This is a genomic window from Aeromicrobium sp. Sec7.5 (assembly GCF_036867135.1).
Lineage (GTDB): Bacteria > Actinomycetota > Actinomycetes > Propionibacteriales > Nocardioidaceae > Aeromicrobium.
In genome coordinates, this window is record NZ_JBAJIJ010000001.1 from 1,066,983 (window position 1) to 1,123,474 (window position 56,492).

At 66.9% G+C, this 56,492-nt stretch carries 53 protein-coding genes and 2 pseudogenes (2 of these 55 cut by a window edge); 19 read left to right on the plus strand and 36 right to left on the minus strand.

The window, feature by feature from the left end; genetic code table 11:
• From V6S66_RS05420 to V6S66_RS05470, 11 genes and pseudogenes are all read right to left on the minus strand, one after another.
• Nucleotides 1-797, minus strand: the start of a protein-coding gene (locus V6S66_RS05420; protein ID WP_334205733.1) for an SEC-C metal-binding domain-containing protein. 1,765 nt of this gene lie to the left of the window's left edge; only the first 797 of its 2,562 coding nucleotides appear in the window; its start codon is at nt 795-797; the stop codon falls past the left edge of the window.
• A gap of 405 nt (nt 798-1,202) precedes the next feature.
• A complete protein-coding gene (locus V6S66_RS05425) occupies nt 1,203-2,054 on the minus strand; it encodes a hypothetical protein (RefSeq protein ID WP_334205734.1) in 852 nt (283 codons plus the stop codon).
• A gap of 43 nt (nt 2,055-2,097) precedes the next feature.
• A pseudogene (locus tag V6S66_RS05430) lies at nt 2,098-2,986 on the minus strand (IS5 family transposase).
• A 242-nt stretch (nt 2,987-3,228) separates the two neighbouring features.
• A complete protein-coding gene (locus V6S66_RS05435; RefSeq protein WP_334205735.1) occupies nt 3,229-3,819 on the minus strand; it encodes a recombinase family protein in 591 nt (196 codons plus the stop codon).
• Entirely contained in the window at nt 3,816-4,583 is a 768-nt protein-coding gene (locus tag V6S66_RS05440) for a Fic/DOC family protein (protein ID WP_334205736.1), read from the minus strand. Before V6S66_RS05440 ends, V6S66_RS05435 begins: the two co-directional genes overlap by 4 nt.
• A 56-nt stretch (nt 4,584-4,639) precedes the next feature.
• Complete coding sequence (locus tag V6S66_RS05445) at nt 4,640-4,834, minus strand: antitoxin VbhA family protein (RefSeq protein WP_334205737.1); 195 nt, start codon at nt 4,832-4,834, stop codon at nt 4,640-4,642.
• A gap of 196 nt (nt 4,835-5,030) precedes the next feature.
• Entirely contained in the window at nt 5,031-6,071 is a 1,041-nt protein-coding gene (locus V6S66_RS05450; RefSeq protein ID WP_334205738.1) for an LLM class flavin-dependent oxidoreductase, read from the minus strand.
• Nucleotides 6,068-6,922, minus strand: coding sequence for an NAD(P)H-binding protein (locus tag V6S66_RS05455; protein ID WP_334205739.1), 855 nt, complete (start codon nt 6,920-6,922; stop codon nt 6,068-6,070). Before V6S66_RS05455 ends, V6S66_RS05450 begins: the two co-directional genes overlap by 4 nt.
• A gap of 16 nt (nt 6,923-6,938) precedes the next feature.
• Entirely contained in the window at nt 6,939-7,580 is a 642-nt protein-coding gene (locus tag V6S66_RS05460) for an NAD(P)-dependent oxidoreductase (RefSeq protein WP_334205740.1), read from the minus strand.
• 71 nt (nt 7,581-7,651) lie between these two features.
• Nucleotides 7,652-8,584, minus strand: a complete 933-nt coding sequence (locus V6S66_RS05465) for an NADP-dependent oxidoreductase (protein ID WP_334205741.1) — start codon at nt 8,582-8,584, stop codon at nt 7,652-7,654.
• Between the two features lie 31 nt (nt 8,585-8,615).
• Nucleotides 8,616-8,999: a DoxX family protein gene (locus V6S66_RS05470; RefSeq protein ID WP_334205742.1), complete on the minus strand. Its 384-nt coding sequence runs from the start codon at nt 8,997-8,999 to the stop codon at nt 8,616-8,618.
• A gap of 81 nt (nt 9,000-9,080) precedes the next feature.
• Here V6S66_RS05470 and V6S66_RS05475 point away from each other — a divergent pair, with 81 nt between their 5' ends.
• The 3 genes from V6S66_RS05475 to V6S66_RS05485 all read left to right on the plus strand — a co-directional run bounded on the left by V6S66_RS05475 (nt 9,081) and on the right by V6S66_RS05485 (nt 11,037).
• Nucleotides 9,081-9,758 carry a TetR/AcrR family transcriptional regulator gene (locus V6S66_RS05475; RefSeq protein ID WP_334205743.1) on the plus strand — a complete coding sequence of 226 codons (678 nt, stop codon included), beginning with the start codon at nt 9,081-9,083 and terminating at the stop codon, nt 9,756-9,758.
• A gap of 272 nt (nt 9,759-10,030) precedes the next feature.
• Nucleotides 10,031-10,381 (plus strand): Cd(II)/Pb(II)-sensing metalloregulatory transcriptional regulator CmtR, encoded by a 351-nt coding sequence (gene cmtR / locus V6S66_RS05480; protein ID WP_334205744.1) that lies wholly within the window; start codon nt 10,031-10,033, stop codon nt 10,379-10,381.
• A complete protein-coding gene (locus V6S66_RS05485; protein WP_334205745.1) occupies nt 10,378-11,037 on the plus strand; it encodes a cation diffusion facilitator family transporter in 660 nt (219 codons plus the stop codon). Before cmtR ends, V6S66_RS05485 begins: the two co-directional genes overlap by 4 nt.
• Nucleotides 11,038-11,123: 86 nt before the next feature.
• Here the strand turns inward: V6S66_RS05485 and V6S66_RS05490 are convergent, their stop codons facing one another.
• From V6S66_RS05490 to V6S66_RS05500, 3 genes are all read right to left on the minus strand, one after another.
• Entirely contained in the window at nt 11,124-11,915 is a 792-nt protein-coding gene (locus V6S66_RS05490; RefSeq protein WP_334205746.1) for an SURF1 family cytochrome oxidase biogenesis protein, read from the minus strand.
• 38 nt (nt 11,916-11,953) lie between these two features.
• On the minus strand, nt 11,954-12,625 hold the full coding sequence (locus V6S66_RS05495; protein WP_334205747.1) for a DsbA family protein: 672 nt from the start codon (nt 12,623-12,625) through the stop codon (nt 11,954-11,956).
• Between the two features lie 369 nt (nt 12,626-12,994).
• Complete coding sequence (locus tag V6S66_RS05500) at nt 12,995-13,477, minus strand: MarR family winged helix-turn-helix transcriptional regulator (protein ID WP_129478242.1); 483 nt, start codon at nt 13,475-13,477, stop codon at nt 12,995-12,997.
• Between the two features lie 184 nt (nt 13,478-13,661).
• Here V6S66_RS05500 and V6S66_RS05505 point away from each other — a divergent pair, with 184 nt between their 5' ends.
• Together V6S66_RS05505 and V6S66_RS05510 are read left to right on the plus strand one after the other, a co-directional pair.
• Complete coding sequence (locus V6S66_RS05505) at nt 13,662-14,264, plus strand: TetR/AcrR family transcriptional regulator (RefSeq protein ID WP_129478245.1); 603 nt, start codon at nt 13,662-13,664, stop codon at nt 14,262-14,264.
• Between the two features lie 38 nt (nt 14,265-14,302).
• Nucleotides 14,303-16,642 carry an MMPL family transporter gene (locus tag V6S66_RS05510; RefSeq protein WP_129478247.1) on the plus strand — a complete coding sequence of 780 codons (2,340 nt, stop codon included), beginning with the start codon at nt 14,303-14,305 and terminating at the stop codon, nt 16,640-16,642.
• Between the two features lie 131 nt (nt 16,643-16,773).
• Here V6S66_RS05510 and V6S66_RS05515 read toward each other — a convergent pair whose 3' ends face one another.
• The gene (locus V6S66_RS05515; RefSeq protein WP_129478249.1) at nt 16,774-17,277 is read right to left on the minus strand and encodes a GbsR/MarR family transcriptional regulator; all 504 of its coding nucleotides are present in this window, start codon (nt 17,275-17,277) and stop codon (nt 16,774-16,776) included.
• Nucleotides 17,278-18,272: 995 nt separating this feature from the next.
• Between V6S66_RS05515 and V6S66_RS05520 the strand changes: the two genes are divergently transcribed.
• The 5 genes and pseudogenes from V6S66_RS05520 to V6S66_RS05540 all read left to right on the plus strand — a co-directional run bounded on the left by V6S66_RS05520 (nt 18,273) and on the right by V6S66_RS05540 (nt 25,769).
• Nucleotides 18,273-19,508, plus strand: coding sequence for an IS256 family transposase (locus V6S66_RS05520; protein ID WP_334205112.1), 1,236 nt, complete (start codon nt 18,273-18,275; stop codon nt 19,506-19,508).
• Between the two features lie 155 nt (nt 19,509-19,663).
• Nucleotides 19,664-20,552 (plus strand): annotated as a pseudogene (locus V6S66_RS05525) (IS5 family transposase).
• A gap of 566 nt (nt 20,553-21,118) precedes the next feature.
• Entirely contained in the window at nt 21,119-22,384 is a 1,266-nt protein-coding gene (locus V6S66_RS05530; RefSeq protein ID WP_334205748.1) for a phosphorylase family protein, read from the plus strand.
• Between the two features lie 359 nt (nt 22,385-22,743).
• A complete protein-coding gene (locus tag V6S66_RS05535; protein ID WP_334205749.1) occupies nt 22,744-23,601 on the plus strand; it encodes a hypothetical protein in 858 nt (285 codons plus the stop codon).
• 191 nt (nt 23,602-23,792) lie between these two features.
• Nucleotides 23,793-25,769, plus strand: coding sequence for a hypothetical protein (locus V6S66_RS05540; RefSeq protein WP_334205750.1), 1,977 nt, complete (start codon nt 23,793-23,795; stop codon nt 25,767-25,769).
• A gap of 104 nt (nt 25,770-25,873) precedes the next feature.
• On the opposite strand, the gene V6S66_RS05545 is transcribed toward V6S66_RS05540, so the two are convergent.
• Together V6S66_RS05545 and V6S66_RS05550 are read right to left on the minus strand one after the other, a co-directional pair.
• Nucleotides 25,874-26,968, minus strand: coding sequence for a tyrosine-type recombinase/integrase (locus tag V6S66_RS05545; RefSeq protein WP_334205751.1), 1,095 nt, complete (start codon nt 26,966-26,968; stop codon nt 25,874-25,876).
• A gap of 62 nt (nt 26,969-27,030) precedes the next feature.
• A complete protein-coding gene (locus tag V6S66_RS05550) occupies nt 27,031-27,264 on the minus strand; it encodes a helix-turn-helix transcriptional regulator (protein WP_334205752.1) in 234 nt (77 codons plus the stop codon).
• Nucleotides 27,265-27,458: 194 nt separating this feature from the next.
• On the opposite strand from V6S66_RS05550, the gene V6S66_RS05555 reads away from it, so the two are divergent.
• Both V6S66_RS05555 and V6S66_RS05560 read left to right on the plus strand, forming a co-directional pair.
• The gene (locus V6S66_RS05555) at nt 27,459-27,929 is read left to right on the plus strand and encodes a nucleotidyltransferase domain-containing protein (protein ID WP_334205753.1); all 471 of its coding nucleotides are present in this window, start codon (nt 27,459-27,461) and stop codon (nt 27,927-27,929) included.
• A complete protein-coding gene (locus V6S66_RS05560) occupies nt 27,929-28,285 on the plus strand; it encodes a HepT-like ribonuclease domain-containing protein (RefSeq protein WP_334205754.1) in 357 nt (118 codons plus the stop codon). Before V6S66_RS05555 ends, V6S66_RS05560 begins: the two co-directional genes overlap by 1 nt.
• 10 nt (nt 28,286-28,295) lie before the next feature.
• Here V6S66_RS05560 and mobF read toward each other — a convergent pair whose 3' ends face one another.
• Nucleotides 28,296-30,956: a MobF family relaxase gene (gene mobF, locus V6S66_RS05565; RefSeq protein ID WP_334205755.1), complete on the minus strand. Its 2,661-nt coding sequence runs from the start codon at nt 30,954-30,956 to the stop codon at nt 28,296-28,298.
• Nucleotides 30,957-31,347: 391 nt separating this feature from the next.
• Between mobF and V6S66_RS05570 the strand changes: the two genes are divergently transcribed.
• Complete coding sequence (locus V6S66_RS05570; RefSeq protein WP_334205756.1) at nt 31,348-32,004, plus strand: JAB domain-containing protein; 657 nt, start codon at nt 31,348-31,350, stop codon at nt 32,002-32,004.
• On the opposite strand, the gene V6S66_RS05575 is transcribed toward V6S66_RS05570, so the two are convergent.
• The 6 genes from V6S66_RS05575 to V6S66_RS05600 all read right to left on the minus strand — a co-directional run bounded on the left by V6S66_RS05575 (nt 31,997) and on the right by V6S66_RS05600 (nt 39,308).
• Nucleotides 31,997-33,073, minus strand: a complete 1,077-nt coding sequence (locus V6S66_RS05575) for a hypothetical protein (protein WP_334205757.1) — start codon at nt 33,071-33,073, stop codon at nt 31,997-31,999. The two genes, V6S66_RS05570 and V6S66_RS05575, sit on opposite strands and share 8 nt — an antisense overlap.
• A 50-nt stretch (nt 33,074-33,123) precedes the next feature.
• Complete coding sequence (locus V6S66_RS05580; RefSeq protein ID WP_334205758.1) at nt 33,124-34,623, minus strand: class I SAM-dependent DNA methyltransferase; 1,500 nt, start codon at nt 34,621-34,623, stop codon at nt 33,124-33,126.
• Nucleotides 34,620-35,474, minus strand: a complete 855-nt coding sequence (locus V6S66_RS05585) for a nucleotidyl transferase AbiEii/AbiGii toxin family protein (RefSeq protein WP_334205759.1) — start codon at nt 35,472-35,474, stop codon at nt 34,620-34,622. The genes V6S66_RS05580 and V6S66_RS05585 overlap by 4 nt, the downstream gene beginning before the upstream one ends.
• Nucleotides 35,471-36,064, minus strand: a complete 594-nt coding sequence (locus V6S66_RS05590) for a type IV toxin-antitoxin system AbiEi family antitoxin domain-containing protein (protein WP_334205760.1) — start codon at nt 36,062-36,064, stop codon at nt 35,471-35,473. Before V6S66_RS05590 ends, V6S66_RS05585 begins: the two co-directional genes overlap by 4 nt.
• A 73-nt stretch (nt 36,065-36,137) precedes the next feature.
• The gene (gene hsdR / locus V6S66_RS05595; protein ID WP_334205761.1) at nt 36,138-38,504 is read right to left on the minus strand and encodes an EcoAI/FtnUII family type I restriction enzme subunit R; all 2,367 of its coding nucleotides are present in this window, start codon (nt 38,502-38,504) and stop codon (nt 36,138-36,140) included.
• A 168-nt stretch (nt 38,505-38,672) separates the two neighbouring features.
• Nucleotides 38,673-39,308 (minus strand): hypothetical protein, encoded by a 636-nt coding sequence (locus tag V6S66_RS05600; RefSeq protein WP_334205762.1) that lies wholly within the window; start codon nt 39,306-39,308, stop codon nt 38,673-38,675.
• Between the two features lie 295 nt (nt 39,309-39,603).
• Here V6S66_RS05600 and V6S66_RS05605 point away from each other — a divergent pair, with 295 nt between their 5' ends.
• The 3 genes from V6S66_RS05605 (at nt 39,604) to V6S66_RS05615 (ending at nt 42,838) form a co-directional block, all read left to right on the plus strand.
• The gene (locus V6S66_RS05605; RefSeq protein ID WP_334205763.1) at nt 39,604-40,443 is read left to right on the plus strand and encodes an HNH endonuclease; all 840 of its coding nucleotides are present in this window, start codon (nt 39,604-39,606) and stop codon (nt 40,441-40,443) included.
• Between the two features lie 889 nt (nt 40,444-41,332).
• The gene (locus tag V6S66_RS05610) at nt 41,333-41,815 is read left to right on the plus strand and encodes a hypothetical protein (protein WP_334205764.1); all 483 of its coding nucleotides are present in this window, start codon (nt 41,333-41,335) and stop codon (nt 41,813-41,815) included.
• Between the two features lie 195 nt (nt 41,816-42,010).
• Complete coding sequence (locus V6S66_RS05615) at nt 42,011-42,838, plus strand: hypothetical protein (RefSeq protein WP_334205765.1); 828 nt, start codon at nt 42,011-42,013, stop codon at nt 42,836-42,838.
• A gap of 16 nt (nt 42,839-42,854) precedes the next feature.
• Here V6S66_RS05615 and V6S66_RS05620 read toward each other — a convergent pair whose 3' ends face one another.
• Both V6S66_RS05620 and V6S66_RS05625 read right to left on the minus strand, forming a co-directional pair.
• Nucleotides 42,855-43,859 (minus strand): 5'-3' exonuclease, encoded by a 1,005-nt coding sequence (locus V6S66_RS05620; RefSeq protein ID WP_334205766.1) that lies wholly within the window; start codon nt 43,857-43,859, stop codon nt 42,855-42,857.
• 35 nt (nt 43,860-43,894) lie between these two features.
• On the minus strand, nt 43,895-45,349 hold the full coding sequence (locus V6S66_RS05625; protein ID WP_334205767.1) for a cryptochrome/photolyase family protein: 1,455 nt from the start codon (nt 45,347-45,349) through the stop codon (nt 43,895-43,897).
• A 278-nt stretch (nt 45,350-45,627) separates the two neighbouring features.
• Here V6S66_RS05625 and V6S66_RS05630 point away from each other — a divergent pair, with 278 nt between their 5' ends.
• Nucleotides 45,628-45,954: a DUF427 domain-containing protein gene (locus V6S66_RS05630; RefSeq protein ID WP_334205768.1), complete on the plus strand. Its 327-nt coding sequence runs from the start codon at nt 45,628-45,630 to the stop codon at nt 45,952-45,954.
• 53 nt (nt 45,955-46,007) lie between these two features.
• On the opposite strand, the gene V6S66_RS05635 is transcribed toward V6S66_RS05630, so the two are convergent.
• From V6S66_RS05635 to V6S66_RS05650, 4 genes are read right to left on the minus strand one after another with little or no spacing between them, the layout of a single operon-like run.
• Nucleotides 46,008-47,111 carry an ABC transporter ATP-binding protein gene (locus tag V6S66_RS05635; RefSeq protein ID WP_334205769.1) on the minus strand — a complete coding sequence of 368 codons (1,104 nt, stop codon included), beginning with the start codon at nt 47,109-47,111 and terminating at the stop codon, nt 46,008-46,010.
• Nucleotides 47,108-47,902, minus strand: coding sequence for an ABC transporter permease (locus tag V6S66_RS05640; protein WP_334205770.1), 795 nt, complete (start codon nt 47,900-47,902; stop codon nt 47,108-47,110). Before V6S66_RS05640 ends, V6S66_RS05635 begins: the two co-directional genes overlap by 4 nt.
• Complete coding sequence (locus V6S66_RS05645; RefSeq protein ID WP_334205771.1) at nt 47,899-48,759, minus strand: hypothetical protein; 861 nt, start codon at nt 48,757-48,759, stop codon at nt 47,899-47,901. The genes V6S66_RS05640 and V6S66_RS05645 overlap by 4 nt, the downstream gene beginning before the upstream one ends.
• Complete coding sequence (locus V6S66_RS05650) at nt 48,756-50,018, minus strand: ABC transporter substrate-binding protein (RefSeq protein ID WP_334205772.1); 1,263 nt, start codon at nt 50,016-50,018, stop codon at nt 48,756-48,758. The genes V6S66_RS05645 and V6S66_RS05650 overlap by 4 nt, the downstream gene beginning before the upstream one ends.
• A 149-nt stretch (nt 50,019-50,167) precedes the next feature.
• Between V6S66_RS05650 and V6S66_RS05655 the strand changes: the two genes are divergently transcribed.
• Nucleotides 50,168-50,836 (plus strand): CDP-alcohol phosphatidyltransferase family protein, encoded by a 669-nt coding sequence (locus tag V6S66_RS05655; RefSeq protein ID WP_334205773.1) that lies wholly within the window; start codon nt 50,168-50,170, stop codon nt 50,834-50,836.
• A gap of 41 nt (nt 50,837-50,877) precedes the next feature.
• A complete protein-coding gene (locus tag V6S66_RS05660) occupies nt 50,878-51,549 on the plus strand; it encodes a TVP38/TMEM64 family protein (RefSeq protein WP_334205774.1) in 672 nt (223 codons plus the stop codon).
• Here the strand turns inward: V6S66_RS05660 and V6S66_RS05665 are convergent.
• The 6 genes in view from V6S66_RS05665 to V6S66_RS05690 are tightly spaced (at most 55 nt apart) and all read right to left on the minus strand, a layout consistent with a single transcriptional unit that may run on beyond the window.
• Nucleotides 51,537-52,625, minus strand: a complete 1,089-nt coding sequence (locus V6S66_RS05665) for an NAD(P)/FAD-dependent oxidoreductase (RefSeq protein ID WP_334205775.1) — start codon at nt 52,623-52,625, stop codon at nt 51,537-51,539. The two genes, V6S66_RS05660 and V6S66_RS05665, sit on opposite strands and share 13 nt — an antisense overlap.
• Nucleotides 52,615-54,060, minus strand: coding sequence for a dihydrolipoyl dehydrogenase family protein (locus V6S66_RS05670; protein WP_334205776.1), 1,446 nt, complete (start codon nt 54,058-54,060; stop codon nt 52,615-52,617). Before V6S66_RS05670 ends, V6S66_RS05665 begins: the two co-directional genes overlap by 11 nt.
• Nucleotides 54,057-54,326: a zf-HC2 domain-containing protein gene (locus V6S66_RS05675; RefSeq protein WP_334205777.1), complete on the minus strand. Its 270-nt coding sequence runs from the start codon at nt 54,324-54,326 to the stop codon at nt 54,057-54,059. Before V6S66_RS05675 ends, V6S66_RS05670 begins: the two co-directional genes overlap by 4 nt.
• A gap of 8 nt (nt 54,327-54,334) precedes the next feature.
• Nucleotides 54,335-54,898: an RNA polymerase sigma factor gene (locus V6S66_RS05680; RefSeq protein WP_334205778.1), complete on the minus strand. Its 564-nt coding sequence runs from the start codon at nt 54,896-54,898 to the stop codon at nt 54,335-54,337.
• Nucleotides 54,899-54,953: 55 nt separating this feature from the next.
• Nucleotides 54,954-55,106, minus strand: coding sequence for a methionine/alanine import family NSS transporter small subunit (locus V6S66_RS05685; RefSeq protein ID WP_334205779.1), 153 nt, complete (start codon nt 55,104-55,106; stop codon nt 54,954-54,956).
• On the minus strand, nt 55,103-56,492 hold the 3' portion of the coding sequence (locus V6S66_RS05690) for a sodium-dependent transporter (RefSeq protein WP_334205780.1). The gene runs 164 nt beyond the window's last position; the window shows 1,390 of its 1,554 coding nt (coding positions 165-1,554); the start codon falls outside the window, past its right edge; it ends in the stop codon at nt 55,103-55,105. The genes V6S66_RS05685 and V6S66_RS05690 overlap by 4 nt, the downstream gene beginning before the upstream one ends.

Here is a 56,492-nt window from a genome sequence, read left to right on the forward strand (position 1 = left end):
GCGAGGGCCTCGTCCTCGTCCAGATCGTGCGTGTCCCGCAGGTTCGCCAGCCGTGCGTCGGTGCGCCACGACTCGAAGTCGAATCCGGCGGGCGCCACGAGCTCACCCTGCAGCGCCAGACCAACCTCGTCCACCATGTCCGCCAGCGGCGGCTGGAGTTCCGTGAACGCCTCAGGTTCGTCGGCGCACATCTGCCAGATCAGGGAGCTGAGACTCATCGGTGCGCTCGGCATGTGCCAGTCGATCGTGGTCGAGGCCTGGCTGCCGAGAGCGCCGGCCGTGGTGGGTGCTGCCGGACGGGCAGCCAGTTCGAAGCCGTCCTCGCGCACCGTCACCGCGATCAGGTCGTCGGGGCTCAGGTTGAGCCGGCTCAGGGAGTTTGGCTCCAGGAGCCAGATCACATCCGGGAGCTCTGCGGGGTCCAGGCCGCGCTCAGACACCTGCTCCGCGTCAAGCTCGGGGATGAGGTCGGCGAGGGGCGTGCCGTCAACGAGCTGGCGGTGCGTGGGTTCCTCGGTCAGGATGGAGATCGGCTCCAGATCAGGCGAGACGGCCAGGTAGCCGCCGTCGATCTCGGCAGCCGTGACCCGGTGGGTGAAGGAGCGCCCGAGCAGAGATGCCGACAACAGCACGTGGCGGCCGTCGAGCAGAGGCATGAGCATGGAGATGTCCTCGCCGAAGAGAACGTCGTCGACGGCGGCCGTGGGTGTGGCGCCGAGGTCGAGGCCCCGGGACAGGATGCCGTCGACGAGCTGCTCAGTGGTCCACGGAGAGCCATCGCCAAGGAGATCGGCCACTGCGGCAACAGGGCGGGGTAGGTCGAGGGATTTGGCACCTGATCAGGCTAGCGATCGCGGATTTGGAGGTGCGCGGTGGCGGGCTGCGTCAGGTGGGCGGTCCAAGGCGAACTCGGTGGACTGCGAGCGGTTGCTCGCAGTCCGAGACAGTTGCTTCAACACGGCCCGGGCGGGGGCAAAAGTCAGCAGTTCCGCTTCAACGTGTGAATCGGCATGTTTGCGCAGGTCAGAGGCTTGCGGGGTGCCATCGGTCCGCACTCAGTCCGCATCGTGTTGGGACGGGCCGAGCCAGATCCCTCGCGATAGCGCCCCAGAGCGGTCGCGACAATGCGGCGCTGGACCGTCGCGATGGAGCGACACAGTCCACCCAGGTCCCCGGGGGGCCGCCGCCCACCGGCCAGGTCGTCATGTGCGTTGATCGGCCGGAAGCCAGAAGTTGTACTCCTCGCCTGCGACCTGGACTTGTTCGATGATCCGGCGCATGTGCGCGTCAAGGCAGCCCGCCTCTTCCAGGCCGATGCCGCCGTACAGTGCCAGGGCTGTCCGCGGGAGACGGCGTCGGCAGCCGAGCACGCGTTCCATGCAGAAGGAACGAAAGGTCTCGTACGCCTCGAATGCATCAGCAACAGCGTGGCGGTCGACGGACTCACCCGCGTGGATCAGTCGCCCGCGTAGCTCATACAGATCCCGCCAGTAGGTGGCAACGGCGCCATTGCCCTGCAGGCTCCAATTGCCGCCCAGTTCCTCACTCAGCCCAATGAGTGCCTTCTTGAACGGTGCTCGTTCCATTCCGTCAGCCGCGCTCTGAAGGAGTCCTCGGTCGACGCGAGCAAGGCGATGGAGGGCGTATACCTGTCGCTCAGCACTCGATTGGAGCACGACGATGGCTGAATCGGGCTCCCCCTGGTCCGCGAGGCGGTCGGCTCGGAGCTTGAGGCGTCGGACAAGGTCCATCGGGTGTCCATGCGGTTCGGCGGCAAGCATCCGAGGCAGGAGTGGCAGCAGGTGATCATCGCCAGGCGTCTCAGCACCGCGGAACTGCGCTGTCTTGTTGGGAAGTACGAGATCGAGGTTACGGCCGAGGCGTCGCTTGCGTAGGCCGAGCACGACCTCGGGGCCGACGTGCTCGAGCGTGACGGTGTGAATGGATTGGTCCTCGGTCGCGACGGCGTAGACATGAAGGAACCGGTTGAGGGCGCGCAGGCAATACTCGAACAGCTCGGTCGAGACTCCCTGATTGATCGGTCCCCGAGGCACCTCAGTGATTAACTCGGCAATTCGCAGCCGAAGCGGAGGCGTACTAGGGCGTGTCTGGTAAATGGGTGTGGTGATAGGTGATCAGGCTGGCGAGGGTGATGCCGCCGAGGTAGGTCGTGGCGTACTTGTCGTAGCGGGTGGCGATGCCGCGCCACTGCTTGAGCCGGTTGAAGCCGCGCTCGACGGTGTTGCGCTGGCGGTAGAGGTCGGCGTCGAACGCTGGCGGCCTGCCGCCAGCTGATCCCTTCGCTTTGCGCCACGCGATCTGGTCGGATTTCTCCGGGATCGTGTGGCGGATCCGCATCTGCCGCAACCGCGTGCGGGTCGAGTTGTGCGAGTAGGCCTTGTCGGCCAGGACCCGGATCGGGGCCCGGCTGGTCGTTCGGTGGGCTTCGAGGAGCGGCCAGAGCATCGGGTTGTCGCCAGCCTGACCGGCCGTCAGCAGGACCGTGACCGGCGCGCATGCCGTGTCGGACAGGGCGTGGACCTTGGTCGTCAGACCACCCCTGGATCGACCGATCGCGTGGTCAGCTGGCTCGGCGGGCAGATTCTTGTAGTTCGATCCATCCCTTTTTTACCCCTCGAGGCGCGCCAGCAGCGTGCTGATGAACCTTCGCGCTGGTCGAATCGACCGACAGCACCAGCGCATCCAGATCAGCGATGCTGACACCGGATGCGTCCTTGACCGCGACGAACATCTGCTCATAGGTTCCGTCCGCTGACCAGCGGCGATGCCGCTCCCAGACCGACTGCCAGGCCCCGAAGACCTCCGGCAGATCACGCCACGGCGACCCCGTCCGGAACCGCCAGCAGATCCCTTCCAGCGTCAGCCGGTGATCGTTCCACGGCCGTCCACGCCGCCCAGCATCAGCCGGGATCGCCGCCTCGATCACAGCCCAGAGGTCGTCACTGATCACGCCCATACGCACCATGAGACCAGCCTCGGCCACCCCACCGCGAATATTTAGCAGACACGCCCTAGTGGCGGCGCGGGTTCGCAGAGCAGTGACATCGGGTTCGAGTTGGAGGCTAGCTGCGTTCGGACGCCTGCTCGCGGCGACAGCAATCTCGATGCCACTGGTGTTGACGCTCAACGTCGCCGCGGGGGACTGGTGAAATCGGACGGTCACTGGAGCGCGTCCGGCGTCAGCTCCGCCGGCTTGAGGTGGAACGACTAGGACGTGGAACTCTGCGCCGCATCGGCGTCGGTCAGGGCGCGGCGGACGCTGGAGGCGCCGACGTCCAGCACGCGGGCGATGTGGGCGTAGCTGGCGTCGTCGGCGCGCATCTTGCGTGCGGCCGCGATTTTCTCCGGAGTCATGACGGTGGGCCGGCCGCCGACGCGACCTTGGGCCTTGGCGTGCGCGAGGCCGCGCCGGGTGTTCTCGCGGATGGTGGCCACGCGCAGCTGGGCGAGCACGGCCATGATGCCGACGATGGCCTCGCCCATCGGGGTCGAGGTGTCGACGTCCAGGAACGGTTCGGTCAGGCTCTTGATCCGAACTCCACGGCCGCCGAGCGTGCGGATGATCTCGATGGCCATGACCTCGCTGCCGGCGATCCGGTCGAGCGCTCGGATGATGAGGGTGTCGCCCTCGCGCAGGTAGTCCAGGCACGCAGCCCACTGGGCGCGATCATTGATGCGGCTCGACTCGCCGTGGTCGACGAACACGCGTTCACAGCCGGCCGTCTCTAGTTCGGCGACCTGGGCCTGCGGGTTCTGCTCGCGGGTGGAGACCCGGGCGTACCCGACGCAGTTACTCATCGTTCGTACCCCTCTGATTGCCGGGACGGACCTGACCGCCGCGCTGCTCGTTCTTGGGGTGGTCCCACCGGCGGCTGGGTTCCGAACTTGAGATAACCGGCGGCCTCTCGCGACTTCCGAACGGACTTGACCAGGTCGTGGTCGACCGCGAGGTCGTCACCGCTTCGGTCTAAAGGGACGACCACCTGGCGCAGCACGGCGGCGAGCCGATCGTTGTTGCCGGTGTCCTGGCCATGGAATCGAGCCTGTACGAACTCCTCGCGCAGCGGCGAGCCGATCGCGAACTGTGCGGTGTCGAACTCGTAGCCGGCCTGCTCTGCCAGCTGGGAGAAGAACGCGAACTGGGTGCGTGTGTTGCCCTCACGGAAACTGTGGATCACGTTGACCTCACCCCACCGTTCGGCGAGCTCGTCGACGAACTCGTCCGGTCCCAGATCATGCAGGAAGTCCGCGGCCGCGATCTTCGCGTACTCGGCATGCGCGGCCTCGGAGAGCGCGGGCCCGGCCGGGTAATAGGCGTGACCGTCCTTGTTCATGAACTGACCGACGGGCGCGACGCGTTCCTCGCCAGCCCACTCGTAGACGTCCTGGAACACGTGACGGTGGATCGCCTTCATGTGGTCGTAGTCGAACGCACCCTCGATCGGGTCCCGCGACAACTCGGTCAACCGGACGAGCGCCGCACCTTCCTCGAGCACACGCAAGACGTCCGGATCGGTCTCACCGTGCGGCTTCCCCGGCCCGGTGAACTTGTTCCTCAACACAGAAGTACCTGGGATGAAGTAGTCATCCCAGGTACGAAAGGTGTGCCGGCGAGGCATCAGCCCTGAACGTGCCGGCGGATCTGCGCGACCGCCTCGTCCCCCGTGATCTCGCCTCGAGCAACCCGCGCAGCGATGGCGCGAGTCGTGGGATCGGTTACCTGGTGGCCGGCAGCGGCCAAGGCGGCGTCCGCGTGCGCGACGTGCTCCTCCGGCGTCCGGCCGACGCGCTTCGACGCGATCGTGCGAGCCATGGCGCACCCCTCTCGTTGGTCCCACTATTCTACCGCGACCAGCCGAAAACGGCCACACTCAGTTTCGGTCGATTTGGGTTCCGGCGCGGGTTTCTGGCCCATCTGCACTGCCGGTATTCCGGGATCCGAGAACGGTTGACGCGGCCGCGCCGTAAACGACCGTTTGTGGGGACCGAACCGAACCGAGGATCGTCCATCAGGCCGATGACAGTTCCTGGCGGACCTGGGGGAGGACCTCGGTGCCGAGGAGCTCGATGCTGTGCAGGAAGGTGGCGTGGGGCATGCCGCCGACGTCCATCTGCAGGATTTGGCGGTCGTGGCCGAGCAGGCCGTGGAGGTGGAGGATGCGGTCGGCGACCTCGTTGGCGCTGCCGGTGAAGACCATGCCGCCCGGTTGCATCTGGTGCTCGCGGCCCGTGGGTGCCATGCCGGGTCTGCCGATCTCGGCTGCGCCGGTGCGGAACAAGTTCAGCTCGTGCTCGAGGTAGGTGGCCTTGGCGGTGGCGTTGTCGTCGCCCACGAACCCGTGGACGGCGATCGCGATGCGTCCGGCGTCCTCGGGGTGTCCAGCCTGTTGCCAGCCCTCGCGGTAGGCGTGACCGTACTGGGCCCAGTGCTGCGGGGTGCCGCCGAGGACGCCGATGAACATCGGCAGGCCGAGCTCGATGGCGCGCATGACTGAGGAGGGGCTTCCCCCGGTGCCGAGCCAGATCCGCAGCGGGTCCTCGGGACGAGGCACGATCAGCGCGTCCTCCAAGGGCCGTTTGCGGTGCGGGCCGGACCACGTGACGCGGGCGTCGCGATTGGCCGCCAGGAGCAGGTCGAGCTTGGAGGCGTAGAGCATGTCGTAGTCGGCTTCATCGAAGTCGAACAGCGGGAACGTGATCGGTGAGGACCCCCGACCCGCCACCGCCTCGATGCGACCGGGCGCGATCGACGCGGCGGTGGCGAGCTGTTCGAAGACGCGCAGGGGCTCGTCGGTCGAGAGCACGGTGACGGCGGTACCGAGCTTGATGTGCCGAGTCGTGGCGGCCGCGGCGACGACCATCGAGGTCGGTGACGACAGTGGCATGGAGGCGGTGTGGTGCTCCCCGAAGCCGAAGAAGTCCAGACCGACCTGGTCGGCCAGCTGTGCTGCCTCGAGGGCGTCGCGAATGGCCTGGGCGGTGGGTCCGGTGCTGCCGTCGCTGCCTCGCGGCGTGTTGCCGAAGGAATAGACGCCCAGCTCGAGACTCACGCGATGCTCCGCAGGGTCTCGATCAGCGGGGTCGTGGGGCGGCCGATGAGGCGGGCCAGGTCACCGTTCTGGAAGGCCATGGCTCCGGCGCCGAGACCTTGGTCGACGGCTACCACGAACCCGGCCATCTCCGGCGGAAGACCTGCACCCTCAAGCATCTGCTGGTGCTCGTCAGCCGTGAGCGACTGGTAGGTCACGTCGCGGTCCAGCACCTCGGCGAGAGCCGAGGCGAGCTCGTCATAGGTCCATGCGACGTCGCCGGACAGCTCGTAGGTCTGTCCCTCGTGGCCGTCGGTCGCGGCGACCGTGCCGATGGCGGCGGCGAAGTCCGCGCGGGAGGCCGAGGCGATCTTGCCGTCGCCGACGCTCGCGCGCAGCACACCGGTGGCCCGGACCGCAGGCAGGTCGCGCTCGTAGTTCTCGGAGTACCAGCCGTTGCGCAGGATCGTGAACGGCAGACCGCTGTCGCGGATGAAGCCCTCGGCGGTGGCGTGGCCCTCGGCGATGAGCAGTGGACTTTCGGTGGCCTTCAGTCCGCTGGTGTAGATCAGTCGCCCGGCCTTCGCGCGCATTGCAGCGGCGATGACGTCGGCGTGCTGACGGTCGCGGCCCGCGATGTCGTTGCCGGAGATGAGCACGAACGTCTCGCCGGGTTCGAGGGCGGCCTGGACCGTCTCGGGACGGTCGTAGTCGATGACGGTGGTGCGGACGCCTGCGACGGCCAGGTCGGTGATCGAGTCGACAGACCGCGCGCCGGCGACGATGTCGGACGGGGTGACGCCGCGGGCCAGGAGGTCGCGGACGGCGAGGCGGCCGAGGTGGCCGGAGGTGGCGGTGATGACGATGCTCATGGGGAGTTCTCCGGGGTCAGTTGCTGATGGCGGGGGCGGCGCCGACGTACGTGTCGTCGTCGACCTGGGCGGCGGTGAAGGCGGCGATGTCCGCGCGGGTGACCGCGAACCCGAGCTTGTCGGTGCCGAAGAAGCCGACACGCAGGTCGCCCTCTCTGGGTCCGTCCTTGGGGGCGATGAAGCGGACGATGGTCCATCGCAGGTCGGAGGCCACGATGGGGTCGACCATCCCGTGGATCTCGTCGAAGGCCCGACGCATGAAGGTTCGGGGCATGAAGGCGATCAGCCGGGTGGTGGGCGTCGGCTTCTCCCGGGGATCCAGGATCGCCGGGGTGGCGTGTCCGATGTAGCGCGTGACGCCGTGGCGCCTCATCGCGTCGACGATGTGCCGTGTGCCTTCGACCAGCGGCAGGCCGGTGGCCTTGCGGTCCATGCTGGGTCCGAGGGCGCTGACGACGACATCGGCGTCGGCAACCGCTTGGTCGATGGCCTCGGCGTCGGAGATCTGACCGATCACGACGCGGACGCGGTCGCGCCAGGCGTCAGGGATCTTCTCGGGATTGCGGGCGTAAGCGGTGACGGTGTGGCCGCGCTCGAGGAGCTCGGCCACAGTCAGGGAGCCGATGGCACCAGTGGCGCCGAAGACGGTGACGTTCATGAGGGTTTCCTGGTTCTCGTTTTGATTGGGGCGCACTGCGGCGGCCGGTCGGCCGCCGCAGCGCAGGGGCGTCAGGCGATCGAGATGACGAGCTTGCCGAGGGTGCCGGCCGAGAAGTCCGCGAACGCCTGGGTGGTCTGATCGAGGTCGTAGACCTTCTGGACCGTCACGGACGTGGCCTGCTCGGCGTGACCGCCAGCGATGCGCTTGAGGGTTTCGGGGGCGGGGTTGGCGTAGATCGAGACGACCTGGAAGTCCTCGGTCGCGACGTCGTCGGCGCTGCGCAGCATCGTCGAGACGAGGGTGCCGCCGTTCTTGACGACGGGGACGACCGTGTCGGGCGAGCCGGCGAAGTGCAGAACGACGTCGGCGCCGGCCGGGACGATCGCCTGCACCTGGGGCGCCAGGTCCTGGGCGTAGTCGACGGTGTGGGTCGCGCCGAGGTCCTTGACGAGCGAGATCTCTTCGGCCGACGAGGCGGTGGCGATGACGGTCGCGCCGGCGTTCTTGGCCAGCTGGAGTGCCTGCTGGCCCACGCCACCGGTGGCGCCGACGACCAGCACGGTTGCGCCGTCCTTGATCGCGGCAGCGTCGAACGCGTCGAGCGCGGCGGTGCCGGCCAGACCGAGGCCAGCGCCCTCGGCGAACTCGACACCGTCGGGGAGTTTCGCCACACCGACGGCGGTGGGCACGGTGACGTATTCACCGAACGATCCGTCGCCGAGGTAATTCTTGGTGACGACGCCGAAGACCCGGTCACCGACGGCGTAGTCGGTGACGCCCCCACCGAGGGAGTCGACGACGCCCGCGAAGTCCTTGCCGAGCACGACGGGGAAACGGTGCTCCATCATCCCCTGCAGGCGGCTGGCCGCGACCGAGAGGTCGAAGCCGTTGATCGAGGCCGCGTGGACCTTGACGCGGATCTCACCCTCGGCGGGCTCGGGGATCTCCACGTCGGCGATCTGGGGGGCCTGGTCGAAGTCGTTCAGCACGACAACCTTCATGACATTCCTTCTTTCTAAAGGGGTGGGTGACTCAGAAGGCGTGCGGGCCGAAGCGGCCCCACGCGATGACGGCGGCGATGAGCAACAGGACGGCGTTGAACGCGATTGCGCTGGGCTCATGGCGGCGACGATGAGCATCCATCGCCAGCACCATCACGACGGCCAGTCCGGTCGCGGCGATGGGGACGAGGATCGGTGCGATGTCGAGCACGGCCGGGAGGACAAGACCGATCGCTGCTAGCAGCTCCACGACGCCGATCAGTCGCACGGTGCCGGCCGAGTAGTCCTCGACCCACGGCAGCTTCTCGGCCAGTTTGTCCTTCGGCGTCGTCGACTTCATGACGCCCGCCATGGCGAACATCAACGCCAGGACAATTTGCAGGACCCAGAGGAACACGTTCACGAGAACACTCATTTCTCACTCGTCGGCAAGCGGAGCGGACGCTCCACAAAGAGCATAACCGTCAAGTGGAGTGGTTATTCCACATGGGTCGATATGATCTATGCCATGACCTCGTCGACTACTCCGCCAGACGCCGTCCCTTCGGGGTGCGGGAGTCTGCGCGCGGACGCCGAGCGCAATCGCGAACGGATCCTGGCGGCGGCTCGCGAGGCCTTCGCCGAGTCAGGGTTGGCGGCCTCGACCAACGAGATCGCCCGACGCGCCGGTGTCGGCATTGCGACGCTGTTCCGCCGGTTTCCAACCCGCGACGACCTCGTCGCCGCGGTGTTCACCGACAAAATGCGCCAGTACACCGCAGCCACCGACGCCGCGCTGGCCGACCCGGACCCCTGGAACGGGTTCTGCGGCTACATCGAACAGGTATGCCGCATGCAGGCAGACGACCGAGGTTTCGCCGACGTCCTGGCCATGACGTTCCCCACCGCCAAGGCCCTCGAGAACGAACGCAACCGCACCGCCGAAGCCCTTGGCGAGCTCATCGAACGCGCCCAGGCAGCCGGGCGCCTGCGCCCGGACTTCGCCCATCAGGACGTGCCGCTGATTTTGATGGCCAACGCCGGCATCGTGAACGCCACCCGCGACGTCGCCCCCGACGCCTGGCGCCGCCACGTCGGCTATCTCCTCCAAGCCTTCGCCGTCGACGAAGCGCCGCCGCTGCCCGACCCACCCACACGTCAGCAGATGTACCGTGCACTCATGCGCACCGACTGAGACAAGCCGTTGGCAGCACCACTCCCGCCGCGCGGCGAGGAGCAGCGATCCGATACGTGTGAGCGGAGGCATGAAGCGTTCCGGTGGCCGAGGCGGCACGAGAATCCCTCGTCCGACGTCCGAAACCTAGCGCCGAAAGTTTCGGACACCGAAACCTCGAACGATTCTGGTCCGAGTTTCTGGTGCATCCGAGTTCCGACCGCCGAAAAGGACCGAATTCGGCACGCTGCAGTACTTTTCATTCTGGTCAGTCTCCGATGTATAGTCATCGCATGCTGACCATTCCAAGTCGTCTTGACGTGATGAACCGTCTCGGCCGCGCGATGGCGGACCCGACCAGGTCCCGCATCCTGCTGGCCCTGCTGGACGGACCCAGTTACCCCGCCGTGCTGTCTCGCGAGCTCGAGCTGAGCCGCTCGAACGTCTCCAACCACCTGGCCTGTCTTCGCGACTGCGGCATCGTCGTCGCAGAACCGGAAGGCCGACAGACGCGGTACGAGATCTCCGACCTTCGCCTCGGTCGAGCGCTGGTGGCACTCCTCGACGTGACACTCGCAGTCGATGAGAGCGCAGAGTGTGTCGACGAGACATGTTCGATCCCGGCGCCGGAGGTGTCGCGATGAGTACCGCCGTCACCGCCGAGCGTCGTTCGGTGCTGCACCGTCGGGTGCGCCTCATCGTGGGCTTCACGATCACCTACAACGTCATCGAGGCCGTGGTCGCCATCTGGGCCGGGACCCTGGCTTCATCGGCTGCACTGATCGGGTTCGGTTTGGACTCGATCGTCGAAGTCCTTTCCGCGCTGGCCGTGGCTTGGCAGTTCACCCGATCCGATCCGGAGCGGTGGGAGAAGGCAACCGTCCGGGCGATCGGGATCGCGTTCTTCGCGCTGGCCGCCTACGTCATCATCGACTCCGCGCTCTCGCTGACCGGTGCGCAGGACGTTGACCACAGCCCGCTGGGTATCGGGATCGCTACTCTCAGCCTGCTCATCATGCCGCTGTTGGCCTGGATTGAGATCCGCACCGGTCGCGAGCTCGGTTCCAAGAGCGTCATCGCCGATGCCAAGCAGCTGCTCTTGTGCATCTACCTCTCCGGCACCGTCCTCATCGGCCTGTTGCTCAACAGCCTTTTCGGTTGGGCCTGGGCCGATTCGGTCGCCGCTCTGGTCGTCGCCGGCCTGGCTATCCGCGAGGGGATCGAGGCCTGGAGCGGGGACGTCGAGTCACCGTTCGAAGTGCTGCAGGAGATGGTCGAAGACGCCGAGCAGGAAAGCTAGGCCAGTCCAGATGTTCCGGCACCTGGGTTGACCCCGGAATAGCCCGCGTGGGGAGAGGGCCGGAGCCCGGGTTTCGGATCGACCCGTCACCGACTGCTCTGGAGCTCGTGCTGCTCTTCCGGCGTGGTGATGGAGTCCGGCACCGCCCGCACAGACCCGCTGATCCGTTTGCGTCGGTCCTGGCGTTCGGCGTGCGCGAACCAGACGAAGCCGGTCAGGGCGAGCGCCCCGAAGAACCACCACTGCAATCCGTAGGCCAAGTGGGTGCCTGGCCCGAGCTCGGGACGGGGCTCCGGATCGAGCAACCCTGGGCCGGTGCTCTGGTCCTGCAGGTTGAGGTAGCCGTCACGGAGGTCGTACGGGACGTGATCAGCGAGTCCGTCGCTGGAGATGGCGCGGACCTGCGCGTCGCTCACGCGAATCGCCTCTCCTGTCGCGCCGCTGTTGGGACGCAGCCACCCGGTGACCTCAACTGTCGTCGTCGCCGGATCAGGGAGGTCTGACGGAGCTGTCGCGGATCGTGGCGTCTCGACGAAACCGCGGTTGACGAGCAGCGCGGTGCCGTCGTCCAGCACCAGGGGCGTGAGCACGTCCACGCCGGGTCGCCCGTCGCGGCTGACGTATTTGACGGTCACCTGTCGGTCCAGGTCGTAACGGCCGGTCGCCGTCGCGACTGTCCACTCTTGGTCGGGGTCGAGACGCTGACCGGCGGGGGCCACGGAGTCCAACTCCACGGGATCGATCGCGAGGTGCTCGGTGACCAGAGCATTGCGGTTCTCACGCTCTGTGAGCTTGTCGAACTGCCAGGCTCCGAGCTGCACGCACACCCCGGCCAAAGCGACCACGAAGATGCCGAATCCGATCCACCGGCGACTCACGAGGAATCTCAGTTCGCCGAGCCCTCGGCGGAAGCGACTCATCCGGCGGCGACGGCTCGCTCGAGTGCGTCCTCGAAGTCGCCCAGAGTGCGGGGCTGGATCACCTTGCCGTCTAGGAACAGGCTCGGTGTGCCGCTGAGGCCGAGGGTCTGGGCGTCCTGGAAGTCGGCCTCGACGCGAGCGGCGACGTCCTCGCTGACGACGTCGCGGTCGTACTGAGCCATGTCGAGGTTGAGCTGTTCGGCGTAGCTGCGAAAAAGGGCGGACTGGTCGTCTTGGCTCTCACCCCAAGTGGTCTGGGACTCGAAAAGCATGCGGTACATCGGCTCGAAGCTGTCCTGTCGTGCGGCGGCTTCGGCGGCGTGGGCGGCGTTGCGGGAGTTGAGGTGTCCGGGCAGAGGGAGGTAGCGAACGACGAACTCGACCTGGCCCTCGAAGTCTTGGCGCAGCTGCTCGATCGCCGGGTAGAGGGCGCCGCAGGCTTCGCACTCGAAGTCCAGGAACTCCACGAGGACGGGGGAGCCGTCGGGCGCTTCCTGCAGGACGTGACTGTCAGGTCGCACGATTCGCGGATCCTCGCTGCCGGTCGACTCCTGCACCTCGGGCTGGTCGCGGACTTCTAGAGCTACGAAGATGCCGAGCACGGCAAGGCTGAGCGTGACCAGGCTGGCGGTAATGACGGTGCGGCGGGTGCGGTTGTTGTTCTTCATGGGTCTCCGTCGATGGTCGGGGCGGGGAGGATTCAGACTCGGCGGCTGCGGAAGCGGCGGATCGCGGCCACAGCGAGGGTCACTGCGAGCGCTCCGACTGCGAGTCCATGCCACCCATGTCACCGCTGCCGGTGTCGGGGACGTCCTCAACGCCTCAGCCACGAGCTCATCTTCTCGGTCTCGGGCTCTTGGACGGCACTGATGTCCGCGGCGAGGTCCTTCACCCCTTGGCTCTCGGCGTCGGGCCGGAAACTACCGATTCGCTCGGTGTGGTGAGGGATTCGCCCTCGCTTCCGATCTCAGGATACCCGTCCAGTACCGAGTAGCACGGGCCCAATGTGGACCGTAGGTGGTACCGGGTCGAATCACTCAGGCGAGCTCGGAGACAAGATCAATGATGTGACGCAGCAGCGGGACCGCGATCGACTGCTCCTCGGCGGTGAGGGATGTCCAGGCCACCGCCAACCGGTCGGCAACCAGGCCGCGCTTGGCGGCCAGGAGTTGCTCCCCGCGCTCGGTGAGCGTGAGTACGCGTCGGCGTCGATCGTCCACGGCTGGGATACGGCACAGCAGGCCGGCCGCTTCCAGCCCGGCGGCCTGTTGGGTCACCGTGGGTTGGCTCAGCAGCGTGTATGCCGAGATGGCGGCGATGCCCTCGCGACCACAAGCCTGCACGGCGTCCAGCAGTACCAGCTGTGGCACGGTGACGTCCTCGAAAAGCGGCTGCAGTCGGCCCCTGGTCCGCCGAGCGACTGCGAGCAGGGCCAGCACCGCATCGGCGAACTGTTCCCCGTCAGTCGTCGTCTGGTTCCGTGTACGGTCAACGCCGACCGCTTCGCCATCAGCACCCATACGCGCTCCCCTAGGTCGATGCCGCCGACTGACAGGACCGGCCGTCCAAGGCGGATCAGCAGTCGCGTGTGCCGTCACGCTACCGGCCGCCGCCGGCGGCTACCGCTCAGCAAGGCGTCAGGCGACTGTCTGCGTGCTCACTGGGCAATGTTGCTCATTGGGCAGGCCCGGTCATACTGAGGGCATGGATCGTGGGTTGCGGGACCTCAAGCGGGAGGCGACGGCGCAGGCGCTGGCCGAGGCGGCCTTCGAGCTGACCCGTGAGCGCGGGTTGTTCGGGTTTGTCACTGCGGACGTCGTGGAGCGGGCGGGCTACTCCCGGCGCACCTTCGCGAACCACTTCTCCTGCAAGGAGGAGGCAGTCGCCGCGGTCGCGTTCGGGGGTGTCGACGACGCCAGCGCGATCCTCGCCGACCTGCCGGAAGACCTGCCACTGCTCGATGCCCTGTTGTCCGTGATGAGGGATCAGTTCACCGCGGACACCTTGGTGAGGATGCGCGAGCTGATGGCCATGGCACGGCAGTACCCGACGCTCGAGCCGTACGTCCTCAGCGTTCAGCAGCGCATGCGCCACACCGCCCAGGAGCTCTTGGGATCCGCAGCCGGGGACCGCTATCCCGCCATCTACGTGCCGCTGCTGTTCGGCGCCGTCTATGGCGCCGTGATGGCCGCCTTGGAGGGAACTCTCGACGTGCACCTGGACGGCGAGAACGACGCCACCCCCGCATCGATGGACTACGCCTCGTTCCTCGATCTCACCTTCGACTACCTGCGCCACGGCCTCTAGCCACCGCCGCCCCGCCCCCTCAAGGAGACCCAGAACCCATGTCCACATTCTTGTACCGACTCGGACGAACCGCATTCGGCCGGCCGTGGCTGTTCATTGCCGGTTGGGTGGCGGTCCTCGCCGCGGTCGTCGGTGCCGTGGCCATCAACGGGGTGAACGTCAGCTCCGAGATGAAGATCGAGGGCACCGAGGCTCAGACCGTGCTCGACCGCGTGGCCGATGAGCTTCCCGCGGCGTCGGGAGGCCAGGCCAGCGTCGTCTTCACTGTGCCAGGCGGTGAGCGCCTCGACACTCCGGAGCGTCTTGCGGTGATCAGCGGCACCGTCAGCGACGTCTATGCCCTTGAGAAGGTCGTCAATCCCCTGGACGCCGCTCTGGGTGCCGGGGAGCAGGGCGGACCGGGCACTCCTCAGGAAGGTGCTCCGGCCGATCCCTCAGCCGGGACGGAGCAGGGGCAGGCGCCTCCCTACCAGCCGCTGGTGGTGGACGGGGCCGCGGTGCCCGGCGTGCTGGTGTCCTCGGACGGGCAGGTCGCACTGTTCCAGTTCCAGTTCACAGTCGCCTCGACCTCATTGACCGATGACGACGTCACCTCGGTGGTCGAGGTGGTGGAGCGTGCCGAGCAGGGAACCGGGATCACCGTGCTCCCGAGCGACTCGCTCAAGGCCATCGAAATCCCGGTCGGTATTGGTGAGGTGATCGGTCTCGCCGTCGCCGCTCTCGTGCTGGTGCTCACCCTGGGTTCGCTGATCGCGGCCGGTCTGCCCCTGATCACCGCCCTGGTCGGCGTCGGCATCGGCGTGGGTGGCGCGTACGCGCTCTCCACGGCCGTCGAGATGAACTCCGCCACCCCCGTCCTCGGTCTCATGGTCGGCCTCGCCGTCGGCATCGACTATGCGCTGTTCGTCGTCAACCGGCAGCGACGGTTGATTCTCGATCGGGGACTCAGCGCGCAGGAGGCAGCGGGCAGAGCGGTCGGCACCGCGGGCAGTGCTGTGTTCTTCGCCGGCCTGACCGTCCTTATCGCGCTGACCGCTTTGACCGTGATCGGCATCGCCATGCTGTCCACGATGGCACTGGTCGCGGCGTCCACGGTCGCCTTGGCCGTGCTCATCGCACTGACCCTGCTGCCCGCCCTGCTGGGGCTGGTCGGGGAGCGGATCTGCTCCGACAAGGCCCGATCCCGGCGCCGCGCCAAGGTGGAGGCGGAGTCCCACAGCGTCGCCGACCACTGGGTCAAGGGCGTGATCAGGTTACGGTGGCCCGTCATCGCAGGAGTGGTCGCGATCCTGGGCGTGATGGCGATCCCCGCTGCCAGCATGAACCTGGGCATCCCCACCGGCGAGACCGCGAACCAGGACACCGCCGCCCGGCAGAGCCACGAGGCCGTCTCCCAAGGCTTCGGTGAGGGATTCAACGGCCCCCTCCTGGTCACCGCAGAGCCCACCGGCACCGCAGACCGCGTCACACCCGAGCTGACCGACAAGCTCCTCGCCGAGTTCCAGGACCGAGACGACATCGTGCTGGCCGCGCCGGTCGGCGTCAACGAGGCCGGCGACCTCGCCGTGTTCAGCATCATCCCCACCTCCGGCCCCAGCGACGAGGCGACCAGCGACCTCGTGAAGTCGCTGCGCGAGCCCGACAACGACATCGCCCAGGACAACCAGGTGCAGTTAGGCGTCACCGGGTTCACCGCCATCGGCATCGACATGTCCGACAAGCTCGCCGACGTCCTACCGCTCTACCTCGGCATCATCATCGTGCTGTCCGTCCTGATCCTGACGCTGGTCTTCCGCTCGATCGTCGTCCCACTCAAGGCCACCGCCGGCTTCCTGCTCAGCATCCTGGCCACCTTCGGCGCCACCACCGCCGTCTTCCAGTGGGGCTGGCTCAGCAGCCTCTTCGGGTTCGACACCGGCGGCCCGCTGATGAGCTTCATGCCGATCATCGTGACCGGCATCCTCTACGGCCTCGCCATGGACTACGAGGTCTTCCTGGTCTCCTCCATGCGCGAGGCACACATCCACGGCCAGCCAGCCCGCCAGAGCGTCGTGCATGGGTTCGACCAGGCCAGCCGCGTCGTCGTGGCAGCCGCGATCATCATGGTCGCGGTCTTCTCCGGCTTCATCTTCAGCCACGACATCATGATCAAGCAGATCGGCTTCGCCCTCGCCGCCGGCATCCTCATCGACGCCTTCATCGTCCGGCTGACCCTCGTCCCCGCGCTGATGGCCTTCTTCGACGAGCGAGCATGGTGGCTACCCCGCTGGCTCGACCGCCTACTGCCCGACCTCGACATCGAGGGCGACAAGCTCCTGACCATGCTCAACCAGCAGGCCGAGGCCACCGACCGACAAAGCATCGAGGTCAGCAACTGAGGGACCGAAGCGTCGAGAGACGAACGCCGGGGCACGTCCTGGAGGCCTCACCACACCGATCCGGACCGCAGCCAGGGCCCGAACGCAATCGACCACCAATCCCTGACGGCGCCTCGATCACCGAGGATCGCTCATCCAGGATGTCGGCGGTACTCGGCCCAGCGCTCGAGCATGCCCTCCGTCTCGCCGCGCAGGAACGCGATGAACTCTGTCGCCTCGGCCAATCGGTGGCCGCCGCCGTTCGCGCCGAGCTCGACGGCGGCGGACTCCACCACGGACTCCCACTGCTTGAGAACCGGGATCCAGGCGGCCACGATCATGCCGCACACGTCGCCCTCACAGACCCGGTAGAACTCGGCCCTCCTCCCGGGTTCGCGCTCCTTGACCACCATCCGTGTCGCGGTGAGATGCCGCACGGCCCCCGAGATTGCGGCCGGACTGACCCGGACCCCGTCCGCGAGCGCGGCGGCGGAGTAGCGGTCAGCGTCGTCGGCGAGCATGTAGGCCAACACCCTGGCGGACATCCGTGGGATCCCGGCTTCGTTCAGGATCAGGGCAATACGCTCGACCACGCGAAGCAGCCCCTCGCTCTCGTCCTGCCAGCGGCTCGGCAGCATCTGCTCAGCATCGCTCATCGAGCCAGGCCCATCCGGGTATGCCCGTTGGGATAGCAGCCCTCAGAGATCCCCCTGCGAACGCAGATCCTGGAGGCGTCCGGGCTGTGGGGGTCTGTTTCAAGGTCGGTGCCAGCCCCGGCGCCTCCAGGTCCGAGACCGGCCGGAAGGGGCGGGCCCGTCGTTGAGGTGCGCTGGATCGCGTTCGCGGAGGTACTCCTCAAGGTCGCCCAGCCCGCGGGCGATGTCTCGACGCAGCCTGCGTTCGGCGAAGAACCGTAGGCGGGGCGCAGGATGGTCGCGAACCCACTCGGTGTACATGAACTGCCCCATGCACCAGCATGCACCGAACGCGACGCTGCCAGCCACCAGCGTCCACCACACGACTGCCAAGACATCCCACAGGGCGTTCCCCAGCTGTTGCCATGCCGGCCCGTACGGATTCCCGTATCTCACCTCACCCACCTCCAGCCGTGGCGGCCGAACCCGGGGGATCGCGATCACCCGTAGGTAGCGGTCGGCGCCAGCCTACGCCGAAATACATAGGAGGAAAAGGGTAGAAGTAGAGGGTCCAGCCGCCCACGGCGCCACGCCTGTCCCTGCAGTGGGCGTGCAGTGGGCTACCGATGGCGTTCATCGCCCGGCGTTGCCGCGTCTGGCTGAGCGAGTTCGGCAGACCACCAAGAATCGGCGCACTCAGCATTGTCGCCTCCGCTTTGAGTCGTCGTTGCCCGGATGTCGTGTTGACCACGTATGCAGCCTCGTTGCCCTTCGAGCACCATCGTCCGACACTGTCAGGATGGCGGCACCGGCCTCGACGAGGTGACGCGGTCGCTGACCAGTGACGGACAGGCTGAATTTCATGAGGACTGCCACGCCCCGGCGTGTCGCGTCCGCTCTCCTGGGTGACGTCCCGGCTGGTGGTGTAGTTCCCGGTGTTGGCCTCGATGAGGTGAGCCATCGTGCGATGGTCAGTGAGTACCGACCAAGGAACTCACAGAAAGACACAACGCACGATGGCTCTTGACCAGTCTGCCCTCCTCGAGCTGCTCGGGGAACTCAAGGACACCGATGTCACCGATCGGATCCGGATCGCGACGCAGAAGCTCTACCAGGAATTGATTGATGCCGAGGCCGCGGCGGCGATCGGCGCGGCCCCGTTTGAGCGGACTCCCGAGCGGGTGACGCAACGTAATGGCAGCCGGCCGAAGACGGTCACGACGACGGCCGGTCAGTTGGATCTGCGGATCCCGAAGCTGCGTGCCGGTTCGTTCTTTCCCTCGCTGCTCGAACGACGCCGTCGGGTCGACCAAGCGCTCTTCGCGGTGGTGATGGAGGCCTACGTTCACGGCGTCAGCACCCGCAAGGTCGACGACCTCGTCCGGGCGCTCGGTGCTGACACGGGTATCTCGAAGTCCGAGGTCTCACGGATCTGCGTCAATCTCGACGAGGACGTCGCCGCGTTCCGAGAGCGCCCGCTCGATCAGATGGCCTATCCGTATGTGTTCGTCGATGCGACCTACTGCAAAGCCAGAGTCGGCCGGCGGGTCGTGTCCCAGGCGATCGTGGTCGCGGTCGGCGTCGCCGCTGACGGCCGCCGTGAGGTCCTGGGATTCGACGTCGGAGACACCGAGTCCGAACCGTTCTGGACCGACTTCTTCCGCTCCCTGAAGGCCCGCGGCCTGTCCGGGGTCCAGCTGGTCGTCTCCGACGCCCACACCGGCCTGATGGCCGCGATCAGCACCTGCTTCGCCGGCGCTGCCTGGCAACGTTGCCGGGTCCACTTCATGCGCAACGTCCTCGCGCGAGTGCCCAAGGTCGCCGGCCCGATGGTCGCCGCGATCATCCGCACGATCTTCGTCCCACGCGGCAAGCGAGAGCTGGTCCGGGCCCAGTTCGACGAGGTCGTCACCATGCTCACCCGCTCCCATCCGGCGGTCGCGGACATGCTCGACGACGCCCGCGAAGACCTCCTCGCGTTCGCGGAGTTCCCACCAGGGCACTGGCAGCAGATCTGGTCGACCAACCCGCTGGAACGGTTGAACAAGGAGATCAAGCGCCGCACGAACGTCGTCGGCGTCTTCCCCAACCCCGCGGCCCTGCTGCGGCTCGCTGGACACGTCCTGATCGAGCAACACGACGAATGGGACAGCGCCGACCGCCGCTACTTCAGCGAGAACTCCATGAAGCTCCTGACCGCCGCATCCATCGAGCTCGAGGAGGTGGGCATCGCCGCGATCGACGCGGCCTAGACTCGCAACCACTGACCCGCACGGTGTCGAGAAACTCCACCACACAGCGGGACGTCACCCTCTCCTGAGCCGCCAGCCCTTCGTCGACGGCCTTTGGACGGAAAACTAGGGCGTGTCTGCTAAATATTCGCGGTGGGGTGGCCGAGGCTGGTCTCATGGTGCGTATGGGCGTGATCAGTGACGACCTCTGGGCTGTGATCGAGGCGGCGATCCCGGCTGATGCTGGGCGGCGTGGACGGCCGTGGAACGATCACCGGCTGACGCTGGAAGGGATCTGCTGGCGGTTCCGGACGGGGTCGCCGTGGCGTGATCTGCCGGAGGTCTTCGGGGCCTGGCAGTCGGTCTGGGAGCGGCATCGCCGCTGGTCAGCGGACGGAACCTATGAGCAGATGTTCGTCGCGGTCAAGGACGCATCCGGTGTCAGCATCGCTGATCTGGATGCGCTGGTGCTGTCGGTCGATTCGACCAGCGCGAAGGTTCATCAGCACGCTGCTGGCGCGCCTCGAGGGGTAAAAAAGGGATGGATCGAACTACAAGAATCTGCCCGCCGAGCCAGCTGACCACGCGATCGGTCGATCCAGGGGTGGTCTGACGACCAAGGTCCACGCCCTGTCCGACACGGCATGCGCGCCGGTCACGGTCCTGCTGACGGCCGGTCAGGCTGGCGACAACCCGATGCTCTGGCCGCTCCTCGAAGCCCACCGAACGACCAGCCGGGCCCCGATCCGGGTCCTGGCCGACAAGGCCTACTCGCACAACTCGACCCGCACGCGGTTGCGGCAGATGCGGATCCGCCACACGATCCCGGAGAAATCCGACCAGATCGCGTGGCGCAAAGCGAAGGGATCAGCTGGCGGCAGGCCGCCAGCGTTCGACGCCGACCTCTACCGCCAGCGCAACACCGTCGAGCGCGGCTTCAACCGGCTCAAGCAGTGGCGCGGCATCGCCACCCGCTACGACAAGTACGCCACGACCTACCTCGGCGGCATCACCCTCGCCAGCCTGATCACCTATCACCACACCCATTTACCAGACACGCCCTAGAACGCCGAACTTGTTAACGGCGGGTGACAGACTGAAGGGAAGCGTCACGTAGGTCGCACAGAATCGGGCGCGGCTTCGTAGTGCGATCACGGCGTCAGAGTAAGGCGCCGGGAGCTGAAATCCCATGCGAGCTAGATCCATGCGCGTCGACGTTCTTGTCCGCCTTCGAAAATGGGTTGTAGGTCGCGGTCACGAGGTCCAGAGGGGGTCGATGCGAGGGGCCATTCGCTGACATCCGTGGTGCTCCTACGCAATCGCGCCGGAACAAAGCCGAGCTGCAACATGACGCTACCGCCGCGAGCGGACGGGCCGCCCGGAGGCGGCAACCTGGTACGAGGCATCGGACTGTCGAGAAGGCGCTCAACCAGGGTCAGATGTATGAGGCCACTCAAGACCGGGTTCGAGACGGCGGATCGGTGCGAGCCGCGGCGATCGCGCGAGAAGCACCTGCCGAGAACCCGGCACCGAACCTGATGTCCCGTTCCGAACGCGCAATCCGCGGTCAACGGGAGATACTCCGTTACATGGCGTCGAGAGGATTGCGCGGTGGAGTGCCCACCCGAGATGTGGATCTGAAGGAGCTAATGCTCGAGGTCGCCGAGCACTTGGACTGTGGACGACTGTCGGCCTACCTCTTCGGATCTAGGAAAGACCAGACGGGAAGTGTTCGCTCAGATATCGACATTCTGCTCGTTTCTGACCGGAGGATCACCCAGGATCAGGCGGAATGGATCTGGCAGCTGGAGCCGTACCTAGACATATTTGTGGCCCGAAATGGCGTTGCTCAGAGCCTAGTTAATGAGTCGGAGTTGACCGCAGTCGATAACAACGAGCTTGTAGCGGTCTTGGGAGCGGTGCCGCTCCTTGTGAATGGCGATTGGCAGCCCGGCGCTGACTCCTTCGCTCAACAGCGCCTGCTCGCTCACCGCAGTCCCGCTGCGACCACCGCCCCGCGGTATGAGCTTTACGACGCCGTGCCAGCGGAGCGAGCAGATGTGCTGGTCGTCACCGCCCTCGCCGAAGAGATCGAGGCGGTTCTTCATGAACTTGATTGCGGCAGTGGGTCAGGTCCATCCCTGCGGGTCACCGTCAAGGACCGAGATGGCGAGGAGTGGCTCGTTCGGATCGTGAATATGGATGAGATGGGGTCCGTTGGATCAGCACTCAAGACTCGCGATGCCATCCTCCGCACGAAAGCGTTTCACGTCGTCCTCGTTGGCATCTGCGCGGGCGTCCCCGGGGAGGTTGAGCTGGAAGACGTTGTCATCCCCAAGACCGTCATCTACTACGAGTCAGCCAAGATCGCCGCAACAGGAGAACAACGTGGCGACCATTCACGCGAGTGCGACTCCGAGATAGTTCGACGTGCTGCGATCCACGCCGGTGGGTTGTCCTGCGATGGGATCACGCTCAGGGCCGACAATCGGGTCATGGCGTGCGGCGAGAAGGTTGTCGCCAACGAACAGTTCCGGATTGAACTGCAAGAGCGGCATCGAAAGCTAGCGGCGATAGACATGGAGTCGTATGGAGTTGTGCGAGCGGCGGAGTCTGCCGGGCGACGCGCCACAGTCATCAAGGGTGTCTGCGACATGGCCGATGAAGAGAAGGGGGACAAGCACCATCAACAAGCTGCCGTCGCAGCAGCCCGAGTGTTTTCCCACCTGCTCCGTCACGGAGTTTTAGGGACACAAGACCGTAGTCAGTGCTTTAGCGGCGCACGAGCTATAGCTACGCGTGGCCACGAGAGTTGCTTCCGGGGCGGCAACCGTGGCGGAAGAGCGCGTGCGCACGATGCCGAAACCGACCCGGGTCGTGCGACCGCGCGGTGTTAACGCGGACGGTGAACTTTTCAATCCCGCTGGCAAAATTTCTGACTCTGGTCGGGCGACGGCATTTTCGTGGTCCACGCGCTTGGCGACATCACCTGGGGTGACGCTCTGTCGTAACCCGTCAGCGCAAGCGGCGGAATGACGTATAGAGCGTCACCCCTCTATCTGATTCGCGGGGGAGACCATCCCCGTGCTGGGCAGGCCAAGGCGGCTTCGGGCGGGTCTCTCGGCCTCTGCGTCACCGGTGATTGACCCGCAAGCGTGGCCACTCACGCCTGCCACTCAGGACTGCGAGCTCCAAGGCAGCTGTCCATGCAACGGTGCACGGACAAATGTCGTTTTGGATCACTATTCTCGGAGCCATGACTTACGTGCCCTTCGACGCATCAGAGCACGAGGCCGTTGAGTGGAGGGTGCTCCGTCCTGGCGTCCCGTCGACGATGCGCCCTGCGCTGGTCACGTGGCTGTGGCGGAGCATCCAAGACAGGGGCTACATCTACCCTCAGCAACTGCACACATGGTCGAACGCTCTGGACATTCACTTCGGCTTGAATCCCGAGTACACCAACGTGCTGAACGAATCAGAGACGCGCAAGTTCCTCATGAAGCTGTCCGATCAGCACCTCTTACGCGTGGTCGACTACCGGCTTTTCGAGAGCCAGTACGGGGTCGACGACACAGGACTGTCGGCTGTTCTCGCAAACGGTCGATCTAAGTTCCGTGTCGTTAGACGTGACAATTCTTGGCGGTTGGCTGCTCGCGTCCCAGAAGGCGTGCAGGCGGCAGCGGAGTCGCTCATCGCTTCTGGAAGGCCTGCCGGGGAGCTGCTGGCGAGAGCCTGGAATCACGTCTACGAGTTGGAGCCGAACGATAGCGCTGCGTACGCATATGCAGTGCGAGCCGTTGAAACGGCCACATTCTCTGCCTTGGACATCAGCGATGCTGCGGCGACTTTGGGGAACTCCATCCGGGCGATCGAGAAGGCCGAAGCCCGCTGGCGTCTGCCATTCCTTCGCGAGCACTCCCAGTACCCCTCGAAAGAGTTGCTGTTGGGCACCCTCAAATCGCTATATAGGGGCCATAGGGACCGACACGGAAGCGAGGCCTACAGCGACGTCACCCACGAAGAGGCCGAAGGCGCAGTGCTACTGGCCGTGACTTTAGTGGGCTGGTTCGACCGGGGCCTTGTAGTAGAGCGCGATCCCGAAACGTTTGTCTAGGACTATGAGCGTCGGATGGGCGCGCGCTTCGCGGTGCACTGCGGAGGAGTGGACCGGTGCCATACGGACGAGTGGCGGCCCTGCTGGAACCGAAAGTAGGTCATGGGCCAAGCGCTCCGTGACCAGTTGTGTCTGTTCTGTGGGCCATGATCGGCGGTGTTCCATTTCGCGAAGATGAGGAAAGCCTGCGAGTGACTGAAGAGGACGAAGAGTTTCGGAGGGTCCGGTTCTTCGGCCCGAACGACTTAGCTACAGGCTGGTTCGTTCAGCGGGCGGTTGATCTCGCTGAACAGTTTGACCCCGAGAACGCACCGACGAGCACCGTCGACATCCTCGAGTTGCACAACGTTCAGCAGTACCTCGAACACGGCTACTTGCCGCTGGCCTACAACGAGGAGCAGCAAGCCCTGGCAAAGGCACGCATCCCGCAGATTCGAGGCGCGGTCGCGCGGTTCTTTTCGGACGTCGACGATTCGAATGTGGCGGCCGTGGTCGACGGCGCGGCCCGCGGGAGGTATGACTACCACGGCGACCTTCTCGAGCTTCTTGGTCGCAGCAGGGCGTACGAGCGCTGTACCGCCGCAACCATCCTGCCGGCCCTCTCGGCGGCGGGGGTGCATCTTGATGTCATCCTCCGGTGCAAGAAATTGGTTCAGGCGTACGACGCCGAGGTGCGCACCACGTTGCTGTCCTCACCTCAGGGTGCTGAACATTTGATGCGCAAGTATCTCCAGGAGGACGTGCCTAACGGCATCAACCTTCCGCGGAGTCTCACCGCCAACGACTGCCGAGCGCTCTTAGAGCAATACATCGACGGAGAGAGCGCCAATCCGAACTATGTCGGACTGATCGCGTCCGCCAAGGAGACGCCAGCGGCGGGGATCGACGCGCGCCTGAAGTTGCGCGCGAAGCGTCGTAGCAAGGAACTGAATGAAAAGTTCTTCGAAGGCAACGGCGGGATCAGGACTGGTTGCGAGGTGGGTATCGCCGATCAGGTTGAGCCGGCGACTGAAGAGCTTGATGAGTCGGACGGCTTGGTGTGCCGCTACAAGTACAGCCTTCGCTGGCTCGAGGAGACGTGCGATAACGCCAGCATCTTGAACAATTTCATTCATCTTTTCGGGTTCATCGACCGGAGCGGGTTTCTGGTCCTGCCGTCGTACCCCGCGAGACTCGGAGTGATGGAGCGTTTCATGGGGACGCCCGGACGGACGGAGTACCGGATCGGTGCCGTGTTCCGCATGACCGACATGAGTTCGCTACTCCAGACGCGCCTGTACCACCACTTCTTGGAGACCAAGGACATGGATCTGGAGCAGGTGGTTTCATGGTTCTTCGGGACATACCTCGTCGAAGAGTTCCAGGCCGAGAACTTCTCATTCACGCCATCTGGTGCCGGTACTTCTTACCTTCAGAAGGTGCGGCACCTCTTCGCGGAGATGGAGAGCGTCGCGAGCCAGTTCAGCCTCTTCGCGAAGGACGGTGAACTCGACCGCGACCTGCTCGCAATGGGTTCAGAACAGGTTCGATACAAGGCGATACCAAGCCTTCTCGGTGGCAAGTACCTTTACTCGACAGATTCCGACGAGATCGCGAGCGTCTTGAATCTGCTGTTCTCAGACCAGGCGTCCTTGAACTACATCAGTGAAGAGTTGCGAGACGACAACGGAGCAATGCTGCTGCTGAAAAACGAGGTCAGGTACGACGACTTCCACGACTACCAAAAGCCTGCCATTGACCATCTGATCGAGCTCGGGATAGTTGAGAACGATGGAACCAAGGTTCGACTCATCAACATCGAGCAGTTTCAAATCCTGTCTTCCCTCTTCCACACGCAGTGCGCAAACTACTTCCACCTCTCGGCCCGCGGCCGAGCCGTCGCCGACGCGATGGTCGCTAAGGGTTGGGTGCAACGAAGGTCGTCGCTGCTGTCGGAGGCCGAAGGAATGTACTTCAATTACTTCCTCAACGCGGTGGACTTCAGCAACGGGCCCGAACTGCGAAACAAGTACCTGCACGGGTCCCAGGTCAACGCTGATGGAGAAGACGCGCACTTTCACGCCTACATGACCGCGCTGCGGCTGACCGTAGCGCTGGTGATCAAGATAAACGACGACTTCTGTCTTGCTGCCGCTGAGGAATCCACATCACCGAGCGCACTGAGCTAGAAGTTATCCGCTCGGGAACCCGGAGCCGATCCGCCTCGGACTAATCGCCACACGTCATGTTGGACGGGATGTTGCGGGTTTCGTGCAGCCGGTGCTGGCCGAGATCACGTTGGCAGAGTCGCAGGGGACCCGAGTGAAGAATCCATGACCGATTGAGCAGCGAACCTCGTTCGGTCCTCCGCTGTCGGCCAGAGGTGTGCGTATGTGTTGAGCGTCGTGGTTGCCTTGGCGTGGCCGAGCGAGCGCTGAACGGTGACCACGTCGCACCCGGCCGCGATGAGCCCCGAGGCGTAGAAGTGGCGGAGGTCGTGGAGCTTGATCCCGCTCAGCCCCGCGGCCTTCAGCGTCTTGCGCCACCAGTAGCCGACCGTGTTCTGATGGGGCGGCTCGCCGTTCTCGCCGAAGAGCCAGCGTTCGTCGCCGACGGTGCCTACGTCGGCGACGTGGCGCGTCAGCAAGTCGACCATGCCCGGCGCGAGGTGCACGACTCGTTCTGACCCGTACTTTGGCGGACGGATATCGACGTCGGGCCCGCTGAGCCGCTGTACCTGTCGGGTGACCGAGAGCGTGGCGCTGTCGAAGTCGACGTCGCCCAGCTGCACGCCGGCAGCTTCGCCGAGTCGGAGACCGGTGAACGCGCAGAGCGCGATGAAGGTCCGGACCTCGTCGGTGGCGACGGCCACGAGCGTGCCGACTTCCTCGGGTGTGGGGATCGACATCGCGGCGTCGCTGCGACGGCGCCGGGGGAGTCGGATGCTGTCGGTGGGGTCCTGTCCGATGACACGATCTCGGACGGCGGCACGGAAGACCGAACGGACGTTGACGTATCGAGTCTTGACGGTGCCCGGAGCGAGACCGGCGGCGTCCATCGACTTGATCCAGACTTCGACGTCGGAGCGGCGGATGTGTCGCATCGGCTTCTCCGAGAACGGAACCGACCTCGCCGCGAGTGACATCGCGAGCACGGTGCCGGGTGCCCAGACTTGTCGTGCCGACCACTCGCCGAAGAACGCGGCGAAGGTGATCTGTCCGGCTCTCGGATCGGCGTAGGTGCCGGTGATGATTGCGGCGGCGATCTGGTCGAGCCACTGCTGCGCGTCGACCTTCCGCTCGAAGTGCCGCGTGTGCTCGCGGCCCGACTCGTCGCGGTACCGCCCACGCCACTTCCCGTTCGGTCGACGAGCGATGTTGCCGGCCATGGCTGCCTCCTCTAAGTGGTGTTGGTCGGATCGTCAGACCTGCCGACTGCGCGGCGCCAGGGTCAGTTGCCGTTCTGTGGACAACGGGACTGCTCGTCAAGCCAGTGGATGACGTCGCTGCGCCAGTAGCGGACGGACCGGCCGACACGGAATCCGTGCGGCCCCGTCCCGAGGTGGCGCCAGTACCGGACGGTCGCCACCGGGACGCGGACGAGGGTAGCGACCTCGGTGACCGACATCAGCTCGTCATCGGCGTGGGGCAGGGCGTGGGTGGCGGCGGGCGATGAGGTCTTCATGGCTACTCCTGAACTCGAATGATGAGGTCGTGCTTTCGATGGACGGAGAGTGACAGGGCAACATCACCGGATTCGTACCCCCTCGCTGCCTTTCGGAGGGGGTACGTAGGGGGTACGTCCCATATCGCTGCAGGTCAGAGCACGTCCCCCCGAAAGTTCTGAAAAGTTCGCTGGAATGCCCATAAGATGGGCTTATGACCCTGCTGGCCGAGTACGCATCTGCGCGCCGCGATGAGGACGTGGCCCGGCTTCGCCGCGCGATCGCGCTGCGGGCGATGGTGGCGGCCGGCTCGAGTCAGACGCAGATCGCCGAGTCGCTCGGAATCTCGCAGCCTGCGGTCAGCCAGCAGCTTCGACACGCACCGGACCTGGCTGGAGTTCATCCCCAGCTGCTTATCGAAGCTGCCGGTCCGGTCCTCCGAGCGCTTGCGGCCGAGCATGGATACGAGCGCCTCGCCGTATTCGGGTCGGTGGCTCGCGGTGACGCCCGCCCGAACTCCGACATCGACCTGCTGGTCGAGGCGCCCGAGGGCACGTCGACGTTCGGGTTCCTCCGGTTCAAGCAGCTGATCGAGCAGGTCCTCGGTCGTGAAACCGACCTCGTCTCCTACGGCGGCTTGAAGCCGATCGATGACGACATCCGCCGTGACGCGATGCTGCTCTGATGGAGACCAGCGCAGCGAAGGAGCTGCTCCACATCGAGGGCTGGTTGACGCGCGCCGACGAGATCGTCGCCCGCGGGCAAGACGCGTACGTGGCGGATGGCCTTCTGCAGGAAGCCGGGGACTCGCTCATGATGAAGCTTGGCGAGGCAGCCAAGCGACTGTCCGAGAAGGGCGTGCTCGCACCAGAAGGCGTCGAGTGGGCACTCGCCATCGCCAACCGGAACTTCCTCATCCACCAGTACGACGAGATCGACCGCGCGCTGACCTGGCCGACTCTGGCGGTCGATCTGCCGGCGTGGCGCACGTCGCTCGCGCCGCTGGTCGACGAAGCGCGGGCCGTCCTCGACGCCGAGTGACCTGACGGGGTTACCGCCCGATGCTCGGGCCACGGCCCGGCCCGGGGGATGGGTAGAACCTCTTGTGATCCTCGGGCCGCATTGAGTTGGCTGCCGGCAGGGGTCCGTAGCGCTCGATGTCGGCCAGCGCTTGGTCTCGTGCGGCGGCGGGCCCGAGGTCGGCGCGATCTCGGGCGAAGGCGGCAGTCCACTGGTCGCGAGCCTCGTTGACGGAGTCAGCGACGAGGTGCGCGGTGTTGCTGTGCCGGCCTCGCGTCATCGCGACGTAGGTGGCGGCAGCCCCACTGCTCTCGTCGAGTACGAAGTGGGCGCGGTCGACGGTGTCTCCCTGCGCACCGTGAACTGTCGTGGCGTAGGCGAGCTCGACGTGGTCGCGGACGTACGGCGTGGGGAGTGTTCGGGTGCCGCGCTCGTTCTGGACCTCGAGCTGACCCAGGCTGTTGCCGCCGATGACGGTCCAGGTGTCGCGGTTCGCCACGTCGAGGTCGCGGTCGTTACGGCGAGTGGCGACCCGGTCGCCGAGGTAGATCGGTCCGCTCGAACCGATGGCCAATGGCGGTGGACCACCCCCGGGCTGGTCCTGTCGGCGACGGTCCTGGATGGTGGCGTTGAGGGTGGAGACGTCGTCGAGCTTCGCGGCGATGACGGTCTCTCCGATGCTGCCAGATTCGGCCAGAGCCGCAGTGCGTTCGACGTCGCTCGGGTGGACAACGATGTTGCCGCGAGCCATCAGGGTGTCGAAGACGGTGCCGGGCTCCTCGCCAGTGCGCATGCGGAGGGTGAGGTCGCTGTAGGCCGGGTCTGAGAATCGGCGCACCGTCTCGAGGGAGACCGTCGACTCGGCTCGGGTCCAGCGAGCGGCATGGTCGAGGACGCCGCCGCGGCCGACGGCGGGCAACTGATGTCGGTCGCCCATGAACGCGACGCGCGCGTCTGACTCGTCGGCGATGATCATCAGCGCTCGCGCCGTGTCCTGGTCGAGCATTCCGGCTTCGTCGATCAGGAGCAGAGCACCGGGTCGGAGGCGGGCATAGCGCTCGGGTTGCCGAAGGTCAGGTCGGACGCGGAGCCAGTTGCCGTCGTCGTCCCATCGGAAGCCGTGCTGGTGGATGACCCAGGCTGCCGACATGGCGGCGACATCAGTCTCGACTCTCGCGACTTGAGCTGCCTTCAGCGTGGGCGTCACGACCAGGAACTGATTGCCTTGGCCTCGGATCACCTGCTCGGCGGCGGCCAAGGTCGTGGTCTTGCCGGCGCCTGCGGCTCCCTCGACCGTGATCAGTCGTCCGGTGCCAGCGAGTGTCGCGACGACCGCTCGCTGTTCGGCATCGAGTGGCTTCGTGGAGTCGGTGGCCGAGTCGGCCAACGGCTCTGCCGGCTTGGCCGACCTCGCGAGAAGTCGGTCCACAAGGTCGGACTCCGTCGCCAGCACGGCGTGCGAACTGAGGGAGCGGATGTGGCCGGGGATGTCGTCGCGGTCGAGCAGGGGTACGCAAGCGGTGACGGTGCGGGCGGTGAGGTCCTCGGCAAGTTCGCGGCGCACCTGAGGATCGACGACGACATCGGAAGCGGCGAGTATCCGCTCGATCTCTCCTCGGATGTCGGCGCTGTTCCAATTGGACCGTCGCGAGCCGAGCCGCTTCTGCACCAGGTCAACGACGGCGTCGCGGTTCAGTGACCCGATTGGCGTGGCGGGGTGTGACTCGTAGCCGAGTGTCGGGGGACGGAAGCCCATCTCGAACAGCTCCTGGGTCCAGCGCTGCGCGAGTTGTTCTCCGTTGCTAGGCACGACTTTGTCGGGTCGGGCCTCGGCCCACGCTCGGCGGTCCCACGTGCGGCGAAGGCGGGCGTCCGGCTCCTGGTGGCGGTGGTCTCGTCGCCATTCGGCTTCGTACCGGGCAACGTTGCGAGCGATCTGCTTCGCACGCTGACTGAAGGCTGATGCGTAGGGCGCGAGCTCGACGATCTCGCCGGAGGCGGGGTCCAGCGTGTACCCGTGTCTGGCGAGCTCGCGGCGAAACTCGGGATCGCATGCGACCGCTGCATGGCCGATGCCGTTGAGCGCTTCGATGGAGTCGACGACGCCGGCGGAGTGGAGGCCTCGCCATCGGCCTTGAGCAAGGACGCGCGCGTTGATCTGCACATGAAGGTGGCGGTGCGGGTCGCCGGCGCGGGACGTGAAGTGGCGGATGACTGCGGCATCGATCTGGTCGACCGGCACCTGAACCTGACGTCCCCGAGGGCCGATCCTGGTGGTGGCGTTGGCGGCGAGCCAACGGACGATCTCTTTCGCGGCTCGGTCCTGAGCGCGGTCGTAGGCGCCGCTGATCTCGGGGTGGATCGACGCCGCGACCGACCACGTCTTCGGTCCGTTGACGACGACTTCCACGAAGCGTAAGCCGTGACCATCGGTCCGGAGCCGTCCCTTCGGTTTTCCCTCGCCGTCCAGACCAGCGACCCACGCCTCGTAGGCGTCGCCGTCCAAGGTTTCCCCGTCGGCCACGCCAGGCGCGAGGTCAGGTCGCTCCGAGTCGGGGTTGGTCGCCACGAGCAGGACGGCGACGCCAGTTCCCTCAGCGAGGTAGTAGTCGTCAGCGCGTGAATGATCGGCCTCGACGTAGGCGCGGGCGGCCTTCGGCGCTCCGCGGTAGAACTTCACCCCACCGTGCACTTGCCCACCCCCGACGTATCGGCGGCGACGAGACGGCCCACCAACGGCGGTGGACCGGCCTACGGAGATCCGTAGCATGCGTGCCGCTTGATAGGGCAAGGCCCTGAAGTGCGGGCTGGGTGGTCAGGAGGTCAGGTGTTATCGGGAAAAGTGCAATCGAGAAGCGAAGGTGTTGGGGGTCAAGAGCGTGGCCGGGCGCGCGGTTAGTTGCCGCTGCGAGCCGCAAAGTCGCTGCCGTACGGGCGGGAGCCTATGAATGCAAAAGGACCGCGACAGAGGCGACCGCGCAAGTTCGCTCGGCCGCATCCACAGAGGATGTTCCGAAGTGGAGTTGTCCACAAGTACTTCCGGCGCAAGGACAGTTGTAGGGGCGGCGACCTAGCGTTGCGAAATGTCCTACACGTCGCAAGTGCTCATCGGCGACCAACCTCGCGAGCGACTCCTGCGTCTTGGGGCTGGTGCGCTGAGCGACGCCGAGCTTGTCGCCCTCGTCGCCAGTATCAAAGCGCCGGGACGCGGCGACGTTGCTTTGGGACACAAGCTGACTCTCGAGTGCGGCGGGCTCCGCGGCCTGGCTGCAGCGTTTCCTGAGGATCTGACACGAATAGCGGGAATCGACACGACAGGAGCGGCGCGCCTGATCGCTGCCTTCGAGCTGGCGGCCCGAGCTACGACTGCTCCGGCCAACCGCGTCGTGGACTCCGCAGCCGCAATCGCTGAGGTGGTCTCACCGGTGCTCGCCCGCGAGCGACGGGAAAAGGTCGTGGTCGTCGCGACCGACGCGGCCAACCGCGTGCTCCGCATTGTGCCCGTTGCGACCGGCGGATTGGATTGGAGCCCGTTGCCGGTCCGAGAGGTGCTCCAAGCGGTGCTGCGTTACGACGGCCGAGCGTTCGCCCTTGCCCACAACCATCCGTCCGGCGATCCGACCCCGAGCGTCCAGGACTGCGAGGCTAGTGAGGCAGTACGGCGGGCTGCTGATGCCGTCGGGCTCCGGTTCTTGGACCACCTGGTCGTCGCAGGCAGTTCCTGGCGCGCTGTCAGGTGAGCCTCGCGAACATCTGATTCCTTGCAGCAGGCAGCAACGACTGACTGATGCGTTCGGCATTCTGCTTCAGTTCCAGCGCCCGGCTCGCTAGATCCAATCGGTTTGCAATCTCGTGCTGTCGATCCCGCGACGGCATCGGCACAGAAAGCTCGAGAAAGGCACTCGGGGAGACACGCTTTTGCCGTGCGCCGACGCCAGACGTGGCGCTGCGGAGCTGAGCGACAAACGATTCGGCGATTACGCAGTACCGCAGAAACCGCGGATCGGCGTCATCTCTTAACTCGAAGACCGGAAACTCGGGAGATACAGAAGTTCCTTCGAAGTCCTTCGCCACCACGGCTACGGCACCCTCAAAGGCACCGAATTTGCTGTAAATGAGGTCGTTCTCAGCTAGGGATGTAAAAGTTTTGTACTTGGTGTCAGTACCTCTCAACCGGCCTCGTGGAAGCAGCCCTCGTCCGAAGCTATACACACCTGCGATGTCGTAGGTGGCATCGCGCTCGATCGGTTCCCCAGCCTTTGGTCGGAGAATTTTCCTGAGTTGGGTGGTCGGGTAGGTGTCTCCGAACGTGAGGAGTTCCACCAAGCGGCGCCAACTGCGCTCGAATCCGATGACTTGCTCCGCGTGATGACTCGCTGCGCTGACCTGATCAAGGATGGTGGCAATGTGGTGTTGGTCAGAAGGGTCTGGCAACGGCATTAGGAGACGTTCGAACTGATCAGGATTTATTCGCTGTCGACGCTGCCCCATGCCGGTTGTTGCGTCCGCCATTTGCTTGGCGAATCCCTCCCATCCGATTACGTGACGAAGGTAGTTGCGGTCGATCTCGGCTGAAAGCGAGTACGTCGGGAACTCCGCCGAGACAAACGCCCCATCTGCCCATGGCGGGACGACCGCGATCGCCCCCTCCCAGCCGAACAGTTTGCTGTACACAAGGTCGCCGCTAGCAAGAGCAAAAAGGGATGCGTACTTGGTCTGGGCGCCGCTCAGTTCTGGCTTGGTGAAAAGGCCACGGGCGCGATTGCGCAGGCCCACATTTCGATACGTCACGTCCGGACGGACGTTCACAGCTCGACTAACACGACTTGCCACGTCGCCTACGCGGACTTGCCGCACCGTCACAGTTTGAAACTTCCGAGTTCAACTCGGAGTTCCCGCAGCAAGTCCAATACCTGCTCCTCCACGGCGATGAGCTCCTGGACCAGTTCCTCAGGTGAGCGATGGGCCAGGTCGTCGGCACGATGCGGATTGCGGACATCAAGGTTGTAGCCATCCGTAGCGAGCGTCTTCGAGTCGACCTTCCAGGCGTGCTCGTTCTCGACCCGACTGACTCGATCAGGGCCACCCCACCAAGCCTGGACATCGGTGAAGTCCTCGTAGCGCAGCGGCTTCGTCTTGGTGTAGTTCTTCCGCCCCTCCGGGAGCGGTTGCTCGTAGAACCAGATGTCCTTCGTGGGCCCGCCGTGCTCGAAGAAGAGGATGTTCGAGGGAATGAGTGTGTACGGCGCGAAGACGCCATTCGGCAGGCGCACGACCGTGTGCAGATTGAAGTCGGTGAGCAGCTTCTTCTTGATCCGTGCCGGTGCGCCCTCGTTGGCGAAGAGGACCCCGTTGGGGACGACGATCCCGCAGCGGCCCTTCTTCTTCTCCAGGCGCGCCATGACAACCTGGAGAAACAGCCAGGCCGTCTCTGCCGTCCTTGAGTCGGCAGGAAAGTTCTCCAGGCTGCTGCTCTCCTCCTCACCTCCAAACGGCGGGTTGGTCAAAACGACGTCGACGCCGGCCTTTCTCTGGTCTGACAGCGGAAAGGTCAGTGAGTTCGTGCGGGTGACGTTGGGCTGCTCCACCTCGTGCAGGAGCAGATTCATCTGGCAAAGCAGGTAGGGCAGGGGCTTCTTTTCGAAGCCGGTGATCGAACTTTTGGCCTCTGCGATCTCTTTAGCGGACTGCGCCTGAGCGCGGAGGTGCTCGTAGGCCTCGACGAGAAAACCTCCTGTGCCGACGGCCGGATCGAGGACTGTCTCGCCTAGGCGCGGATCGACCTGCTCGACCATCAGACGGATCACGGGTCGCGGTGTGTAGAACTCGCCCGAGTCGCCGGCTGCGTCCCGCATGTCCCGCAGCATGGACTCGTACAGGTGGGCCATAGTGTGGATGTCGTCGGCCGACGTGAAGTGCACCTTGTCGATCTGATCGATCAGATCACCGAGCAGGTAACCGGACAGCATCCGGTTGTTGGTTTCCTTAAATACCGTTGCGAGCGTGGCCCGAGCGTCACCCACCTCGCCGGAACTTCCAAGTCCGCCCAGGCCCGGAAGCAGGGTGCCGTTTACCCACGCAATCAGTGCATCGCCCTGCTTGCGCTTCGTTGGATCCGCTGCCCACACGCTCCAGCGGAGATCCTCCGGAAGCGCCGGCTGGTAGCCGGGATCAACGATCATCCGGTTCTGCTCTAGGTCATCGAAAGCTTTGAGGAAGAGCAGCCAGGACAGCTGCGGGAGCCTGTCCAGGTCGCCGTTCAAGCCGGCATCCTTTCGCATGATGTCCCGGCTGGTCTTAATGACCGACGCAAGACGTGCCTGCGGGGTCTGGTCAACGGCCAAGTTGGCACGGGTCACTGCTGATTCTCCTCAGTGGTAGTGGCCTCGGCGTAGAGCCGTTCGGCGGTGGTTCGTGCGGCCGGGTAGGCAATGTCCAGGTCGAGCTCGGCGGCCATTGCTACGAAGTCGTTGGCCCAGGACGCGGGGAATTCCGGGAGCAGTTTTGGGGGCAGCGTGCCGTCCCGCACCCGCCAGACCAAACGAAGGCGACCGGGGAGGTCAGGGTGCGGCAGGAGGCCGGCTTCCACGAGAAGTACAACGTCGACCAGATCCTTGACGCGGCTGCTTGGTCGACCGCCGGCGTACGTGCGCGCCATCGCGTGAAACTTTTCCGCGGTGTGCTGGGCGATGTCTACCGCCGGCATTGTGGTGCTGCTTAGACGCTCGCCAAGTATTGGGGGATGCACCTCGACCCCGCTCACGGCCCCCGAGATCTCCGCGCTCCGCGCGACTACGTCGAGGCGCAACTCCGCAAAGATCTTGCCGCCGAGGAACGAGGTGACGGTGAACTTCCAGCCGGGGTTGCCGACCTCGTCCGGTGTGAGCGGTTTCGGCGCTGAAACCTTGAAAGTCAGTTCGTCATCGGCGTCGACGTCAAGCGCGTCGAGCATCCGGTCCTGCACTTCGGAACCGTCGAGGTCTTCGAGTACTGCGAGATCCAGATCTTTTGTTGCTCGCGCCCGAAGGCCGAGCCGCACCTCGAGGGCGAAGCCTCCCTTCAGTACCCAGCCGTCGGTGGAGGACAATCGAACTAGGATCCGTTGAAAGACGAAGTGGCGACGGACGCGGTCGGGAGCGACCTGTCGTTCGGCAGCCACGTTGGCCAGACGGTGGTTGATGCTGTCGCGCAGGGCACGGTCGACGTTCATGCGGTGGTCGTCCCGAGTGCTCGTTCTATACGTAGGGCCGCCCGGTCGCCCGCCTCGTCGGCGCGGATACGTAGACGACGTGCGGTCGTTAGCCCCTGGTCGAGCGCGGCAGACACGGCAGCCTCTAGTTGCTCCTGCGTGGTTCCTGCACATGCGAGGTCGAGCAAGGTGCGCAGTGGCGTAGTGACATGCCACGCTCCCTGGTCGAGGACGTCGGTAGCAGGGAGGTCACATACGTGGGTCACGACCGCCGGATCCACGGCCCGGAATCCGAAGGGGACGGACAGGTGTATGTGACGGGGGTCGAGTTCGCCAAGGTCGTGGACCAGAGCGGCCGAGTCGTAGGACACGACGCCACGGCCCTGGCTCCATAGTGTCCAGCGCACCCACTGATCCTCGGGAGCGGAAGGCCAGTCAGGTAGTCGGAAAAGGCCGCGGTCGACCCGAGTCCAGTTGCCACTGTCAGCGTGGTACTTCTGCGCCTGATAGCTGTAACCAAGCTTAAGCGCCTGGGCTGCTGTGAAGTAACCGAACTGGCTGAAGGCTAGGCGCTGCACCGCAAGCCGCAGGTCCTGTCGTGTTCCGGCCACGATGTCAGTCTATCAGTACCCGAGATCAATGATAACTATAGTTTGACGCGAGGGGAGTTAGTCGAAGTGAAACTCACGCTGAGTACAGCCAGCCCTGGAGGTCGCCAACAGCCTGGCGCCAGCCGTCGGCGCCGCCGAAGTGCCGTGCCGCCTCGACTGGTGATCCAAAGTTACTCAGCGGCGGCACCTGAAAGGCATAGATGTGGGTCATCTCCTCCACGCCGTACTCCTCATAGCGGTCGAGGAGCGCGGAGATGATCTGGCGCGCAGTCGGTACCAGTGCCTCGATGTCACTCGCGTGGTCTTCGCGCACCAATCGAGCGCGTTCCGCCCTTGTTCGTTGCGGAACGTTCCAGGCCGCGTGCGCGAGGACGTCGAAGGGGTCAGTCTCGGACGCAAGCTCGAGGCGCCTCGACATGTCTTCAATGGACACGCCGCGCGAGGCGAGACCCTCTTCCAGAACAGCACGTAGCTGTGGGTCAGCCCAACGCGCGCGAAGGTCATCGATGGTCGGGCACAACACTCGCACCTGGCCAGCGAGATAGTCGGCGTACTCCACTAGGCGGAGGGCACCCGTACTCGTGTCGGCCACGTAGTAGGCCTCGGCGGTGACGGAGACTTCGGCGCCGTCAACGTAGAACTTCCTAGCCGGAGGCTGTTCTATCTCTCCTCCGGACTGAGTTCGGTCGAAAGGGGGCTCGGGCTCGCTGAGCGACGGCGCGTCGAGCGCGACGTCAGCAAGTTCACCCTCGGCGATCTCGCCGGACGCGTCGATGTGCTCGGTTTGGATCCGCACCGGCTCACCGTCGAAACCCGGATCGGAGAAAAGGACCGACGCGCCGACGTAGTCCACGATTTCGAAGGAGTATTTATCGTTCTCGGGGTACAAGCGTGAACCTCGGCCGATGATCTGCTTGAACTCCACCATCGAGCCGATAGGACGGAACAGGACGACGTATTTCAGATCCTGTACGTCGATACCGGTAGATAGCATGCGCGATGTCGTGGCGACGACCGGTGACGCCGACTCCGGGTCGCTGAAACGGTCGAGTTGGCGTCGACCAGTTTCGCCCTCGGCGCTGACGATCCGGACTACCCAGAACGGATCGGCGGCGACCTCCGTCGGATTGTGCGAGACCATGGCTTGTCGCATCTGTTCAGCATGTTCGGAGTCGACGCAAAAGATGACGGCACGCCCTGGGCGATCGCGGAAGATCTGACTGAGGTGCCGAGCCGCCGCATCCGTTCGGCGCAGGAGCGATACGAGGCGCTCGAAGTCACGGGTTGTGTAGAGGCCATCGGGGATGTCCCGGCCGAATGTGTCAACCTCGCCGGGCTCCGGCCGCCAGCCCTCGGCGTCCGGGGCCAGGACGACACGCCGCACGGCGTACGGCGCAAGGTAACCGTCCTCGATGCCCTGACGGAGGGAGTACTCGAACACCGGTTCGCCGAAGTAGTCATACGTGTCGACGTTCTCATCCCGCTTCGGCGTTGCGGTCAGCCCCAAGTGCACGGCGGAGGTGAAGCGGTCGAGAACGGCCCGCCAAGACGACCCGGGCACGGAGCCTCGGTGGCACTCATCAACGATGACCAAGTCGAAGAAATCCGGCGGGTAACCCTCGAAGGTCGACTCAGCGTCGTTGCTGTTCTTCAGAGACTGATAGGTGGCGAAGTAAAACTCCCGGCCCATTATTGCGTGCCCCTGGACGCGCGTCGCGCCCTCACCGAACACCGGCCGGAAGTAGCCGTCGAGGGGCTGCTTGATAAGCGCGTCTCGGTCCGCAACGTAGAGGACTCGTCGAGGTCGCTCGGAGTCGAGAGCTCGCCAATAGGAGAGAAGTTTCCAGCACAGTTGAAGTGCGGTCAGGGTTTTCCCCGAACCTGTGGCCATTAGCACTAGCACCCGGGTGTGGCCGGCAAGGACAGTGCGTAGGACGCGGTTGATGGCGACCACTTGGTAGTAGCGCAACTGTCGAATGGATCCATCGGCATTCGTCAAGCTTTGTGAAAGTGGCTGAGCTAGTGCCGCCCGCGCCTCGCCGTCCAAATGGTGATGGCGCGCGTAGCGATCCCAAAGCTCGGGCGGGGTTGGGAAGGCGTCAAGGTGTCGCTCGGCCCCCGTCGAGAGGTCGCGCTCGATGATGGCGTGACCGTCCGAGGCGATTGCAGTCGGGACGTCGAGGGCAACGGCGTACTCGATGGCTTGCTGGAGGCCCTGTCCGGGACTCGAATATTCACGCTTGGCTTCGACAACGCCGATTGGCAGGCCGGGCACGACCTCAAGCAGATAGTCGACACGGCCATCGCCGCCGAGAGTCGTGTTGGTGGCAAGATCCGAGCGAACCACGTACTCGGTTCGGAAACTGTTGTCCCAACCAGACTCGACGAGCCGCGGGACGACGAAGTCACGGCACGTATCCCGCTCGTTCCGCCCCGTCATGTTCTGAGGCTAGACGAACGAGGGGTTGAGTGAGTCTTTATGTTGTCTCTGGGCTTCCCCAGGGAATGGGACGCCTGCTAGCCCAGAGCCAACGTCCTTATCCGCCGGTTCGATGGCTTCGGTCAAAAAGCTTCTGATCTCGGTTGGCAAAGAGTGCTGCCTTCGGGCCTACGCTGCGCTGACTTCGGTGACGGTTACTCCGGAGACACCAGCGCCACCCTTCGACAGCTTCCAGGTGCGTCCGTCATACGTCTCGATGTACCAAGCGTGACTGCCCCGGCCGGCGCCGGTCTGATAATCGATTCGGATGTCTTCGGGTGTCGCGCCGGGGACCTTCTCTTCCCAAGCTTCGATTCGTTCCATTGGGACAGCCCTCCGAGCGGAGATGGCGCGACCGGAGTGCACGAACCAACGTTCGCCGGACGATTCGCTGTACACGAACCACCCGAGGTTCCCGCGCCTTGGGGGCCTAGTCGTCTTCTTGCGCCAGATCAATTTGGCCCAATCAAGTTTCGCTCCACGTGCCCGCAGTTCGGCTACCAGTGCTTCTTCCTTCACAGGACGGTCTGCGTCTAGGTCCGCGTCCGGACTTTCGTCATTCGTCGAATCTGCTTCGATCGTCTGCTCATGTAGCTCGGCAAGAACGCGAGCATTCTCGAGTGTGAGATCCGAGACCTCTTGGAGCACCTGCGCCTGAGTCGTCGACTGCTTGTTCTGGCGGCACGCGATTAGAAGCGCTATGCAGACTCCGAACGCGCTTACGACTACTCCTGCGATGGAGAAGATCAGCGAAGTCAGATTCATGGTCGAAGTGTGGCATCAACTCGTCGACGTGGTGGAGGCATCTCCGGCGTCTTGGTACCCCTCCGCGCCGGGGATTCCTTGTACGCCTTCTAGCCCGAGTGAAGACCTTGACGCGGTTGGGTACCGGCGTCTCAGGACTGGGGTTCGACGATTCCAGCGGCGAGACGTCTCGAGGATGTTTTCGGGCGGCGCCTGACTCAGATGGCCGAAACTGATATCGAAGAGCGCGTTCGGTGGAGTGGGAAGGCTCGACGAAAGTGCTCCGTGACTGCCACGCTTTGCTTAGTGTTTGCCCATGGCTTGGGAGATCGCTGCGGGAATAGCCGCCTTCGTCTTGTTGGCGGCTGGCTTGGCGCTGATCGGTCTCGCCGCCTGGATTGTCATCCAGCGTCATCAAAAGGTGGCGTTGACGAGTCGTGCGTTAGCCGAAGCAGCGGTTCTTGGCCGGGCATCGCAACAGATGCTGTCCTACGCCCCTCCGATCTCGGTCGCACTACAGGACCGAGTCTCTTCGAAGGCGAAGCTTGATCGGTACGACCTAGAAGGATTGCTTCGCGCTCATCTGGAGGTCGTGGGCCCGCAAGTGCAGGCTTTGGTGAGGCAACAACTCAAAGATGTCGACACCTTCACCCGATACGACATCGAGTTCGGTCGCGTGGGTTCACGCTTCCTCGGCCACTCGTCAGCGGACGGGGTTCCGCAGGACACGTATGTCCGCATCGAGGCGAGGAAGTTCCGCAAGCAGCGACTTCGAGAGCCGCGATGCCAGGCTCGCGTCCGATGCGCGGTCAGCTACACCAGCCCGCAGGGCCGGAACTCATACCAACGAACGATGGAGTGGGACTTTCACGGACTCGTACGGGTCCTTCGGGAGGTCGAGCAGCAGTCGGTCCTCAAGGCGACCGAGACGTACCGTCGGAAGCTTGAACGCAGCCGCATGACGACCGCACTTCGGTTCGAGATTCTCCAAAGAGACGGCCGAAGGTGCCGAGCTTGCGGAGCTTCCGCCGCTGGTGGCGCGTCTCTCCATGTGGATCACATCGTGCCTATCGCCAAGGGGGGCGCGACCGTAAGGGACAACCTTCACACCCTGTGCGATGCCTGCAACCTCGGCAAAGGTGTGCGTAGCTGGTGATGGAGGTTCTCGGGGATCAACAGTCAGTGTGAGCACTTTCGCTGTCTCGTGCGCCGGAGCGTGAGCCGTCGACGGGTTCCCGTATTACTTTGTGTCGCCAACAGCGAAATGCGACTGGAGATCCAGAACTAGATGGTCGTCTACTCTCAACCACCTCGCGACGAGGCCGAGTTCCAGACAATGACCGGAACGTCTGGCGCAAGGCAAGTAAGCGGCCGGCAAGAACCTCGCCCAGCTAATCGAAGGGCTCCGAAGTTCCGGTCACATCGATGCGAGGTTTTTCGCTTAGGCGGATGCATTGCGGTTGGCGGGCAACTCTGCGGCGCACGACGTCGAGCGGCGCGCAGATCCTGATGATGTGCGGGACATGATCCACCTGGCGGAAGCGATCCTGGACTATGTCTACGTGATTCAAGATCGGTACGAGCGCTCTTAGCAGCGACGTCAGAATCTTGCGGAGGCCGACAGCAGCCATGCTGAATGGTAGCCCGATCGGAGCCTTGGCGGATAGCACTCCGCCTGTCCGAGCGGTCCGCAAACGGTCCGCAAAACGCCCGGAAGTGGCCCTAAACAGTCCGCACTGACCAACTAGTAGAAGTGGGTGTTTCCGCAGGTCAGAGGCACTTTTCAACGGTTTCCAACGACATTCAGAAACCTCAAATCTCGTTCCGCTTCAACGTCTGACTTGAAGCGATCGTGGCGCTCCCTGGTCTGATCCGGTCAGGCAGGCACGTTCGCCGTCAGCGCGATGATCGATCCCTTCCGCATCGGGCGACGGGCCTCCTCGATCGTGCCCGCGGGCGGACCGCTGGGAACGGCAGCGGCATGGGAAAGCACGAAGAGTTCTCGAACCGTGACTCGTCGGCGCGACAGTGGGAACATCACTTCCGTGAACCTCGGCAACACCGACTGGCCCTCGGTCGTCATCGCATCGATCGCGCTCGTCGTGTCGATCGTGGCGCTGGCCCGCACGATCCGGCGCGACCGGTCCGCCCAGGCGCAGCAGATCTCGGCATGGGTCTCGTACCACGAGCCCGACGAGCTGTTCGTGTCGTCGTCGCGCGCCGGGGCGCCGTGCCTGATCGTCGCGAACCAGAGCAGCCAGCCCATCTATGACTGGCACGTCGAGTACTACTACCGCAGTGACCTGATCGGACGAACCCGGGTGCGCGCGACCGTGCCCGGCGGTGGTCGTGACGTCGTGACGCTGAACGGGGAGACGCAGGCCGCGTTTCGCGCGCGCCAGGGCGAGGACCGCGGCGAGCCCGACCGGGCGTTCAGCGACATCGTCGCTGCCGTCGCGTTCCGGGACGCGAGCGGCAAACGGTGGAAGCGCGACGCGGTGGGCACCTTGGCCCGCGATCGGTCCTAGCTGCGACAGCGGTAGGCGGGTCGAGCAGGTCAGCGATGGGGAGGACGGCAGTCGCCAGCTGGCCGCGTGGACACGACGGACCATGCGCGATGGTTCAACCGGACCATTTCCGTGAGTGGCCTGTGGCAGGTCGCAGGGGGTGATCCGCCGTCGCCCTAGCCTCGACTGACCTAGCCACTTCGGGGAGGAACCTCCATGCCCGCCACGCCACCGCCCGTCGGCGCCACGCCTCCGCCGTTCCCTCAGGCGCCGCCCAGCTCGCACGCGTCGCCGACGCCCGAGAAGAACACGGTGGGTCTCATCGCCCTCGTCCTGTCAATCATCGGCTTGGTGTTCGCCTGCATCCCCGGTGTGCTGATCGTCGGCTGGGTCCTCCTGCCGATCGCCTTCATCCTGGCGATCGTGTCGCTGTTCGCGAAGGGAAAGAAGGGCCTGGGCATCGCGGCACTCGCCATCTCGGTCGTGGGGACCGTGGTCGGCGTCATCGTGTTCTTCGCGGTGGCCGTCGACGCGGTCGACACGGCGATGGAGGGGAGGACCTCCGTGTCCACCTCCGACGGCGAGACGATCTCGTCGGACGACACGGACGCGGTGGGCGGCAGCCGCGACAACCCCCTCCCGATCGGCGCCACGATCGAGAACGACGACTGGACGCTCACGATCAACAGCGTGAATCTCGACGCGAACAGCCAGGTGGAGCAGGCGAGCTCGTTCAACGAGCCTGCGCCGGACGGCACGACCTACATCCTCGTGAACTGCACGGTGACCTACACCGGCGATGCGCCGGACGGCGACACCCCCTGGTCGAGCGTCGACTACGTCACCGCGGCCGGGAACACGATCAGCGCGTACGACCTGTTCGTCGATGTCCCCGACGAGATCGACACCACGTCGACCCTGTACTCGGGCGCCTCGGTCTCGGGCAACATCGGACTTGCCGTCCCGGTCGACACGGTGGCGCAAGGGACGCTCGCGGTCGGCCTCGACCTGGACTCGGCCACCGCCTTCTTCGCCGTGCAGTGACCGTCGCGCTTCGTCGTCAGCGTGAGGCGGCAGAGGCCGGGTCGGTGCTGAGCACGCGCACCGCGAGGGCCGTCGTCGCCTCCTGGCCGAGGAAGCTCACGACCGTGTTCACGCGGTGGGTGTCGAGGGGGAGCAGGCCGGGTGTGCCGGGGACGTCGGGGGTGAGGCCGAGGTCGAGATGGTCGTGGCCCTGCATGACCCGGATGTTGAAGTCGTATCGCTCGCGCGCGCCTGGCGCGGTCAGTCGCTTGACGATGGTGGCGCCCATCCGCCGCGCTCCGACCTCCATCGCCCACGAGTCCAGCGTGGCGATCACGGCGCGACCCTCCTGGGCGTCGACGTCGGCCCAGACGGCCGACATGGGACCCACCTGGGTGAGGAGGATCGCCGCAGTCTTCTCGCCGATGCCGTCGACGCCGGGCAGGTTGTCGCTGGCGTCGCCGCGCAGGGCGGCGAAGTCGAGGTAGCGGTCGGCCGCGACGCCGTAGAGGGCGATGAGCCGCGCGGGGTTGAGCATGGGAGATCCACTGATGCCGCCGTTGATCAACCGCAGCACCTGGGTGTGGTCGCTGATGTGGGCGAACGCGTCACGGTCGGACGTGATGATGACGCAGTCCCAGTCGTTGTCGCGGGCCCACGTGGCGGCCGAGGCGCTGACGTCGTCGGCCTCCAGGCCCGGGGGAGTGAGCGTGGCGAGGCCTAGCGCGTCGAGCATCGCGCCCGCCCGGTCGAGCTGCTCGACGAGCTGCGCGTCCTTCTCGGTCCGCCCCGCCTTGTAGTCGGGGTAGAAGTCGCGGCGTACCGATGCGGTGCGGTCGTCGAGTCCGAAGATCACGGCGTCGGGTGCGAATCCGTCGATCGCCTCGAGGATCTGGCGCAGCATCCCGTGCAGAGCCCAGGCGGGGCGCCCCGACCGGTCGACGATGCGGGTGTGGGCCCGGGCGTGGTGGTTGCGGTGCAGCAGCGACGGCGCGTCCACCACGAGCAGCAGCCGGCGCGGGCGATCTTCAGGAGCAGGCATGGGCGTGCGCCATCCTACGGTCCTGCGGGCGGCCCTCAGTCCTTCAACCACGGCTTCGCCGCGGCGACGAGCTTGCGTCGCTTGGCGTCGTCGAAGCCGTCCCACTGGCGCACCATCATGGTGCTGCGCGGGTTCGACTCGAACACGCCGCGGTGGTCGCGCACGAAGGTCCAGAACAGTCCGTCCCACACGTCGGTCCAGTCGCCCGTGGGCAGGTCCGACATCTTCTTGAGATAGCTGCTGGCCGACACGTAGGGCTTGGTCGTGATGGCCGAGCCGGACGCGTACTGGCTCATCGCGTAGACGTTCGGCACCATGACCCAGTCGTAGGCGTCGACGAACATCGCCATGAACCACGCGTAGATCTCGTCCGGGTCCACGCGCAGCAGGCACAGGGCGTTGCCGAGCACCATGAGCCGCTCGATGTGGTGGGCGTAGCCGGTGTCGAGCACGCGGCGCAGCACGGTGTCGACGGGCTCGAGCCCGGTCTCGGCGGTCCACCAGCCGGGCGGCAGCTCGCGGTAGTGGTCGAGCGCGTTGGTGGTGCGCAGCTTCCGTCCGCGCGAGACGTAGCTGCCGCGCATGTACTCGCGCCACCCGATGAGCTGGCGCACGAACCCCTCGTACGACGCGATCGGCACCGCGTTGCGCTCGGCGTGACGGATGACCCGGTCCAGCACGTCGGCCGGGTCGAGCAGGCCGACGTTGAGCGCCGGCGTGAGCGTCGCGTGGAAGACGAAGCCGTGCTCGGTCGAGATCGCGTCCTCGTAGGGGCCGAACTCGTGGAAACGCTGCTCGAGGAACTCCTCCAGCATCTCGCCAGCCTGCTCGCGGGTGACGGCCCACGCGAACTGGCCGGGGTCGCCGGGCGCGTCGGGGAAGCGGTCGCGCACGAAGTCGATCGCCTCCTGCGTGACCTCGTCGGGCTCGGGACGCGTCGTGGCCGGGACAGGATGCTTCTTCGGCAGCTTCTTGCGGTTCTCGGCGTCGAACGACCACTGCCCCCCGACCGGCTCCCCGTCGTCGACGAGCACCTCGAGCCGCCGACGCTGCCAGGAGTAGAAGTGCGCCATACGGGTGCGCTTGCCCTTGAACTGCTCGGCGACTTCCTCGGCCGACGTCAGGAAGTTGGGCGTCGGCAGCACCTCGACCTCGACACCCGCGTCTGCCGCAGCCCCGCGCAGGTCACGTTCGAGCCAGTCGTCGACGACGTCGTGCCAGGTGACCACGTCAGCACCCTCGAGCATCCGCGTGAGCCCGAGCCGGCTGCTGGAGCGGCCGTCGGTGCGCACCCACTCGACCGTGGTGCCGGCATCCGCGAGCTCGCGCGCGTGGTGCTCCATCGACGCGCGGTGCAGCACGAGCTTGTGGGCGTGGAAGGGGTACTGCCGGAACAGCAGGTCGTGCTCGACCAGCACGAAGGCGTCGGCCCCGACCTCGAGGTTCTGCGCGAACAGCTGGTGGGGGAGCACGAGGTGGACGCGGCGCACACCTCATCCCACCACCGCTGCGCGGCGGCCGCCTCTCGGTCAGTCGGCGCAGACGTCATCGACCAGCGCTGCCACAGCAGTGTCGTCGAGGTCGTCCTCGAAGAAGTGGCTCCGCGGTGCTGGACAGGTCCGATGGACAGGTCAGGTCCGCCGCGGTGTGCTCGCGCAGACGTGGCGTCGACGTCCAGGACGCGGTTGACGCGCCGCGGGAAGATAGGACCTGCTGCAGTGGGTTTCTCTGGTGAGTTCTCGTCTGGTCCAAGGGAGGTGCTGATCTGATGTCGTGGAAAGCGATGGTGGGTGAGCAGGTGATCGCTGAGAGCGATGTGACCATTTCGCTCGAAGGGAACCGGTACTTTCCTGTGGAATCGGTCGCCCCTGGAGTGCTGACACCGTCTCGGATGAAGACTCTGTGTTTCTGGAAAGGCGTGGCCAGCTACTACACGCTCAGCACCGAGATGGGTACTCGTAAGAACGCAGCGTGGACGTATCGTCATCCGTCGCCACTCGCGAGGCGTATCAAGGGCCACGTGGCCTTCTGGCCCGGGGACGTGCTCGTCCTTGAGTCGGGGCCGGCGGAATCCGAGCTGCAACCTGATCGGTGAGCGAGTGTGCGTCTACCGACCAGTCCTGACCAAGGGCCGTCGCGGTCGTGTCTTCAACCGGTCTGGATCTCCGCGGCGCTCGTCGCCGAGTCATGGAGGGCGCCATCGACGGGCACCGACAAGGCCCACGCGGGTGCCCGGCCCTCTCGCAGTCGCAGCGGGACGTGCGACCCCACGGCGAGCCCGGCACCCATGTCCAGCTCCAGCTCGACGTCGGACCCGTCCTCGGCCGTGGCCGTGACCACCTCGCGGGTCCCGGCCGCGCGGCGCCTCGTCACTCGTGCCCGCGTGCCGGCCGACCCCGGGTCGGCCTCGCCCACCACCACGGCCTCGCGCCGCAGGAGCAGCACGGCCTCGCCCGTGGCCGGGCAGTCGTCCGCGACGGGGATCGACCCCCACGTCGAGTGGTGCGCGCCGTCGCGGATCACGCCGCGGACCTCGCCGAAGCCTCCGACGAGTCGGGCCGTGGCGACGGTCGCGGGGCGGCGATAGATCTCGCTCATGGGGGCCTGCTGGTGCACGCGGCCGTCGATCAGGACCACGCTGGAGTCGGCCAGGGCGGCCTCGTCCAGGTCGTGGGTCACGAGCAGGATCGTGGGCTCGATCGCGGCGCGGACCTCGCCCAGCAGGTCGTGCATCGAGGTCCGCAGCTCGCGGTCCAGTGAGCTGAACGGCTCGTCGAGCAGCAGTGCACCGCGCTCGGCGGCCAGGGCGCGCGCGAGTGCCACCCGCTGCTGCTGTCCGCCGGAGAGGGAGCCGACGCGTCGGTCCTCGAGGCCGTCCAGTCCGACCAGGCGCAGGTAGCGCTGGGCGCACAGGCGCGCCTCCCGCCGGCTCGCGCCCGACAACCGAGGCGCGAAGGCCACGTTGCCGGCGACGTCGAGATGGTCGAACAGCAGCGGCTCCTGGAACATCACCGTCAGGTCACGACGCTCGGTGGGGCGGCCGGCCATGTCGACGTCGTCGACGAGCACGTGCCCGGCGGTGGCGGGCTCGAGGCCGGCGGCGACGCGCAGCACGGTGCTCTTGCCCGAGCCGGAGGGGCCGATGATCGAGACCATCTGCCCGTCACCGACCGAGAGCGACACGTCGTGGAGCGTGTCGGACGCGGCACCGGCGTAGCGGTGGCGCACCTGGCGGATCTCCAGCGTGCTCATGGGGCCATCCTCGCGCGTGACGCCAGTGTCACGAGCAGCACCGGCGGAACCAGGGTGGCCACGGCCATCGCCGCCACGATCGCGTCGTTGCCCGAGCCGGCCGCGGCCGAGCCGAGCAGCACCGGCGCCGTGATGAGCTGACCGCCGCCAACGAGCAGGGTGACGACGTAGTCGCTCCAGCCGACGAGGAAGGCCAGGAGCGCCGCCACGACGATCGGTCCGCGGATCGCGGGCAGCACGACCCGGGCCCTGGCCTGGCGTGCCGTGGCCCCGAGGGCGCGGGCCTGCGCGGCGAGGTCGGGCGAGGTGCGGGAGAAGCCAACCGCGCTCGTGTACGCGGTGTAGGGCAGGGCCAGCGTCGCCAGGAGCAACACCACGGACACCGGCTCCGGCAGACCGAGCCGGATCATGAGCACGTCGAGCCCCATCGACACCGCGAACGGCGGAAGGACGAGCGGCACCAGGAGGACCGTCACCAGCACCCGGGGGTGCCGGCCGAGCCGCCAGCCCAGCACGCGCCCCAGCATGACGCCGAGCGGCGTGGCGACGGCGGCGACCGCCAGGCCCAGGCCCAGCGAACGCGCGAGCGCCGAGAGCAGCCCCGCGTCGGCGGCGCCGCGCCACCCCTGCACGCCCCACGCGCTCGGGAGCACGTCCGGGAAGCTCCACCGGTCCGCGGTGGCCCACACCAGCACCGGCAGCAGGGGGAGCAGGAGCCACACGGCCACGACGACCGCGATGGTGGCGCGCCCCACGACCGGCAGGGTCTTGAAGGTCGACGGGGTCCTCACGAGAGGCCCCGGTCCGGCGACAGGCCCGTCCGGAGGCGAGGCAGGGCCGCGAGCGCGGGTGCAGCGAGCAGCATCGCGAGTGCTGCCGCGGTCGCTGCTGCGGCGGCGGCCGCGGGACGGTCGGTCAGCTCGATCGAGCCGAACAGCCGGTAGGCGAGCACGGGGAGCGGCTCGGGCGAGGCGCGGCCCAGGAGCCACGCCACCTCGTAGGAGCCGACGGCGTAGACCAGCGTGACCATGGACGACACGGCCAGGGCCGGCGTGGCCGTGGGCACCAGCACGCGGGCGAAGCGGTGCCACCGCCCCGCCCCCAGCCCGGCCGCGACCTGCATCCGCCGGGCGTGCCCGGGTGCCACGGCGGCCAGGACGACCAGGGCCACGAAGGCCGACTCCTTCCACGCCAGCTCCAGCACCGTGGCGACCGGCCACGAGCCGCCGACCAGCGCCGGCCACCCGGTGTCGCCGACGACGGGGGCGAGCGCCCGCGCGGCGACCCCGCCGTCGCCGAGCAGCAGACCCACCGAGGTCGCCCCCACCAGGTGCGGCACCGCGAGCACGGCCAGGCAGCCGGTGCGCACCAGCACCGCCCCGCGACCGCCGACGAGCATCAGCGTCGCGAGCAGCAGACCGATCACCGCGGCCAGCAGGCTTGCCGGCACCGCGATCCGCAACGTCTCCGCGGCGCCGGCGGCCAGGTCGGGGGCGGCCTTGCGCCAGCCGTCCAGGCCGAGCTCGGCGTCGCCGTACAGCGGCACCAGCCCGAGCGACGTCGCCAGGACCGCCACCATGCCCACCCCGGCGACCCCGGTGATCAGGACGATCCCCGGGAGCGCGGCACGGGCCTCACGGTCGGTCACGGTGAGCCCAGCACCTCGCGCCGCCAGGCCTCGTCGAGCGGGTTCACCCAGGACGACGCGAGCTCGGGTTGCGCGTTCCGCGAGAGCTCCTCGTACGGCGGCACCACGGGGGAGTCGGGAAGGTTCGCGAAGCGTGCCGCGTCGGCCGCGTCGAGCAGCCCCACGTCGAGCACCGTGAACTGGCCCCAGACCGCCGGATCGGCCTTGGCCGCCTGCTGCTCGGGGGAGAGGGCCAGGTTGGCCACGACGGCGGCTCCGGCCTGGTCGGGGGAGCTGGCCGGGATGCCGAGGAAGCTCGCGTTGCCGACCGTGCCGTCCTCGACGCTCAGCACCGTCGTGGTGGACGGGAACGTGCCGTCCGCGACGAGGTCGGTGAGCGTGGCCGGGCCGTAGGTCATCGTGAAGTCGACCTGGCCGTCGGCGAAGAGCTGGTCGAGGGCCTGCTGGTCCCGCGGGTAGGTCGTGCCGCCACGCCACAGGGACGGGGCCAGCTCGCTGAGCCGGTCGAGGAGCGCCGGGGTCAGGTCGTCGAAGGCCTCGTCGGAGTAGCTCGTCGGGACCTCGTCGGCGCCGCCGCTGAGCGCGTAGAGCGCCTGGCGCACGAAGACCGAGCCGGTGAAGTCCGGCGGAGCGGGGTACGTGAACCGGCCGGGGTTCTGCTCGGCCCAGTCCAGTAGTCCGGCCACCGTGGTCGGCGGATCGGTGACGCGGGCGGCGTCGTAGGCGAACGTGAACTGGGCCTTGTGCCAGGGCGCCTCGCAGCCGTCGACGGGCACCCCGAAGTCCTCGGCCACCAGCGGGTCGTCATCGGCGACGTACTGCAGGTTCGGCAGGTCGTCGGCCCAGTCGCACCACCACGCCCCGGCCTCCTGGCCGGTCGCGAAGTTGTCGCCGTTGACCCACACCAGGTCGACTGCACCGTCGGTGCTGCCGGCGGCGTTCTCGGACAGGACGCGGTTCATCGCGTCCTTGGTGTCGGCCACGGGCACCCGGCGCAGCGTCACGCCCAGCTCGGCGGCCGCCGGCGTCAGGACGTCGTCGACGTAGGCGTTGCCCGCCTCGTCGCCGCCGAACATCCACAGGTCGACGGTCTGCCCCTGCGCCTCGGCCACGACCTCGTCCCACGGGCGGTCGGCGGCACGCGGCGACTCGTCCGGCGACGGGCCTGAGCAGGCCGACGCCACCAGGGCGAGGGTCACGGCCAGCGCCGGCAGGGCCGGGCGGGACGTGGCACGGATGGACCGGGCACGGGAGGTCATGGTGCGGTGCGCTCCTGGGGTTGGTGGCGATGGCGGTGGGCCACTGCCATGGGAACACCTTGGACGGCTGGGCGACTTCCCGCCGGGGAGTCGCCCAGAACGGTGTCATGTGGTGCTGGACCCCGTCGTGGGTCAGGATGGCGCGAGTCATGCACGCCGAAGGGGGCCTGCCCATGTTCGACCGTCGCCTGCGCGGTCACCTCGACGGCCCGCTGACCCGCGTCGCCGCGGTGCTGGACCGCCGGTGGATCACGCCCGACCGCCTGACCGTGGCAGGTCTGGTGCTCGGGCTCGCCAGCGCGGGCCTGGCGGCCTCGCAGCTCTGGCTCTGGGCCCTCGCGGCGTGGTGGGTCTCGCGCCTGCTGGACGGGCTCGACGGACCGCTGGCCCGGCGGCGGTCCGCCGACGGTCAGGGCTCACCCGCGGGTGGCTTCCTCGACGTCACGGCCGACTTCCTGGTGTACGGCACCACGGTCGTCGGTGTGGCCATCGGCACTGTGGGGTCCGCCGCGGACGTCGGCGACTGGCTGCCGTTCGCCGCCGTGCTGCTGGCGTACTACGTCAACGGCACGGCGTTCCTGGCCTTCTCGTCGATCGCGGAGCGCACCGGGCACCAGCTCGACGACGGCCGGTCGCTGAGCTTCCTCGGTGGCCTCGCGGAGGGCGCCGAGACCATCGCGGTGCACTCCCTCTGGCTGATCGTGCCCGCCTTCGCCGGACCGATCGCCTGGGTCTGGGCAGCCGTGGTCGGCGTCAGCGCGGCGCACCGGGTCGTGGTGGGCCATCGTGCGCTGCGCCGGCCCCTGGCGGGTCCATGAGCGAGCGGAAGCAGACGGAGGACTCACCGGGTTCCCGCCCCGTGACCTCCCGCGCCTCCGTGCTCCGCCTGGCCGCCCTCGTGCTGGCGTTCCTCGCCGTCGCGGTCGGTCTCCAAGCCAGCGGCTGGGACGGGCCCGGACAGCTCCGTGCGGGGGTCGAGTCGGCCGGCTGGGCCGGTGCCGTGGTGTTCGTCGTCGGCTACGCGCTGCTCGTGCTCGTGCCGACCCCCGCTTCGCTGCTGACGATCCTGGGCGGTGCCCTCTTCGGGGTCTGGGTGGGAGCGCTGCTCGCGTGGGCCGGTGCCTGGCTGGGGTCGGTGGGCGGGTTCCTCGCCGGACGCCGGCTCGGGCGCCCGGCGGTCGACCGCCTGCTCGGCGGACGCCTGGCGCAGGCCGATCGCGTCCTGCGCCAGCACGGCCTGGTCGCGGTCGTCGCCGTGCGGCTGGTGCCCCTCTTTCCGTTCACCCCGCTGAACTACGCCGCCGGCCTGGTGGGGGTCCGGGCGCGCGACTACCTGCTGGGCACCGCGCTGGGCATCGTGCCGGGCGCCTTGGCGTACGCCGCGGTCGGGGCCTCGGGAGCCGACCCGCTCGGCATCGTCCTGGGCATTGGCGGGCTGGTCGCCCTGGCCGTGCTGGGTGGCACGGTCGGTCGTCGGCTGCTGGCGCGGACCGAGCCCGCGGACTCCGACGACCCGGATCAGGAGCGGTAGCGCGCCAACCAGCGACGGTCGATGGCGCGCTTGAGCAGCAGACTGGCGCGCCCGAACCACCAGCGGCCACCACGCACCGCCAGTGCCGTGCCGCCACCGAGGTCGAGGATCGACAGCGACGTCGACGGTGGCGTGTAGACCGGTGCTGGCCCTCCCGCGCTCCGCGCGAGCAGTGCCTCCAGCAGGACCGGCCCCTGTCGCACGCCGTGCACCCCGATGCGGGCAAGGCGCCCGGGCAGGAAGTCGACGCAGTCGCCCGCGGCGTAGACGTCGGCGTGGTCGCGGTGCTGGAGGGTCGCCTCCACCGGGAGGCCTCCGGGGCCGCCCCAGGGTGCCGCGGTCGCGAGCGGCGGCGGCGCCAAGCCGGTCGCGAGCACGGCCACGTCGTGCACGATCTCGGTGCCGTCGCGCAGCACTGCCCTCGACGCCCCGACCTCCACGAGGTCGACCCCGCAGCGCACCACCACGCCGCGGTGGTCCAGCAGCCGGGCGAGGCGTGAGGCCGCTCCGGTCGGGAGGAACGCGCCGAGGGACGCGCCGGACTCCAGCACGGTCACCCGGGCCACGTGCGGCACGAGCGCGAGCTGGGCGGCGAGCTCGATCCCGCTCGGACCGGCACCGACGACGCTGACGCGCAGCCCGGCGCCGCCGTGGTGCGTCGCCACGTGCTCACGCAGCCGGTGCAGGTCGTCGAGCGGCTTGACCCGCACGACGTCGGGGTGCACCGACAGCCCCGGGGGCGTCGCGGCGACGCTGCCGATGTTGAGCGACACGACGTCCCAGCTGATCTGCTCACCGTCCGCACAGGTCGCGGCCCGGGTGTCGGCGTCGAGCCGGGTCACCCGCGTGGGCCGGTGCTCGACCCCTCCCTGCGCCAGGCGGGCGACGTCGATCCGGCCCACCGCAGGGTCACGGGCGCCCACGGCGACACCGGCCGCCGCTCCGCTGTAGTCGAACCACGGCGGGGCCACGAGCGTCACGACGTAGCCGGCCCGGCGCAGCTGGTCGGCTTGCCGCAGGAGGTGCAGGTGGGCGTGGCCCGCCCCCACGAGCAGCAGCCGGGTCTCAGCGGTCACGGCGGGCCAGGAGGGCGCGACGGACGCGGACCAGCAGGCGCAGGATCCGCCGGGTCACGGGTGCCTCGAGCTGCGTCCGCACGTCCGCGACCGCGGCGTTCCACGGACCGTCGTTCCAGGTCGGGTAGGCGTGCATCACGCTCGCGAGGTCACGCGTGCGCAGACCCTGCTGCACGGCGATCGCCAGCTCGCCCAGGGTCTCGCCGGCGCGCGGACCGACCACGGTGGCGCCGACGATGCGCCTCTTGCGGTCGACGACCACGCGAGTGAACCCGTCCGTCTCGGCCTCGACGACCGCGCGGTCGACGTCGTCGTGCTGCTGCGTGAGCTGGCGCAGGCCGCGCTGGGTGCGGCCCGTGTCGACGCCGACGGCCGCGACCTCCGGCTGGGTGAAGGTGACGCGGGGGACCACGGCGGTGTCGACGCGTCGCGGCACGCCGAGCGCCGCGTTGCTGGCGGCGAGACTGCCGTGGACCCCGGCGGTGTGCGTGAACTGGGGGTGCCCGGTCAGGTCGCCAGCGGCCCACACCCGGGGGTTGGTCGTGCGGAGCCGGTCGTCGACCACGACGAATCCGCGGTCGTCGACCTCGACGCCGATCCGGTCCAGGCCGATGTCCCGGGTCCGCGGGGTGCGCCCCACGGCCAGGAGCAGGCGGTCGAAGGCGACGGTGCTGCCGTCGTCGAGGTGCAGCGTGCCGGCGCGGCCGTCGTCGGACCCCGTGACGGACGTGGCCGTGCGGCCGACACGGAGGGTGACGCCGTCGGCCGTCAGGGCACGGCCCACGACGGCCGAGGCGTCGGCGTCCTCCTGGGGAAGGACCCGCGACGCCGACTCGACGACCGTCACGTCGACCCCGAGGCGGGCCATCGCCTGGCCGAGCTCGCAGCCGATGCTGCCGCCGCCGAGGATGGCCAGCCGGCGGGGTGCCTCCCGGAGCTCCCAGACGTCGTCGCTGGTCAGGGCGTCGACGTCCTCGAGACCGGGGACACCGGGGCGCGTCGGCGCGGCGCCGGTGGCGACCACCGCCTGCCGGAACCGGACCGGGTCGCCGTCGATCTCGAGCACGCCCTGGTCAACGAACCGGCCACGCCCCGCCCGCACCGTGACGCCTGCGGCGGTCAGCGCCTCGGGGGAGTCGATCGGCGCGATCGTGGCGATCGCCGCGTGCACGTGCTCCATCGTGCGGGCGAAGTCGACCTGCACGTCGCCGGTGACCACGCCGAACCGGTGCGCCGAACGGGCCGAGGCGGCGACGCCGGCGGCGGCCAGGAGCGCCTTGGAGGGCACGCACCCGGTCCACAGGCAGTCGCCGCCCGTGCGGTGGTCCTCGACGAGGAGGGTGCGGGAGCCGAGGCGCGCCGCCGTCTTCGCGGCCACGATGCCCGCGGTGCCCCCGCCCAGCACCACGAGGTCCCAGGGTCGTGGCGATCTCACGGCAACCGTCCTTCGACGAGATCGTCGAGCACCGACCGCAGCCGGTCGGTGGAGGCGCGGTCGACCACGTGGTGCCCCGACCATCCCGCCAGCGCCCGGCTCAGCAGGCGGTGCTGGCGCAGCACCTCGCTGCAGCGCTCGCACGTGGCCACGTGCTCCTCGAGCCGGCTGATCTCGCTCGGGGTCAGTGGCGCGGCGGGGTCGGCGTCCAGGTAGCGGTGGATCCGTCGTGCGGTCCAGTGACAGGTGATCACCTGTCGCAGCATCACGATCATCACAGTTCCCTTTCGGAGGTCGCGAAGGTCGGGCCGAGCGCCACGCGGACCTTCTGGCGGGCACGGCTGAGCCGGGACATGACGGTGCCGGGCGGTATCCCGAGCAGGGCCGCCGCGTCGGTGTACGACAGGTCGTGGACGTCGACCAGGATCAACGCGCTGCGAAACCTCGGGTCGAGCGAGTCGACGGCCACCTGGAGCGCGGCTCCCAGCTCGTCGGTGACGAAGGAGTCCTCGGCCGACGGGACCCCCGCGGAGCCGAACGCCGGGCGTGCGGCCCGCGCCAGCTCCGCGTCGTCGATCGCGATCGGCCTGCGGCGCCGCTGCATGTTCAGGTGGGTGTTGCGCAGGATTGTCAGCAGCCAAGCGCGGGGATGGCGCCCGTCGAACCGGTCGAGGGCGCGGAACGCGCGGATCAGGGACTCCTGCACGAGGTCCTCGGCATCGGCGGCACTGCCGGTGATGCTGCGGGCCACCCGGAGCATGACCTCGATCTCGGGCTCGATGACCTCGCCGAAGGCGCGGCGTCGCTCGGCGTCCGGAGAGGTCGTCGCGTCGCTCATGCGTCGGGAACCCGCCGAAGTCGGCCCTGTCTTCCCGATGGCACGTCGTCGCGGCTCAGAGATCGCGACGGTAGGTGTCGAAGTGGGGATCGTCCTCGGCGTCGGCGTCGGCGTCGGGCCGGCGGTTCAGGCTGATGATCGCGGTGACCAGCCCTCCCCAGAGGATCAGCATCGCGACGACCATCATGACGATCGCGTCAGCGCTCATCGGTCGGCCCCCTCTCGGTCGTGCTCGGGCGTGACGGCTTTGCGACGGGTGACGGTGATCACCAACGCGACCACGAGCACCAGGCCGGCCGTGCCCCAGCCGAAGACGTTCAGCATCCAGGCCGGGTAGCCACCGTACGGCTCGTCGAGGGTGTCGATGAAGGCGCGGACCAGCACGTAGCCGAGCGCGAGCGGCGCCACGACCGCGACCAGCAGCATCCACGTCCGGCCGAGCTTGACCGAGCCGTGCCGGTTGAGGTGCGCGGCCAGGCCAGGAAGCGCCTTCAGGCCGACACCCATCACCACCATCGTGACGACGGCGACCAGCAGGATGCCGAACTGGTTGACGAAGTAGTCGACGATGTCGAGCACCAGCAGACCGCTCGTGGTCGAGAACAGCAGCACGCTCACGACCATCGCGGGCACCCCCACGACGAGGACTGCGGTGACCCGCTTCAGGTCGAACTTGTCGCGTACCGCCGAGACGACGACCTCGAGCACGCTCACGAGCGAGGTCAGTCCAGCGATCACCAGGGAGCCGAAGAACAGCACGCCGATCAGTGACCCGCCCGCGGCCTCGCTGATGATCGCGGGGAACGCGACGAACGCCAGACCGATGCCGTCGGCGACGACCTCGTCGACCGCGACACCGCTCGACTGAGCCATGAAGCCGAGCGCGGCGAAGACGCCGATGCCGGCCAGCAGCTCGAAGCCCGAGTTTGCGAACCCGACGACCAGGCCGGACCCGGTCATGTCGGTACGCCTGCCCACGTACGAGGCGTAGGTGATCATGATGCCGAAGCCGATCGACAGCGAGAAGAAGATCTGTCCGAACGCTGCGGCCCACACCGAGGCGTCACGCAGCGACGCCCAGTCGGGGCTGAACAGCGTGTCGAGGCCCTCGGCGGCCCCGGGCAGGAACAGGGCGCGCACGACGAGGAACCCGAATGCCAACACGAGCAGCGGGATGAACACGACCGACGTGGCTCCGATGCCCTTCTGCACGCCGAGTCCCATGATCAGCAGCACGGCCGCCCACACGATCAGAAGGGCGATCAGCACCCCCGCGACGAAGTCGAGCGTGACGCCCGGCTCGCTGGTCTGCAGGAACTCGCCGAAGAAGAAGCCTTCGGGATCGGCGCCCCAGGCCTTGTCGATCGAGAAGAACGTGTAACGGGCGGCGTAGGCGATGATCACGGCGTAGTAGACGGCGATCACGAAGCAGATGCCGACCTGCCACCACCCGAGCGGCTCGGCCTTGCGCGACTCGCGCGCCATCGACAGCGGTGCCGAGCCGCGGTGCTTGTGGCCGATCGCGTAGTCGAGGAACAGGAACGGCAGACCCGCGGTGAGCAGCGCGATCAGGTAGGGGATGACGAACGCGCCG

Excerpts from the sequence above, each read along its gene's own strand:
- V6S66_RS05435 (WP_334205735.1), bottom strand. The coding sequence starts at position 3,819 with ATGAGTAACTGCGTCGGGTACGCCCGGGTCTCCACCCGCGAGCAGAAC.
- V6S66_RS05445 (WP_334205737.1), bottom strand. The coding sequence starts at position 4,834 with ATGGCTCGCACGATCGCGTCGAAGCGCGTCGGCCGGACGCCGGAGGAG.
- V6S66_RS05455 (WP_334205739.1), bottom strand. The coding sequence starts at position 6,922 with ATGAGCATCGTCATCACCGCCACCTCCGGCCACCTCGGCCGCCTCGCC.
- V6S66_RS05460 (WP_334205740.1), bottom strand. The coding sequence starts at position 7,580 with ATGAACGTCACCGTCTTCGGCGCCACTGGTGCCATCGGCTCCCTGACT.
- V6S66_RS05465 (WP_334205741.1), bottom strand. The coding sequence starts at position 8,584 with ATGAAGGTTGTCGTGCTGAACGACTTCGACCAGGCCCCCCAGATCGCC.
- V6S66_RS05470 (WP_334205742.1), bottom strand. The coding sequence starts at position 8,999 with ATGAGTGTTCTCGTGAACGTGTTCCTCTGGGTCCTGCAAATTGTCCTG.
- V6S66_RS05475 (WP_334205743.1), top strand. The coding sequence starts at position 9,081 with ATGATCTATGCCATGACCTCGTCGACTACTCCGCCAGACGCCGTCCCT.
- cmtR (WP_334205744.1), top strand. The coding sequence starts at position 10,031 with ATGCTGACCATTCCAAGTCGTCTTGACGTGATGAACCGTCTCGGCCGC.
- V6S66_RS05485 (WP_334205745.1), top strand. The coding sequence starts at position 10,378 with ATGAGTACCGCCGTCACCGCCGAGCGTCGTTCGGTGCTGCACCGTCGG.
- V6S66_RS05495 (WP_334205747.1), bottom strand. The coding sequence starts at position 12,625 with ATGAAGAACAACAACCGCACCCGCCGCACCGTCATTACCGCCAGCCTG.
- V6S66_RS05500 (WP_129478242.1), bottom strand. The coding sequence starts at position 13,477 with ATGGGTGCTGATGGCGAAGCGGTCGGCGTTGACCGTACACGGAACCAG.
- V6S66_RS05505 (WP_129478245.1), top strand. The coding sequence starts at position 13,662 with ATGGATCGTGGGTTGCGGGACCTCAAGCGGGAGGCGACGGCGCAGGCG.
- V6S66_RS05510 (WP_129478247.1), top strand. The coding sequence starts at position 14,303 with ATGTCCACATTCTTGTACCGACTCGGACGAACCGCATTCGGCCGGCCG.
- V6S66_RS05515 (WP_129478249.1), bottom strand. The coding sequence starts at position 17,277 with ATGAGCGATGCTGAGCAGATGCTGCCGAGCCGCTGGCAGGACGAGAGC.
- V6S66_RS05520 (WP_334205112.1), top strand. The coding sequence starts at position 18,273 with ATGGCTCTTGACCAGTCTGCCCTCCTCGAGCTGCTCGGGGAACTCAAG.
- V6S66_RS05535 (WP_334205749.1), top strand. The coding sequence starts at position 22,744 with ATGACTTACGTGCCCTTCGACGCATCAGAGCACGAGGCCGTTGAGTGG.
- V6S66_RS05545 (WP_334205751.1), bottom strand. The coding sequence starts at position 26,968 with ATGGCCGGCAACATCGCTCGTCGACCGAACGGGAAGTGGCGTGGGCGG.
- V6S66_RS05550 (WP_334205752.1), bottom strand. The coding sequence starts at position 27,264 with ATGAAGACCTCATCGCCCGCCGCCACCCACGCCCTGCCCCACGCCGAT.
- V6S66_RS05555 (WP_334205753.1), top strand. The coding sequence starts at position 27,459 with ATGACCCTGCTGGCCGAGTACGCATCTGCGCGCCGCGATGAGGACGTG.
- V6S66_RS05560 (WP_334205754.1), top strand. The coding sequence starts at position 27,929 with ATGGAGACCAGCGCAGCGAAGGAGCTGCTCCACATCGAGGGCTGGTTG.
- V6S66_RS05570 (WP_334205756.1), top strand. The coding sequence starts at position 31,348 with ATGTCCTACACGTCGCAAGTGCTCATCGGCGACCAACCTCGCGAGCGA.
- V6S66_RS05585 (WP_334205759.1), bottom strand. The coding sequence starts at position 35,474 with ATGAACGTCGACCGTGCCCTGCGCGACAGCATCAACCACCGTCTGGCC.
- hsdR (WP_334205761.1), bottom strand. The coding sequence starts at position 38,504 with ATGACGGGGCGGAACGAGCGGGATACGTGCCGTGACTTCGTCGTCCCG.
- V6S66_RS05600 (WP_334205762.1), bottom strand. The coding sequence starts at position 39,308 with ATGAATCTGACTTCGCTGATCTTCTCCATCGCAGGAGTAGTCGTAAGC.
- V6S66_RS05605 (WP_334205763.1), top strand. The coding sequence starts at position 39,604 with ATGGCTTGGGAGATCGCTGCGGGAATAGCCGCCTTCGTCTTGTTGGCG.
- V6S66_RS05615 (WP_334205765.1), top strand. The coding sequence starts at position 42,011 with ATGCCCGCCACGCCACCGCCCGTCGGCGCCACGCCTCCGCCGTTCCCT.
- V6S66_RS05620 (WP_334205766.1), bottom strand. The coding sequence starts at position 43,859 with ATGCCTGCTCCTGAAGATCGCCCGCGCCGGCTGCTGCTCGTGGTGGAC.
- V6S66_RS05630 (WP_334205768.1), top strand. The coding sequence starts at position 45,628 with ATGTCGTGGAAAGCGATGGTGGGTGAGCAGGTGATCGCTGAGAGCGAT.
- V6S66_RS05635 (WP_334205769.1), bottom strand. The coding sequence starts at position 47,111 with ATGAGCACGCTGGAGATCCGCCAGGTGCGCCACCGCTACGCCGGTGCC.
- V6S66_RS05650 (WP_334205772.1), bottom strand. The coding sequence starts at position 50,018 with ATGACCTCCCGTGCCCGGTCCATCCGTGCCACGTCCCGCCCGGCCCTG.
- V6S66_RS05655 (WP_334205773.1), top strand. The coding sequence starts at position 50,168 with ATGCACGCCGAAGGGGGCCTGCCCATGTTCGACCGTCGCCTGCGCGGT.
- V6S66_RS05675 (WP_334205777.1), bottom strand. The coding sequence starts at position 54,326 with ATGCTGCGACAGGTGATCACCTGTCACTGGACCGCACGACGGATCCAC.
- V6S66_RS05680 (WP_334205778.1), bottom strand. The coding sequence starts at position 54,898 with ATGAGCGACGCGACGACCTCTCCGGACGCCGAGCGACGCCGCGCCTTC.
- V6S66_RS05685 (WP_334205779.1), bottom strand. The coding sequence starts at position 55,106 with ATGAGCGCTGACGCGATCGTCATGATGGTCGTCGCGATGCTGATCCTC.